Below are 57671 nucleotides of genomic sequence, written 5' to 3'. Positions count from 1 at the left end.
AGCCGAGCTGTTTAGGATTCACGTCGATGCGTGCGCCGGTAATGATCCCCGCCTGTTTCATCTTCTCTACGCGCACATGGATGGTGCCGGGGCTGACGCCAAACTGTTTGGCCAGTTCCGCGTACGCCGTGCGCGCATTGGCCATTAATGCCTCAAGGATGCCGCGGTCCAGATTGTCGATCTGATAATTTTCCATAGTTTTTTCTTATGATGTTTAATGATTCTTTCTATATTAGCCTGATATTTTAATGAATCAAAAGTGAACCCGGCTTTTTGTTGTTTGATTATTGAATTGGTGGCCTGTTTTGTTGCTTAATCAATACCAACAGGACGCAGGAGTTAAAAAAAATGAAAACCGCATACATCGCAAAACAACGCCAGATTAGTTTCGTTAAGTCGCACTTTTCCCGCCAGCTGGAAGAGAAGCTTGGTCTGATTGAAGTCCAGGCACCTATTTTAAGCCGCGTGGGAGACGGGACTCAGGACAACCTCTCTGGTAGCGAGAAAGCGGTTCAGGTTAAAGTGAAAACACTGCCAGACGATCAGTTCGAAGTGGTTCATTCGCTGGCGAAATGGAAACGTCAAACCCTGGGACAACACGACTTCAGCGCGGGCGAAGGGCTCTACACGCACATGAAAGCCCTTCGCCCCGATGAAGACCGACTGACCGCCATTCACTCTGTTTACGTCGACCAGTGGGACTGGGAACGCGTGATGGGGGATGGTGAGCGCCACGTCGGAACATTGAAATCGACCGTAGAGGCGATCTACGCCGGGATCAAAGCGACCGAAGCCGCGGCATGTAAAGAGTTTGGGCTGGCACCGTTCCTGCCAGAGCAGATTCAGTTTGTTCATAGCCAGGAGCTGCTGAGCCGCTATCCAGGCCTCGATGCCAAAGGGCGTGAGCGGGCGATTGCCAAAGAGCTGGGTGCCGTATTCCTTATTGGTATTGGCGGAAAGCTTTCTGATGGTCAGCGTCATGATGTTCGTGCGCCGGATTATGATGACTGGAGCACCTCAGCCGATGAAGGCTTGAGCGGCCTGAATGGCGATATTCTGGTGTGGAACCCGGTTCTGGAAGACGCGTTCGAGATCTCTTCCATGGGGATCCGCGTGGATGCTGATGCACTGAAACGCCAGCTGGCGATCACCGGTGATGAAGATCGCCTGAAGCTGGAGTGGCACCAGGCGCTGCTGCGCGGTGAGATGCCGCAGACGATCGGCGGCGGTATTGGCCAGTCTCGTCTGACCATGTTGCTGCTGCAGCTTGACCATATTGGCCAGGTACAGTGCGGCGTGTGGCCAGCTCAGGTTCGTGAGAGCGTGGACGCTCTTCTTTAATAGACCGTCGCCAGGTTTTAACGCCGCCAGCGTCGTAGCAGGCGGCTACGCAACCCGGTATCAAAGCGCCAGATATGATCGAAGATGCGCATAATGCCGGGTTTGCCATGTACCGACATCGCCACCGCGTGAAAGCGATGCTGATGTTTGCGCTGCAGTTCCCCCACCTGATTGATCACCTCATCCGGCAGACGCTGGGCAATAAAATCGGAAATCACCACCGCATCGGCATCCACCCACTGCGGGTTTTGCATGCGCTCAATAATGGATCGGAAACAGCTGGCTAGATCGGTACCGCCGCGAAAACGTTGGCTCAGGAAGCGGATCGCCTGCTCAAGCCCCTCGGGGCCGGTCAGTTCGTAATGCACCACTTCACTGGAGAACAGCATAATAAAGCAGCGGCGATTATCCGCCAGCGCCACCCGCATTAAGGCCAGGCAAAAGGCCTTGGCGCACTGTTCGTTGAAACCGCCCATCGAACCGGAGGTATCGACGCAGACGATAAACGGCCCGCGCGGCTGTTCGTCGACATCCTGCCGGGTGACCGGCCTCTCGGTGATTTTTTCCCGCCAGGCGTCGCCGTGCAGCCGATAGGTCAGCAACTGCTTTTCCACCAGCTTGCGGTAGAACTCGAATTCCAGCTCGGTGATCCCAAGCGTCGCCAGCTCCGGCGGAAGCAGGCGTAAAATATCGTCACTCTGCTGCAGGCCATCAACCTGTTCCGGTACCGTGGCCGGTTCGCGGACCAGGCTACGGAAGGCTTCCATCGGCGCCTCTTTTTTGGGGACCGATTTTGCTTCTCGTGAACGACCGAGCTGTTCAGCCAGCTGCATTAATTCCGGCTGCTGGCTAAGAAAATCACCGTAACGGATGATCAACTGATAGTCACCGCGCTTCAGTTCGCCGGCGCTCATATCCCACAGCCGCCCGGCGGCGTTATCGTTTTCCACTAGCACCGGTTCCAGCTGACCGCTGAGGGTCATGCGTTCCTGTACTTCACTGAGCAACTGATCCCGCTCCTCGTCCAGCAGCTGCTGGTTGAGGGAGGTCACCTGGACCACCAGGCTCAGGCGCCAGCGCTGTAAAAAGAGGGTATGCAGTGCGGGAGTGAAGGTGGTGTTGTCATCCACCAGCTGTTGCGCCTGGGCGGCAAATGGCGAGTGCTGGCTGCGCAGCCCGGTAAGGATCTGCGGCAGCTGGACGATGAACTGCGAGGTGGAGAGCAACTGCGCGCGTTGATAGCTTTGTACTTCCGCATCCAGCTCTGGCGGGACATGGGTCTCTTTGAGCCGGGCCCGGATCGACTCCCGCCAGCGCGGGATATCGGCAGCAATAATGTTTTTCAGGCGCGGGAATTTTTCGAAGAATACGGCAAGCTGAGGGGAGGCCAGCAGCGCCAGCAGCATCTCTTCGATCATCCCCTCTTCGCTGACTGCCAGCATGACATTCAGCATATCCAGCGTCATGGCTGACGTGCCTGCTTAATCTGCGCCCCGACGTCCTGCAGGCTGGCTTCGATACGCCCAAGCCAGTCACCAGGAATGAACAGGCATTTTTGCTGTTCGCTGAAGCGGTTATGTTGCTGGTACCACTCATCATCCAGCGCTTCCAGCTGCTGCCTGATTTCTGCCGGCATATTTTCCTGCGATTCGCAGCCGGGCAGTGAGAGGCGGGAACCCTGCAGGCTGACGTCGCGTACCACCAGGTGCTGGCTGGCATCGACATCGATAGTTAACAGCTGTGCGAAACCAATGCCGTTAAGCTTGCCACGGATCTCACCGCCTTTTTCCAGCCAGTGCGACAGCTCTTCGCGCACGAAGGTAATGTGGATAACGTTGATATCGTGCAGTTTAAGCGGCTGCTGGAGCAGTAAGGTCAGGGTGGCTTCCTGCAGCTCTGCAGGCAACTCATAGTGGGGTTTACGGCTGAACATTCCGCCAAGACGCGTCACCTTCAACGCGGTTTTGTCGCTGTGCTGCTGCTGGATTTGAATGCGTCGTTGGGTAATCGCCCCCAGTTTGGTCAACATGGCCTGCTGCTGCCAGGCGTGGCTGGTCATCAGGGCTTCCAGCTGCTGCGACATCAGATTCATGCTTTTGATATCGTGCCACAGGCAATCTTTCAGCAAGATCAGGTCGATAGGGGCAATGGTGTCCCGACCGCTGAAGAAGGCGCTGGCCTGCAACAGACGAATGGCTTTTTTCCAGCGACGGTCGGAGACATAAGGCGCATCAGACAGCGTATCCAGCTGCTGGCGCAGCTGGAACACCAACTCAAACACGCTATCCGGTAGCTTCACGCCGCTGATATCTTGCTGCCACTGGGTAAACTCTTCAGTGCTGATCTGCAGGCTGGTGGGTACCGGGTTACTGTTTTCATCCTGCTGGCTGACCAGCATAGAACGGAAATTTGTCTTATCCTGAACCTTATCCAGCCACAAGCGGATGAGCATGCGATCGTAGAGCGCTTCAAGACTGCTGTCCGCTTCCGGCAATTCGTTTGATGCCGCCACCAGCAGACGCATGGGGATTTTTTCCTCCGTAGCGCCATTGCGGAAGTGACGTTCGTTGATGGCCGTCAGCAGGGTGTTGAGGATTGCCGGGCCGGCTTTCCAGATCTCATCGAGGAACACAATTTCAGCTTCCGGCAGGTAGCCGGTGGTCAGACGCTCGTAGCGTCCTTCATCTTTCAGTGCCTGGATCGAGAGGGGGCCAAAAACTTCTTCCGGGGTGGAAAAGCGGGTCATCAGGTATTCAAAAGCGCGGGCTTGCTGGAAGGCGAACTTGAGGCGGCGGGCGATCAGGCTTTTCGCGATGCCCGGCGGGCCAAGTAAAAAAACGCTTTCTCCACTGAGCGCGGCAAGCAGGCAAAGTCGTATCGCGTGGCTGCGTTCGAACAAACCTTTTTCCAGCGAGGCACTTAGCCGGGAAATTCTTTCTGCCAGTAAATGTGATTGAGCCATAATTGAGTTGCGTGCTTTTTCATGTGTCGTTATTGAGTCGAGTATAGATGTTTGATTGGGTATGGTAATAGCCTGAAGAATCGATTTATTTTCTTTGAGTCAGATTAATATGATGTCAGTTAGGGGTACGATTCAGCAAATAATCGTGCATACTGTGCGCTTTTTGTGGGCCAAGGGACTAGGCACACATTTGTTTTATAAACGAAAAGACTAGTCTATGAGCACTGATAATAAGCAATCGCTGCCGGCCGTTACGCTGGCAGCCATCGGCGTGGTATATGGTGATATCGGTACCAGCCCGCTGTATACACTTCGAGAATGTTTGTCTGGTCAGTTTGGGTTTGGCGTTGAACGTGATGCCGTTTTTGGCTTTCTGTCGCTGATTTTCTGGCTGTTAATCTTTACCGTATCACTCAAATATATCACCTTCGTTATGCGTGCTGACAACGCCGGCGAAGGGGGGATCCTGACGCTGATGTCGTTGGCGGGACGTAACACGTCCGCACGAATGACATCGGTTCTGGTGATCCTTGGCCTGATTGGCGGCAGCTTCTTCTATGGCGAGGTGGTCATCACACCGGCTATCTCGGTGATGTCGGCCATTGAAGGTCTGGAGATTATTGCCCCGAATCTGGATACCTGGATTGTCCCCATCTCCATTATCGTGCTGACGCTGCTGTTTGCTATTCAAAAGCACGGTACCAGCATGGTCGGGAAGCTGTTTGCACCGATTATGCTGATCTGGTTCCTGCTGCTGGCAGTGCTGGGCGCAAGAAGCATTCTGGCCAACCCGGAAGTACTGCAGGCGCTTAACCCTTACTGGGCCTTCCATTTCTTCATGGAATATAAAACCGTCTCCTTCGTGGCATTAGGAGCGGTGGTGCTTTCTATTACCGGTGTCGAGGCGCTGTATGCTGACATGGGCCACTTCGGCAAATTGCCGATTCGCCTGGCGTGGTTTTCCGTGGTGCTGCCCTCGCTGGTGCTCAACTACTTCGGTCAGGGCGCGCTGCTGTTAAAGCACCCGGAAGCGATTAAAAACCCCTTCTTCCTGCTGGCGCCGGAATGGGCGCTGATCCCGATGCTGATCCTCGCCGCGCTGGCGACGGTCATCGCGTCGCAGGCGGTTATTTCGGGCGTCTTCTCCCTGACGCGCCAGGCGGTTCGTCTGGGCTATCTGTCGCCGATGCGCATCATCCATACGTCGGAAATGGAATCGGGTCAGATTTATATCCCGTTCATCAACTGGCTGCTGTACGTCTCGGTGGTTATCGTCATTATCAGCTTTGAGCACTCCTCCAATCTGGCGGCGGCGTACGGGATTGCGGTGACCGGGACCATGGTGCTGACGACCATCCTCTTCACCACCGTTGCGCGTAAAAACTGGCACTGGAATAAGTTCGTGGTGGCGTTGCTGCTTATCGGCTTTATGTGCATTGACCTGCCGCTGTTCTCGGCCAACCTCGATAAGATTGTCTCCGGTGGCTGGCTGCCGTTGACGCTGGGGCTGGTGATGTTCACGGTGATGACCACCTGGAAGAGCGAGCGTTTCCGCCTGCTGCGCCGTATGCACGAGCACGGCAACTCACTGGAAGCGATGATCTCTTCTCTGGAGAAATCGCCGCCGGTTCGCGTGCCGGGCACCGCGGTGTATATGTCCCGTGCGCTGAACGTGATTCCGTTTGCCCTGCTGCATAACCTCAAGCACAACAAGGTGCTGCACGAGCGGGTGATCCTCCTGACGCTGCGGACCGAAGATGCGCCTTATGTACACAATGTGCGTCGGGTCCAGATCGAGCAGATTTCGCCGTCGTTCTGGCGCGTGGTGGCCAGCTACGGCTGGCGCGAAACGCCGAACGTCGAAGAAGTGTTCCACCGCTGCGGGCTGGAAGGCCTGAGCTGCCGGATGATGGAAACCTCGTTCTTTATGTCGCATGAATCGCTGATTATCGGCAAGCGGCCGTGGTACCTGCGCCTGCGCGGGAAATTGTATCTCCTGCTGCAGCGCAATGCCCTGAGGGCGCCGGATCAGTTCGAAATCCCGCCAAACCGGGTCATCGAACTGGGTACCCAGGTCGAAATCTGATGTTCCTGAAGCCCTTCCTCGTGAAGGGCTTTTTGTGACCTTTTGCCCCGCTTCACATTTCTTCTCCGCGTTCGCGAAACGTTTCGATGGCGATCACATTTCTCTCCTCTGATGATGGTTTTCCGCTCGTTTATTGACAATACTTATCTCAGCGAAACGTTTCGCTAATGGAGCAAAAGAGAAAAATGAAAAAAGGCACCGTACTTAACGCTGATATTTCCTCGGTTATCTCGCGCCTGGGTCATACCGATACGCTGGTGGTCTGTGATGCTGGTTTACCGGTTCCTCACAGCAGCACGCGCATTGATATGGCGCTGACTCAGGGCGTTCCCTCCTTTATGCAGGTTCTGGAGGTGGTCACGGCGGAAATGCAGGTTGAAGCGGCGATCCTGGCGGAAGAGATCAAAACGCATAATCCGCAGCTCCATGCGACGTTGCTCACTCACCTCGAGCAGCTGCAGCAACACCAGGGAAATATCATTGATATTCGTTACACCAGTCATGAGCAGTTCAAAAAACAAACCGCTGAAAGTCAGGCGGTGATTCGCAGCGGGGAGTGTTCCCCGTATGCGAACGTTATTCTCTGTGCCGGCGTGACGTTCTGAGGTCGCCGATATGGAAGCCTTACTGCAATTAAAAGGGATCGATAAAGCGTTCCCTGGCGTGAAGGCGCTCTCCGGCGCCTCGCTGAATGTCTATGCTGGCCGCGTGATGGCGCTGGTCGGTGAAAACGGTGCTGGCAAATCCACCATGATGAAGGTGCTGACCGGTATCTATGCCCGCGATGCCGGCTCCCTACTGTGGCTGGGGAAAGAGGTCACCTTCAACGGACCGAAATCCTCCCAGGAAGCCGGAATCGGCATTATCCATCAGGAACTGAACCTGATTCCTCAACTGACGATCGCGGAAAACATTTTCCTCGGTCGCGAGTTCGTTAACCGGTTTGGCAAAATCGACTGGAAAACGATGTATGCCGAAGCCGACAAGCTGCTGGCGAAGCTGAACTTACGCTTTAACAGCCAGAAGCTGGTGGGCGATCTGTCGATTGGCGATCAGCAGATGGTTGAGATCGCCAAAGTGCTGAGCTTCGAGTCGAAGGTCATCATTATGGATGAACCGACGGATGCCCTGACTGATACTGAAACCGAATCCCTGTTCCGCGTCATTCGCGAGCTAAAAGCGCAAGGGCGCGGAATTGTCTATATCTCCCACCGCATGAAAGAGATCTTCGAGATTTGCGATGATGTGACGGTCTTCCGCGACGGGCAGTTTATCGCCGAGCGTGAAGTCGCCAGCCTCAATGAAGATCTGCTGATCGAAATGATGGTCGGCCGCAAGCTGGAAGATCAGTACCCGCATCTGGATAAAGCGCCGGGGGCGATTCGCCTCAAGGTAGACAACCTGTGCGGGCCGGGCGTTGAAAATATCACTTTCACCCTGCGTCAGGGCGAAATCCTCGGCGTCGCCGGGCTGATGGGCGCCGGACGAACGGAGCTGATGAAAGTACTGTACGGCGCGCTGGCGCGGCACAGCGGTAGCGTCACCCTCGACGGGCATGAAGTCGTGACCCGCTCTCCTCAGGATGGCCTGGCAAACGGTATTGTTTATATTTCCGAAGACCGTAAGCGCGATGGTTTAGTGCTCGGTATGTCGGTGAAAGAAAACATGTCTTTAACTGCGCTGCGCTATTTCAGCCATGCTGGTGGTCGCCTGAAACACGGCGATGAACAGCAGGCGGTGAGCGACTTTATCCGCTTATTCAATGTGAAAACGCCGTCAATGGAACAGGCGATTGGCCTGCTTTCCGGCGGTAACCAGCAGAAAGTGGCGATTGCCCGCGGGCTGATGACGCGGCCAAAAGTGCTGATCCTTGATGAGCCCACCCGTGGCGTGGACGTCGGGGCGAAGAAAGAGATCTACCAGCTGATCAACCAGTTTAAAGCCGATGGTCTGAGCATCATTCTGGTCTCCTCGGAGATGCCGGAAGTGTTAGGCATGAGCGATCGCATCATTGTGATGCATGAAGGGCATCTCGGCGGTGAATTTACACGCGAGCAGGCCACCCAGGAAGTATTGATGGCTGCCGCTGTGGGCAAGCTTAACCGTGTGAATCAGGAGTAAAAAAGATGACAACCCAGGCTGTTTCTGGTCGCCGCTATTTCACGAAAGCATGGCTGATGGAGCAAAAATCATTAATTGCTCTGTTGGTGCTGATAGCGATTGTGTCGACCATGAGCCCCAACTTTTTTACCGTCAATAACCTGTTCAATATCCTGCAACAGACGTCGGTCAACGCCATTATGGCCGTCGGGATGACGCTGGTCATTCTGACCTCAGGGATCGACCTGTCCGTCGGTTCTCTGCTGGCGCTGACCGGCGCGGTTGCCGCGTCGATTGTGGGCCTGGAGGTCAATGCGCTGGTGGCGATTGCTGGTGCGCTGGCGTTAGGCGCGGCAATCGGTGCGGTTACCGGCGTCATCGTGGCGAAAGGGCGTGTACAGGCCTTTATTGCCACCCTGGTGATGATGCTGCTGCTGCGCGGGGTGACGATGGTCTACACCAACGGCAGTCCGGTTAACACCGGGTTCACCGATAATGCCGATCTGTTTGGCTGGTTTGGTATCGGCCGCCCGTTAGGCATCCCGACGCCGGTGTGGATTATGGCTATCGTCTTTCTTGCGGCCTGGTACATGCTGCACCATACGCGGTTGGGTCGTTATATCTACGCGCTGGGCGGTAACGAAGCGGCAACCCGCTTGTCCGGCATCAGCGTCAATAAAGTCAAAATTATCGTCTACTCGTTGTGCGGCCTGCTGGCATCCCTGGCGGGGATTATCGAAGTGGCGCGTCTGTCTTCCGCGCAGCCGACGGCGGGTACCGGTTATGAACTGGATGCGATTGCGGCCGTCGTGCTTGGCGGCACCAGCCTCGCCGGTGGTAAAGGCCGTATCGTCGGGACACTGATCGGTGCGTTGATCCTTGGCTTCCTGAACAACGGACTGAATTTGTTAGGCGTTTCTTCCTATTACCAGATGATCGTGAAAGCGGTGGTAATTTTGCTGGCGGTGCTGGTAGACAACAAAAAGCAGTAACTAAGAACTCTACAGGACATCTTAACTATGAATATGAAAAAACTGGCGACCCTGGTCTCTGCTGTAGCCCTCAGTGCAACCGTCAGCGCTAATGCGATGGCGAAAGATACCATCGCCCTGGTAATCTCTACCCTCAATAACCCGTTCTTCGTCTCCCTGAAAGACGGGGCGCAGAAAGAAGCAGACAAACTGGGTTACAACCTGGTGGTGCTGGATTCACAAAACAACCCGGCGAAAGAGCTGGCGAACGTCCAGGACCTCACGGTGCGTGGCGCGAAGCTGCTGCTGATCAACCCGACCGATTCTGATGCGGTTGGCAACGCGGTGAAGATGGCTAACCAGGCGAAAATCCCGGTGATCACCCTTGACCGCCAGGCGGCAAAAGGCGACGTAGTCAGCCATATTGCTTCCGATAACGTGCAGGGCGGTAAAATGGCCGGCGACTATATCGCCAAAAAAGCCGGTGAAGGCGCGAAAGTGATTGAACTGCAAGGCATTGCCGGAACGTCTGCGGCACGCGAACGTGGTGAAGGTTTTAAACAGGCCGTTGCAGCACACAAATTCAATGTGCTGGCCAGCCAGCCGGCGGACTTCGATCGTACCAAAGGCCTGAACGTCATGCAGAACCTGCTGACGGCGCATCCTGATGTGAAAGCGGTGTTTGCTCAGAACGACGAAATGGCGCTCGGTGCGCTGCGCGCATTGCAAACTGCCGGTAAATCCGATGTGATGGTGGTTGGATTTGATGGCACTCCGGATGGCGAAAAAGCAGTAAACAGTGGCAAACTGGCAGCGACTATCGCCCAGTTGCCAGAGCAGATCGGCGTGAAAGGCGTGGAGACTGCTGATAAAGTGCTGAAGGGTGAGAAAGTGGATGCCAGCTATCCGGTTGAGCTGAAACTGGTCATTAAGCAGTAATATGCGATTCGGACCGGCAACGGTCCGAGGGACAACATAAAAAAGAAAAGCAGGGCATGCGCCACCGGAGTCCGGTGGCGCGCTTTCCCGGGAACAGAAATCATGAAAACCTCAGGCAAACTTGTCGTCCTTGGCAGCATCAATGCCGATCACATTCTTAACCTTGAATCTTTCCCGACGCCGGGTGAAACCGTCACCGGCCAGCACTATCAGGTGGCTTTCGGTGGTAAAGGGGCCAACCAGGCCGTTGCTGCCGGGCGAAGCGGGGCGGATATTGCGTTTATTGCCTGTACCGGTGATGACGATATCGGCGAGCGCGTTCGGCGCCAGCTGGAGCGCGATAACATCGATGTGACGCCAGTGCGAGCGGTAAAAGACCAATCGACCGGCGTGGCGCTGATCTTTGTTAATTCTGAAGGTGAGAATGTCATCGGTATTCATGCCGGCGCGAATGCCGCCCTCTCTGTGGCCCAGGTGGAAGCAGAAAAAGAGCGGATTGCAGGCGCACAGGCGCTGCTGATGCAGCTGGAATCTCCGCTGGAAAGCGTCCTGGCGGCAGCAACCATCGCTCATCAGCATCAAACAACCGTGGTACTGAACCCGGCACCGGCGCGTGAACTGCCTGATGCGCTGCTTTCGCTGGTGGATATCATTACCCCCAACGAAACCGAAGCGGAAAAGCTGACCGGTATCCACGTTGAAAACGATGACGATGCGGCAAAAGCGGCCCATGTGCTGCATGAAAAAGGCATCGGCATCGTGATGATTACCCTCGGCAGCCGCGGAGTATGGGTTAGCCGTGAAGGTGAAGGCCGTCGGGTTGCTGGTTTTAAAGTCCAGGCCATCGATACCATTGCCGCAGGCGATACCTTCAATGGCGCCGTCGTGACGGCGTTACTGGAAGGTACCGCGCTGGATGAAGCGATCCGCTATGCCCACGCCGCCGCCGCCATTGCCGTTACCCGCAAAGGCGCGCAGCCTTCGGTTCCATGGCGCAAAGAGATCGACGAGTTTTTACGTCAACAGGGGTAACGCTTGGCTACCATGAAGGATGTAGCCCGCGAAGCGGGCGTTTCCACTTCAACAGTGTCTCACGTCATTAATAAAGACCGCTTCGTCAGCGAAGCGATCACGGCCAAAGTCGATGCAGCGATAAAACATCTTAACTACGCGCCGTCTGCGCTGGCGCGCAGCCTCAAACTCAACCAGACCCGGACGATTGGCATGCTGATCACCGCCAGTACCAACCCGTTCTATTCGGAGCTGGTGCGCGGCGTCGAGCGCAGCTGTTTTGAACGCGGCTATAGCCTGGTGCTGTGTAATACCGAAGGCGATGAGCAGCGCATGAACCGCAATCTTGAGACGCTGATGCAAAAGCGTGTCGATGGCTTATTGCTGCTGTGTACTGAAACACACCAACCTTCGCCAGAAATAATGCAGCGCTACCCATCAGTACCGACGGTGATGATGGACTGGGCGCCGTTCGATGGCGACAGCGATCTGATCCAGGATAACTCGTTGCTGGGTGGCGATATGGCGACGCAGTACTTAATTGATAAAGGCTATACCCGGGTTGCCTGTATAGCAGGGCCGCTGGATAAAACGCCGTCGCGCCTGCGACTGGAGGGATACCATGCGGCGATGGCCCGCGCCGGACTTACCGTGGCTGAAGGCTATGTCATTACCAGCGATTTTGAATTTGGCGGCGGATTTAGCGCCATGCAAGCGCTACTGGCATTGCCCGAGCGGCCGCAGGCGGTGTTTGTCGGCAACGATGCGATGGCGGTGGGCGCGTATCAATCGCTTTATCAGGCCGGGCTGCGCATTCCGCAGGATATGGCGCTGGTGGGGTATGATGATATCGAACTGGCGCGCTACATGACGCCGCCGCTGACTACTATTCATCAACCCAAAGATGAGCTGGGTGAGCTGGCCATCGACGTGCTGATTCATCGTATGGCCGATCCGGGGCAGAAACAGCAGCGCGTTCAGCTGACCCCGGAGCTGGTGATTCGCGGCTCGGTCTAACGCTGGTGCCGTTCCTTTATCAGGTTGCGGCCATCTTTGGCTTTTAACAGCATAAATGTCAGCGCTGATACCACGGTAATCACCCCCATCGTAATAAAGGTGTAGTGGAACTGCTCGATGGTATTGGCGCTCTCAAACCCTTCATAAAAACGCAGCACGGCAGCACTAATCGCGACCCCGAGACTAATCGATAACTGCTGGGTGACGGCCAGCAGGCTATTACCGCCACTGGCGTTGTCATCGGTCAGGTCAGCCAGCGTGATGGTATTCATCGAGGTGAACTGGGTCGACATCGCCATCCCCAGCACAAACAGCGGCAGGAGTAGCATCCAGATCGGCATGCCCGGCGACTGGAATGAGAACTGGGCGATCATCACACCAATAAACAGCGTCACGCCAACCAGCGTTTTTCGGTAACCAAGCCATCGCAGAATCTGCGTCACGGTCGATTTCGCGATAATCGAACCGATGGCGGTGGGGGCTATCATGCAGCCGGCGACAATCGCCGGATAGCCAAAACCGACCTGCAGCATCAGCGGCATCAGAAACGGCACGCAGCCGGTCCCCAGACGCGTTGCCAGGTTTCCGGCAATCCCCACCGAGAAGGTACGAGTCTTAAATAATGACAGCGAGATCAGCGGCGTTGGGTGGCGGCGCGCGTGGCGGATATAGGCCAGCAGTAATATGACGCTCAGGGCGATGACGGAAAGCGCAATCCAGGTCGCTACAATTTTCTCGCCGAACAGTTCGATGCCGCTGGAGAACAGTACCAGGCTTAAACCAAACAGCAGGAAGCCGGTGGTATCGAAGCGACGGCGTGGGGTGGTGAAATCCGGCATATATTTACGCGCGTAGAGGATGCCGATAATGCCGATAGGGATATTAATGAGGAAAATCCAGTGCCAACTGGCCCAGGTCACCAGCACGCCACCGAGTACTGGCCCAAGAATGGGGCCGACCAGTCCCGGCATGGTGACGAAGTTCAGTACCGGCAGCAGTTCGCTACGCGGGTAGGCTCTTAATAATGCCAGGCGCGCTACCGGCATCATCATGGCGCCGCCGATCCCCTGAATAACGCGAAAGATAACCAGCTCCATCAACGAGCTGGAAAGGGCGCAGGCCAGCGAACCGAGCGTAAACAGGCCGACGGCGATAATAAAGACTTTGCGGGTACCGAAACGGTCAGCCAGCCATCCGCTGACCGGGATAAGCATGGCGACCGTTAATGTATAACTGATGATGGCGGATTGCATGGCCAGCGGCGAACGGTTGAGACTGTGCGCGATGGCAGGAAGGGCGGTGTTCAGAATGGTGGCATCAAGCGCCTGCATAAAAAAGGCCATTGCCGCAATCCACGGCAGCCCGGCCATACTACGCCCTTTCTTTTCGGTCATGCGAAACCCTTGTTATTTGCCTGAATGGTGTGGTGCGTTCAATAACGTCTGGCAGGCGTTAAGCGCTCGCGGGCCGTCGCTATCCTGAATGGCATCAACGATAGCCTGGTGGAGATCCAGCTTCACCACTTCATTCTGGGTAATAGAAGTAAAGTAGGTGTGGTAAACCGAATGAAACAGCGAGGCGAAGGAAATCAGGAACGGATTCCCGCTCATCTCATAGATGTGTTCGTGCCAGGCCATATCGACTTCAATCCAGCGTTCACGCTGAAAACGTCTTTTTAACTGCGCCATCTCTTCCATTAAGGTATTGAGCTGAGCCTTTTGTTCCGGGCTGCCTGTTGTCGCCGCCAGAAAACAGGCTTGTGGCTCCAGGCTGCTGCGCATGACAAGGAAATGGGAGACCACGTCTTCAAAATTATCTTCCGTTAGCCACCATGACAGCAGCTCTTTGTCGAGAAAGTTCCAGCTACTGCGTGGCATGACGCGGGTGCCGATGCGCGGGCGTGGCAGCAGCATTCCTTTTGCGGTGAGCGTCTTGACCGCTTCTCGTACCGCGGTACGGCTGACGCCGAACTGCTCGCCGAGATCCATTTCGCCGGGAAGGATACTTTCTGGCGGGTATTCACCGGTCAGGATTTTTTGAGCCAGTTTCTCCGCTAATACCCAGGAGATGTTCTTTTGTGCCGCCAGTTGCTGTGCGCTTAATGACATAAATGCCGTTCCTTTCTCTTTTTTACTGTATCAGTATGCCATCTGACGGCCGCTTTCGTTGGTTAAAACAGCAAAACGCTGGTTTTTTGCCACGTTACGCAGCGTTTTGGTGAAAAAAAAGACGGTTGAAAAGTTTTTTTAAAACAGAGCTTGTCAACGTCTCAGAACTCCCTATAATGCGCCTCCACTGACACGGAACAACGGCAAGCAAGCCGCCGGGTCAGCAGGGTTTCTCCGGAAATTCTGACAGAGAAAAGCGAAAACAAATGCTTGACTCTGAATGAGGAAAACGTATTATACGGGACCTCGCAACGGTGAGCGAAAGCCGCGTTGCACTGCTCTTTAACAATTTATCAGACAATCTGTGTGGGCACTCAAAGTGACATGGATTCTTAACGTCCTCGGACGAAAAATGAATACCAAGTCTCAGTGAGTGAACATACGTAATTCATTACGAAGTTCTTTTCTTTAGAAATAAAGAAACACGAGCGTCAAACTTAAATTGAAGAGTTTGATCATGGCTCAGATTGAACGCTGGCGGCAGGCCTAACACATGCAAGTCGAGCGGTAGCACAGAGAGCTTGCTCTCGGGTGACGAGCGGCGGACGGGTGAGTAATGTCTGGGAAACTGCCTGATGGAGGGGGATAACTACTGGAAACGGTAGCTAATACCGCATAACGTCGCAAGACCAAAGTGGGGGACCTTCGGGCCTCATGCCATCAGATGTGCCCAGATGGGATTAGCTAGTAGGTGGGGTAATGGCTCACCTAGGCGACGATCCCTAGCTGGTCTGAGAGGATGACCAGCCACACTGGAACTGAGACACGGTCCAGACTCCTACGGGAGGCAGCAGTGGGGAATATTGCACAATGGGCGCAAGCCTGATGCAGCCATGCCGCGTGTATGAAGAAGGCCTTCGGGTTGTAAAGTACTTTCAGCGAGGAGGAAGGCATTAAGGTTAATAACCTTAGTGATTGACGTTACTCGCAGAAGAAGCACCGGCTAACTCCGTGCCAGCAGCCGCGGTAATACGGAGGGTGCAAGCGTTAATCGGAATTACTGGGCGTAAAGCGCACGCAGGCGGTCTGTTAAGTCAGATGTGAAATCCCCGGGCTCAACCTGGGAACTGCATTTGAAACTGGCAGGCTTGAGTCTTGTAGAGGGGTGTAGAATTCCAGGTGTAGCGGTGAAATGCGTAGAGATCTGGAGGAATACCGGTGGCGAAGGCGGCCCCCTGGACAAAGACTGACGCTCAGGTGCGAAAGCGTGGGGAGCAAACAGGATTAGATACCCTGGTAGTCCACGCTGTAAACGATGTCGACTTGGAGGTTGTTCCCTTGAGGAGTGGCTTCCGGAGCTAACGCGTTAAGTCGACCGCCTGGGGAGTACGGCCGCAAGGTTAAAACTCAAATGAATTGACGGGGGCCCGCACAAGCGGTGGAGCATGTGGTTTAATTCGATGCAACGCGAAGAACCTTACCTACTCTTGACATCCAGAGAACTTAGCAGAGATGCTTTGGTGCCTTCGGGAACTCTGAGACAGGTGCTGCATGGCTGTCGTCAGCTCGTGTTGTGAAATGTTGGGTTAAGTCCCGCAACGAGCGCAACCCTTATCCTTTGTTGCCAGCGGTTCGGCCGGGAACTCAAAGGAGACTGCCAGTGATAAACTGGAGGAAGGTGGGGATGACGTCAAGTCATCATGGCCCTTACGAGTAGGGCTACACACGTGCTACAATGGCATATACAAAGAGAAGCGACCTCGCGAGAGCAAGCGGACCTCATAAAGTATGTCGTAGTCCGGATTGGAGTCTGCAACTCGACTCCATGAAGTCGGAATCGCTAGTAATCGTAGATCAGAATGCTACGGTGAATACGTTCCCGGGCCTTGTACACACCGCCCGTCACACCATGGGAGTGGGTTGCAAAAGAAGTAGGTAGCTTAACCTTCGGGAGGGCGCTTACCACTTTGTGATTCATGACTGGGGTGAAGTCGTAACAAGGTAACCGTAGGGGAACCTGCGGTTGGATCACCTCCTTACCTGAAAGAACCTGCCTTTGTAGTGTCCACACAGATTGTCTGATGAAAAGTAAATAGCAAGGCGTCTTGCGATTGAGACTTCAGTGTCCCCTTCGTCTAGAGGCCCAGGACACCGCCCTTTCACGGCGGTAACAGGGGTTCGAATCCCCTAGGGGACGCCACTTGCTGGTTTGTGAGTGAAAGTCGCCGACCTCAATATCTCAAAACTGGTTCTCCGGAATCACGTTTGAGATATTTGCTCTTTAAAAATCTGGATCAAGCTGAAAATTGAAACGACACACTGTTTCCTTTCTCCGTAATAAGAAAGGAAAAATGGTGTGTTCGAGTCTCTCAAATTTTCGCAATGCGGACTGTTTTACGAAACAGCTTCGGGTTGTGAGGTTAAGCGACTAAGCGTACACGGTGGATGCCCTGGCAGTCAGAGGCGATGAAGGACGTGCTAATCTGCGATAAGCGTCGGTAAGGTGATATGAACCGTTATAACCGGCGATTTCCGAATGGGGAAACCCAGTGTGTTTCGACACACTATCGTTAAGTGAATACATAGCTTAACGAAGCGAACCGGGGGAACTGAAACATCTAAGTACCCCGAGGAAAAGAAATCAACCGAGATTCCCCCAGTAGCGGCGAGCGAACGGGGAGGAGCCCAGAGTCTGAATCAGCGCGTGTGTTAGTGGAACGGTCTGGAAAGTCCGGCGGTACAGGGTGATAGCCCCGTACACTAAAATGCACACGTTGTGAACTCGAAGAGTAGGGCGGGACACGTGGTATCCTGTCTGAATATGGGGGGACCATCCTCCAAGGCTAAATACTCCTGACTGACCGATAGTGAACCAGTACCGTGAGGGAAAGGCGAAAAGAACCCCGGCGAGGGGAGTGAAAAAGAACCTGAAACCGTGTACGTACAAGCAGTGGGAGCCTACTTGTTAGGTGACTGCGTACCTTTTGTATAATGGGTCAGCGACTTATATTCTGTAGCAAGGTTAACCGTATAGGGGAGCCGCAGGGAAACCGAGTCTTAACTGGGCGTTAAGTTGCAGGGTATAGACCCGAAACCCGGTGATCTAGCCATGGGCAGGTTGAAGGTTGGGTAACACTAACTGGAGGACCGAACCGACTAATGTTGAAAAATTAGCGGATGACTTGTGGCTGGGGGTGAAAGGCCAATCAAACCGGGAGATAGCTGGTTCTCCCCGAAAGCTATTTAGGTAGCGCCTCGTGAACTCATCTTCGGGGGTAGAGCACTGTTTCGGCTAGGGGGTCATCCCGACTTACCAACCCGATGCAAACTACGAATACCGAAGAATGTTATCACGGGAGACACACGGCGGGTGCTAACGTCCGTCGTGAAGAGGGAAACAACCCAGACCGCCAGCTAAGGTCCCAAAGTCACAGTTAAGTGGGAAACGATGTGGGAAGGCACAGACAGCCAGGATGTTGGCTTAGAAGCAGCCATCATTTAAAGAAAGCGTAATAGCTCACTGGTCGAGTCGGCCTGCGCGGAAGATGTAACGGGGCTAAACTGTGCACCGAAGCTGCGGCAGCGACACTATGTGTTGTTGGGTAGGGGAGCGTTCTGTAAGCCGTTGAAGGTGGCCTGTGAGGGTTGCTGGAGGTATCAGAAGTGCGAATGCTGACATAAGTAACGATAAAGCGGGTGAAAAGCCCGCTCGCCGGAAGACCAAGGGTTCCTGTCCAACGTTAATCGGGGCAGGGTGAGTCGACCCCTAAGGCGAGGCCGAAAGGCGTAGTCGATGGGAAACAGGTTAATATTCCTGTACTCGGTGTTACTGCGAAGGGGGGACGGAGAAGGCTATGTTAGCCGGGCGACGGTTGTCCCGGTTTAAGCATGTAGGCGGAGAGTTTAGGTAAATCCGGACTCTTGTTAACGCTGAGGTGTGATGACGAGGCACTACGGTGCTGAAGTAACAAATGCCCTGCTTCCAGGAAAAGCCTCTAAGCATCAGGTAACATCAAATCGTACCCCAAACCGACACAGGTGGTCAGGTAGAGAATACCAAGGCGCTTGAGAGAACTCGGGTGAAGGAACTAGGCAAAATGGTGCCGTAACTTCGGGAGAAGGCACGCTGATGGTAAGTGAAGTGACTTGCTCATGGAGCTGAAATCAGTCGAAGATACCAGCTGGCTGCAACTGTTTATTAAAAACACAGCACTGTGCAAACACGAAAGTGGACGTATACGGTGTGACGCCTGCCCGGTGCCGGAAGGTTAATTGATGGGGTTATCCGTAAGGAGAAGCTCTTGATCGAAGCCCCGGTAAACGGCGGCCGTAACTATAACGGTCCTAAGGTAGCGAAATTCCTTGTCGGGTAAGTTCCGACCTGCACGAATGGCGTAATGATGGCCAGGCTGTCTCCACCCGAGACTCAGTGAAATTGAACTCGCTGTGAAGATGCAGTGTACCCGCGGCAAGACGGAAAGACCCCGTGAACCTTTACTATAGCTTGACACTGAACATTGAGCCTTGATGTGTAGGATAGGTGGGAGGCTTTGAAGCGTGGACGCCAGTCTGCGTGGAGCCAACCTTGAAATACCACCCTTTAATGTTTGATGTTCTAACGTAGACCCGTGATCCGGGTTGCGGACAGTGTCTGGTGGGTAGTTTGACTGGGGCGGTCTCCTCCCAAAGAGTAACGGAGGAGCACGAAGGTTAGCTAATCCTGGTCGGACATCAGGAGGTTAGTGCAATGGCATAAGCTAGCTTGACTGCGAGCGTGACGGCGCGAGCAGGTGCGAAAGCAGGTCATAGTGATCCGGTGGTTCTGAATGGAAGGGCCATCGCTCAACGGATAAAAGGTACTCCGGGGATAACAGGCTGATACCGCCCAAGAGTTCATATCGACGGCGGTGTTTGGCACCTCGATGTCGGCTCATCACATCCTGGGGCTGAAGTAGGTCCCAAGGGTACGGCTGTTCGCCGTTTAAAGTGGTACGCGAGCTGGGTTTAGAACGTCGTGAGACAGTTCGGTCCCTATCTGCCGTGGGCGCTGGAGAATTGAGGGGGGCTGCTCCTAGTACGAGAGGACCGGAGTGGACGCATCACTGGTGTTCGGGTTGTCATGCCAATGGCATTGCCCGGTAGCTAAATGCGGAAAAGATAAGTGCTGAAAGCATCTAAGCACGAAACTTGCCCCGAGATGAGTTCTCCCTGACTCCTTGAGAGTCCTGAAGGAACGTTGAAGACTACGACGTTGATAGGTCGGGTGTGTAAGCGTAGCGATACGTTGAGCTAACCGATACTAATGAACCGTGAGGCTTAACCTTACAACGCCAAAGCTGTTTTGGTGATTAGAGAGAAGATTTTCAGCCTGATACAGATTAGTCAATATGTCTTTAAGACGTGTTGATAACAGAATTTGCCTGGCGGCGATAGCGCGGTGGTCCCACCTGACCCCATGCCGAACTCAGAAGTGAAACGCCGTAGCGCCGATGGTAGTGTGGGGTCTCCCCATGTGAGAGTAGGGAACTGCCAGGCATCAAATCAACAAGAAAACCTCATGCGAAAGCATGGGGTTTTTTTGTTTATCTGTTGTTTGTCGGTGAGCACTCTCCTGAGCAGGACAAATTCGTCGGGAACGAATTTGAACGTTGCGCAGCAACGGCCCGGAGGGGGGCGGGCAGGAAAGCCCGCCATAAACTGCCAGGCATCAAATAAAGCAAAGGGCTCAGTCGAAAGACTGGGCCTTTTGTTTTTGTCTGCGATTTAGCCGGGAAAGGTGTTTCCGGGCCATCAGACAGCTCAGAAGCCCATCCTGACGGATGGGCTTTTTGCGTTTATGCTAGCCACCGCTGAATAAATGCCACGATCTGCGGAATATCGTTCAAATCTAATTGCGGAAGCGTAGTCGCAATCTGCGTATCACTGGCTATCGCGATGACATGTTCATCCACAACAAGATCGGCTGCATCATGTCCGCTGTTTTGCCGAAAAAGCAGGATCTTCGCTACCGGTTCATGCTTAAACCCTTCTACCAGCACCACATCCAGTGTCGATGCATCCATCCTGCTGACCAGCCAGTGTAAATCCAGTTCTGGCTGATCCGGGGTTTCGGTCATCAGCGCCCAACGTTCTGAGCTGGCCACAATCGTTTGGGCGGCCCCCGCTTTACGTAGCTCGTAGCTGTCCTTACCCGGTTTATCGACATCCATATTGTGATGGGTATGCTTAATTAAACCCGGCCGCAGGCCTTCAGCACACAATGCAGGGATCAGCTTCTTTAATAACGTGGTTTTACCCGTACCGCTCCAGGCGGAAATGGCGAGAACCGGGATCATGATGGCTCCTGCATGTTCTGCAGATCGGTAAGCGTATTCACGTTAATAAACGCCGATCTGACATCGCTAAAATCAACGTGGTGTCCGCCGCTCTGGCGCATGAACACCATCACCCGTCGCTCGCCGGCGGTAAGATACGCAGCAAGTTCGCCAATCAGGCGGCGATGCATCAGGGCTATCGCCGGATGATCGCGTTCTCCATCATGCACCCAGAGGACCGGAGCGGTACCTTTGTGCTGTATAAAGCGCTCGACCAAAAATGAAGGTATAAACGGCGTATCGCAAGGACAAAAGAGATACCATTCGCTATCCGTCTGCTGCATCACGGAGAGCATTCCGGCCAGCGGGCCAGGGAAGCCGGAAAGATTGTCGGTATAAACCGGGAACCCGCTTGCGTGCCAGCGATCGAGATGACGGTTGGCGCTGATGGCCAGGTTTGTTACCTGAGGGGCAAGCGCGTCTGCAACATGGCGCCATAGAGGTTTGCCGTTGAGCAACTGCAAGCCCTTATCCACCCCCTCCATGCGCGTGGCTCTTCCGCCCGCTAACACCACGCCGGTTATGACCTCGCCTTGCATATCAATATCGCCTCTTTCTTTGTGGGATTGACCCTGTTAACGTGTCCTCATCAAGAGTAAGGAGCATGACCATGAAATGTAAACGCCTGAATGAAGTAATTGAACTCCTCCAGCCAGCCTGGCAGAAAGAACCAGAACTGAACCTGATGCAATTCTTGCAGAAACTGGCGACAGAAGCCGGTTATGACGGCGAACTGACCGATCTTTCCGACGATATTCTGATTTATCATCTGAAAATGCGTGATTCGGCAAAAGAGGCGGTGATCCCAGGTATTCAGAAAGATTATGAAGAGGATTTCAAAACGGCCTTACTGCGCGCACGTGGCGTGATTAAAGAGTAAAAGGTTGTAAGTGCTGCCACGAAACGGCTGATGAGATGATATCCTGAACTATTCGTACGATTATCGGATGTCAGGATGCACGATAAGGCTTTCAATTTTCAGACGCTTAACCCGGATACCATCATCGATGGCCTGTTCGATCTGGGGATGCGGGTGGACTCCGGGCTCACCCCGCTTAACAGCTATGAAAACCGCGTTTACCAGTTTCAGGACGAAGACCGCCATCGCTATGTGGTGAAGTTCTATCGTCCTGAACGTTGGTCTGCCGCACAGATCATCGAAGAGCACCAGTTTACCCTCCAGCTTAAGCAGGATGATGTCCCCGTCGCTGCGCCCCTACTGTTTAACGACAATACGCTTCATCAACACCAGGGCTTCTACTTTGCGGTATTCCCAAGCTTAGGCGGGCGCCAGTTTGAGTCAGATAACCTTGACCAAATGGAGTCTGTCGGCCGCTATCTGGGGCGCTTGCACCAGACCGGGCGCAAGCAGAAATTTATCGCGCGTCCGGAAATCGGCGTGGATGAGTATTTACTTGCTCCGCGCGAGGTATTTGAACACTCAACGCTGATCCCCGCAGGCCTGAAGCAGAGTTTTCTTCATGCTGCCGACAAGCTTATTGCGGCCGTAATGGCACACTGGCACGGCAATGCGGAAGTCCTGCGCCTGCACGGCGATTGCCATGCCGGCAACATCCTCTGGCGCGATGGTCCACTGTTTGTTGATTTAGATGATGCCCGCAGCGGGCCGGCAATTCAGGATCTCTGGATGCTGCTCAACGGTGATAAAGCCGAGCAGAGAATGCAGCTGGAGATGATCATCGAAGCTTATGAAGAATTCAGTCCATTTAATTCGGACGAAATTGCCCTTATCGAACCTTTACGTGCCATGCGGTTAGTCTATTATCTGGCATGGTTACTCAGGCGGTGGGACGATCCTGCTTTCCCTATTAATTTCCCATGGCTAACCGGGGAAGATTACTGGCGCGGGCAGACAGCAACTTTTCTTGAGCAGGTGAAGGTTCTGCAAGAACCCCCTCTTCAGTTAACGCCGATGTATTAATTTGATATTTTCAGGAGAAACGTAAGCATGAAAAAAATTTGGCTGGCGCTGGCTGGTATGATTCTGGCTTTCAGCGCATCCGCTGCCCAGATCACCGACGGTAAGCAATACATCACCCTTGATAAGCCCGTAGCCGGTGAGCCTCAGGTGCTCGAATTCTTCTCGTTCTACTGCCCGCACTGCTATCAGTTTGAAGAAGTGCTGCACGTCTCTGACAACGTGAAGAAAAAGCTGCCGGAAGGCGTCAAAATGACCAAATATCACGTTGAGTTCCTCGGACCGCTGGGTAAAGACTTAACTCAGGCGTGGGCTGTGGCGATGGCGCTGGGCGTTGAAGATAAGGTAACGGTACCGATGTTCGAAGCGGTACAGAAAACCCAGACCGTGCAGACCGTTGCCGATATTCGCAAAGTCTTCGTTGATGCTGGTGTGAAAGGTGAAGACTACGATGCGGCATGGAACAGCTTCGTGGTGAAATCCCTGGTTGCTCAGCAGGAAAAAGCGGCTGCCGACCTGCAGTTGCAGGGTGTGCCGGCGATGTACGTCAACGGCAAATACCAGCTGAACCCGCAGGGGATGGATACCAGCAATATGGACGCCTTTGTCGCCCAATATGCTGATACCGTTAAGCAACTGGTTGAGAAGAAGTAAAAAAATAACGCCGGTCAATGACCGGCGTTTTTGTTTTCAACCTTAACGAACGTTTCTGTCTTTCTGCTGCATGATTTCCGTCAGCTGCCGATCTTTCTCTTCCCACAGCACATTCAACCAACGCTGAAAACGACGTTTGAAGTTCTTGTCATTCACATAGTCACCGTGCAGTTCCTCTGCCACGGGAATTAAATTAACGCGCACCACTATCCGCGTCAGCCGACCGCTCAGCATGTCGTAAAACGGTCTCTTGCTGTTTTCCGGGTAGCATAATGTGACGTTTAACAGCTTATCGAACTGAGATCCGAGCACGTTCAGCGCCATCGCGATGCCTGCGGCCTTCGGCGGCAATAAGTTGCGGTAAGGCGAGCGGGTCTGATGCTGCTTTTCTTCGGTAAAACGCGAACCCTCGACAAAATTCACGATGGTCGTCGGGTGTGAACGGAATTTCTCGCAGGATCGGCGAGTCGTTTCAACATCTTTACCGCGACGCTCCGGATGGCGGATCAAATAGCCACGTGAGTACCGTCGCATATAGGGCATATCCAGCGCCCAGCAGGCCAGCCCGATAAAAGGCACCCAGGCCAGCTGTTGCTTTAGAAAGTACTTATTCATTGGGATGTGTTTGCGGAACAACACGCAAAGCACCACGATATCCGCCCAGCTATGATGATTGCTGATAAGCAGATACCAGTTTTTCTTGTTCAGCCCTTCAAGGCCCTGTACATCCCACTTCAGCCAGGGGTTGAGGTAAAGCAGCAGCGCTAACCCTTCACACCAGCAGTACATCATGAAATTACAAAAATGGGATACCGCACGCCATACCACGGGAAGAGGTATAAGAAGTTTAATCAGCCCGGCGATGATTATCGGTACGGAACAGATAATGGTGACTAAGATAGTAAGGGCGATACTCAGCGGAAGCGTTATCGCAGCGAGTAATCTCGACATAGTTAGTTTATTCAGAAAGTTAGGCTGATAAAGAGCACCATTAAATGGTGCAAGAGGCTGATTTTACCAGAAAACGCGGCAAATGACGGGTCTTACCAGAACAGAAAAAAAGGCGGATCTTATATCCACATGGAACATTGAGTCATCAGAATGATATTAAGCGCAAAAGGTAATAACTAACCTTTTGATAAATAAGTGATATTTGTCTATTTCACTATTTTTGTTCAGGCTGGATAGCTATCCTTATAAAACTATGCACAAAGTTATCCACAGATATCATCGGCGCACGATCGACCGGATCAACGAATCTTTTCGGTGAAATGCGGGAATAATTCAGGTTTTCAGGCCTGTCTGTGGCATCCTTTACCGATAATCTGATAAACAGGCACGGAAATTATGGTTCAGATCCCAGAAAACCCTCTCATCCTCGTCGACGGCTCCTCTTATCTCTACCGGGCATATCACGCTTTCCCGCCGCTGACCAACAGCGCCGGAGAGCCGACTGGCGCCATGTATGGCGTGCTCAATATGCTGCGCAGCCTGATCCTGCAGTATCAGCCGAGCCATGCGGTAGTGGTCTTTGATGCTAAAGGCAAAACCTTCCGTGATGAACTGTTTGAGGATTACAAATCCCACCGCCCGCCGATGCCGGACGATCTGCGGGCGCAGATCGAACCATTGCATACTATGGTAAAAGCGATGGGACTGCCTTTGATGGCGGTGCCTGGCGTTGAGGCTGACGATGTGATCGGGACGCTGGCGCGCGAAGCGGAAAAAGTGGGCCGTCCGGTGCTGATCAGCACCGGTGATAAAGATATGGCGCAGCTGGTGACGCCGGGGATCACCCTGATTAACACCATGACCAATACGATCCTTGGTCCGGATGAAGTCGTGGCCAAATATGGCGTTCCCCCTGAGCTGATTATCGACTTCCTGGCGCTGATGGGCGACTCCTCGGATAACATTCCGGGCGTTCCGGGCGTGGGCGAGAAAACGGCACAGGCATTGCTGCAGGGTCTGGGCGGGCTGGATACGCTGTACGCTGAGCCAGATAAAATTGCCGGGCTGACCTTCCGCGGCGCCAAAACCATGGCGGCGAAGCTGGAGCAAAACAAAGATCTGGCTTATCTCTCGTATAAGCTGGCCACCATTAAAACCGACGTTGCGCTGGATCTGGGCTGTGAAGAGCTGCACGTGCTGCCGCCGGCTGCGGACGAGCTGCTGGCGCTGTTCAAAAAATATGAATTTAAGCGCTGGATCACCGATGTTGAATCCGGTAAATGGATGGCGACCAAGGGCGTGAAGTCCTCGGCGAAACCAGCAGACGCTGAGCCGGCTGCCGTGGCCGAAGAAGAGGTTGAGGTTGCATCGACCCTGTCCGCAGACAACTACGTCACCATCCTGGATGAACAGACGCTGACCGAGTGGATCGCAAAGCTGAAGAAAGCCCCGCTGTTTGCGTTTGATACGGAAACGGACAGCCTGGATAACATCTCTGCCAATATGGTTGGCTTGTCATTTGCTATTGAACCGGGCCTGGCGGCCTATGTGCCGGTAGCCCACGACTATCTGGATGCGCCGGATCAGATCCCCCGCGAGCGCGTGCTGGAGCTGCTGAAACCGCTGCTGGAAGATGAAAAACTACAGAAGGTCGGGCAAAACCTGAAATATGACCGCGGGATTCTGGCGAACTATGACATCGAGCTGCGCGGTATCGCGTTTGACACCATGCTGGAGTCTTACATCCTTGATAGCGTGGCCGGTCGCCATGATATGGACAGCCTCGCCGATCGCTGGCTGAAGCACAAAACCATTACCTTTGAAGAAATTGCGGGTAAAGGTAAAAATCAGCTGACCTTCAACCAGATTGCACTGGAAGAAGCGGGGCGCTACGCGGCGGAAGATGCTGACGTGACCTTGCAGCTGCACCTGAAGATGTGGCCGAAACTGCAGCAGCATGAAGGGCCGCTGAACATCTTTAAACAGATTGAGATGCCGCTGGTCCCGGTGTTGTCCCGCGTGGAGCGTAACGGCGTTAAAATCGATCCGGCGGTCCTGCATGCCCACTCGCAGGAGATCGGCAAACGTCTGATCGAGCTGGAACAAAAAGCCTACGAGATCGCCGGTGAAGAGTTCAACCTCTCTTCTCCTAAGCAGCTACAAACTATCTTGTTTGAAAAACAAGGTATTAAGCCGCTGAAGAAAACCCCGGGTGGCGCACCTTCGACGTCGGAAGAGGTGCTGGAAGAGCTGGCGCTGGATTACCCGCTGCCGAAGGTTATTCTGGAATACCGTGGGCTGGCGAAGCTGAAGTCGACCTATACCGACAAGCTGCCGCTGATGATTAACCCGAAGACCGGGCGTGTGCATACCTCTTATCACCAGGCGGTGACCGCCACCGGGCGTTTATCTTCCACCGATCCTAACCTGCAGAACATTCCGGTACGTAACGAGGAAGGGCGCCGTATCCGTCAGGCGTTTATTGCGCCGTCTGATTACCTCATTGTCTCTGCCGACTACTCGCAAATCGAGCTGCGCATTATGGCGCATCTGTCGCGCGATAAAGGCCTGCTGACGGCCTTCGCTGAAGGAAAAGATATCCACCGGGCGACTGCGGCAGAAGTGTTCGGCCTGCCGCTCGACAGCGTGAGCAGCGAGCAGCGTCGTAGCGCCAAGGCGATTAACTTCGGTTTGATCTACGGCATGAGCGCATTTGGCCTCGCCCGCCAGCTCAACATCCCGCGTAAAGAGGCTCAAAAGTACATGGACCTCTACTTCGAACGTTATCCGGGCGTGCTGGATTACATGGAGCGCACCCGCGCCCAGGCGAAAGAGCAGGGTTATGTTGAGACTCTGGATGGCCGCCGTCTTTACCTTCCGGACATCAAATCCAGCAATGGCGCCCGCCGGGCCGGAGCGGAACGTGCGGCGATCAATGCCCCGATGCAGGGAACGGCTGCCGATATCATTAAGCGCGCCATGATCGCTGTCGATGAGTGGCTGCTGACTGAGCAACCGCGGGTGCGGATGATCATGCAGGTCCACGATGAATTAGTCTTTGAAGTGCATAAAGACGATCTTGCTGTAGTGGCGAAAAAGGTCCATGAACTGATGGAAAACTGCACCACGCTGGCGGTACCGTTGCTGGTGGAAGTGGGGAGCGGTGAAAACTGGGATCAAGCGCACTAAGTATTCAGCGGATAAGGTGATTTTCTGTAAGTAAGCAACATAACTTATCGTATTTTGTGATGATCATTTGAATTTGCTATGTAAAGAGTGAAAAAAAACTACAAAAAGTGCTTTCTCACTCATCGAAAGAAGAGTAGAGTTAATGACGTAGGGTACAGAGGTAAGATGTTCTATCTTTCAGACCTTTTACTTCACGTAATCGGATTTGGCTGAATATTTTAGCCGCCCCGGTCATTTATGACCGGGGCGTTTTTTATTGCGCGAAAGAAAATTTCTGGCGTGTTACCCGGGCGGGAAATGCAGCCCGGATAAGGTGTCAGACACCGCTATCCGGGGAAAGGCAGGAATTACTCGCCGTCTTCGATCGCTTCCTGCGGTGGGATTTCGTTAAACCAGCTATCGAGCTTCTGCCGCAGTTTATCCACGCCTGATTTCTTCAGGGAAGAGAACGGTTCCACCTGCACGTCACCATTAAAGGCGAGAACCGCTTCACGCACCATATTCACCTGAGCTTTACGTGCACCGCTGGCGAGCTTATCGGCTTTTGTCAGCAGTACCAGCACCTGAATATCGCTTTCCACTGCCCATTCAATCATTTGCTGATCGAGATCCTTCAGCGGATGACGGATGTCCATCAGCACCACCAGACCTTTCAGGCACAGACGCTTCTCCAGGTATTCACCCAGCGCGCGCTGCCATTTGATCTTCATCTCTTCCGGCACCTGCGCGTAGCCGTACCCCGGAAGGTCGACCAGGCGTTTGCCCTCAGCAACTTCAAACAGGTTGATAAGCTGGGTGCGGCCAGGCGTCTTGGAAGTACGCGCCAGGCTTTTCTGGTTAGTGAGCGTATTCAGTGCGCTGGATTTGCCGGCATTTGAGCGACCAGCAAAGGCAACTTCGATACCGGTATCAGATGGAAGATGGCGGATATCGGGTGCGCTGGTGACAAAATGCGTTTGTTGATAGTTCCAGTTGGTCAAGACTGTCGTCTCCGTTAAATAAGGCTATGGTGGGGATTATACCTGAACAGCAGAAAAAGACCGTTTTTACCGCATCTCTCTGATGTCAGTAAAACCATGCGCTTTGTGAGACATTGCCCATTCTGTGTAGGGGTTATTGATGAAGATTTTTCGTGTGTTCATCACAAAATCTTTCAGAATCATGCTGTTGTGAAAGTGTATAAATCTGAAATTGTCGTTTTTTCATCAGCAGTGGTTGTAGGATTTGCCTGAGACGGTAAAGTAGCAGGCAAGGGCGAGGAAGCCGACAGGACATGCACTCAGGATGAGTTGTCAGGAGCGCCAGGAGGCGAAGACCAGGGATTACCGTCAGGATGACAAACGTCTGGAGACGTTTTGATAAGGAAAGGGATGTAACAAGGACTGTTATTAGCTAAAGGAAAGACAGGGTGTGTCGTTAGCTAACAAGGAAAGTGGAAACCCGTTAAGGGTTGTCAGTGAGGAAAAAGGCGACAGTGTAATCTGTCGCCTTTTTTCTTTGCTTGCTTTCTGCTAGATTCCGCCTCAATTCTATACTGAAGAAAACGAATCTGAAGATTACTGACATGAAAAAACCGACATCTGCACCCCGCGGCAAAACGCAGCGCAAGACCCGTGAAGAAATGAACCAGGAAGCCCGCGACCGCAAGCGCCAGAAAAAACATCGTGGCCACGTCGCAGGGAGTCGCGCAACCGGCGGCGATACCGCCTCATCTGGCAAAAAACAGGGCCAACAGCAAGATCCACGTATTGGAAGTAAAAAACCGATTCCGCTGGGCGTCACTGAAAGTACCCCGGCTACTAAGCAGCACAAACCGAAGAGCGAGAAACCTATGCTTTCACCGCAGGCTGAGCTGGATTTGCTGGAAAATGATGAGCGCCTGGACGCGCTGCTGGAACGTCTGGAAGAGGGTGGTTCCCTGAATGCTGAAGAGCAGACCTGGGTTGATGCCAAACTCGATCGTATTGATGAGCTGATGCAACAGCTTGGCCTGTCCTACGACGATGACGAAGATGAAGAAGAAGAAGAGCGTCAGGAAGATATGATGCGCTTGCTGAAGGGTGGAAACTAACGTTTGCACTCAGTCGGATTCCCGGTCCTGCTTATAACCCTTCTGGTTATATGTTATCTGCTGTGGTTATTCGCTAAACTACGACGGTTGTCGCGGCGTCAGAAATGGCTGCGCAACCGGCTCATTACCCGAGATATGGTTGGGCCGGGGCGGCGTACCCGTCGGCGGCACCATCGGAAGGAGTGAGCATGTCTGAGCAGTTAATCGACTGGGATCTGGCCCTGATCCAGAAATATAACTATTCCGGGCCGCGTTATACCTCGTATCCCACCGCACTGGAGTTTTCTCCTGAATTTGGCGCGGCTGAATTTGGCGAGGCGGTGGCCCGCTACCCGCAGCGCCCGCTTTCGCTGTATGTACATATCCCGTTTTGCCACAAGCTGTGCTATTTCTGCGGCTGCAATAAAATTGTGACCCGCCAGCAGCATAAAGCCGACCAGTATCTCGACGTCCTGGAGCAGGAGATTATTCATCGTGCGCCGCTTTTTAGCGGGCGTCAGGTGAACCAGTTGCACTGGGGTGGTGGTACCCCTACCTACCTGAATAAAGCGCAAATCAGCCGTTTGATGCACCTGCTGCGCAGCCATTTCAATTTTAACGCCGATGCGGAGATCTCGATTGAAGTCGATCCGCGCGAAATTGAACTGGATGTCCTGGATCATCTCCGATCTGAAGGATTCAATCGCCTGAGCATGGGGGTGCAGGACTTTAACAAAGAGGTTCAGCGTCTGGTCAATCGTGAGCAGGATGAAGCCTTTATTTTTGCCTTGCTCAATCATGCGCGTGAGATTGGCTTTACGTCGACCAATATCGACCTGATTTACGGCCTGCCAAAACAGACGCCGGAGAGCTTCGCCTTTACGCTGCAAAAAGTGGCCGATCTTAACCCCGATCGCCTGAGCGTCTTTAACTATGCGCATCTGCCGACGCTGTTCGCCGCCCAACGTAAAATCAAAGATGCCGACCTGCCTTCCGCGGAGCAGAAGCTGGATATCCTGCAGGAGACCATCGTGTCGCTCACCGCGGCCGGTTATCAGTTTATCGGGATGGATCACTTCGCGCGTCCGGATGATGAGCTGGCGGTGGCCCAGCGTGAAGGCGTATTGCACCGCAACTTCCAGGGTTACACGACCCAGGGGGATTCAGACCTGCTGGGTCTGGGGGTATCGGCGATCAGCATGATTGGCGACGCCTACGCGCAGAACCAAAAAGAGCTGAAGCTCTATTATCAACAGGTTGATGAACGCGGAGACGCACTCTGGCGCGGCATCGCCCTGACCCGCGATGACGGTATTCGTCGTGATGTCATCAAAGCGTTGATCTGCCAGTTCAGCCTCGATTATTCGGCGATAGAAGCCCGCTGGGATCTCGATTTTCAGCACTATTTCGCCGAAGATCTTGCCCTGCTGGCGCCGCTGGCAAAAGACGGGCTGGTGGATGTTGGCGAGAAGGGGATTCAGGTGACGCCGAAAGGCCGCTTGCTGATTCGCAACATTTGCATGTGCTTTGATGTCTATCTGCGCCAGAAAGCGCGGATGCAGCAGTTCTCCCGGGTGATTTAAACGCGGCCCCGGCAGACGTGGTGTCTGCCGGGGCCGATGGCCTTTATTCCATGCCTAACTCTTTCAGCTTGCGTGTCAGAGTATTACGTCCCCATCCCAGCAGACGAGCGGCTTCCTGCTTGTGCCCTTGCGTGTGGCGCAGCGCGGTGGTCAGCAGCGTGCGCTCCATTTCCGGCTGTGCTTCTGAAAGCAGGTTTTGATGACCGGAGCGAAGCGCGCGGTCGGCCCATTGCCCTAACAGCGTTGCCCAGCTATCCGGCTGCATATGGGGCGGGCTATCCGGAATCGACGTTTCAAACAGCTCGCTGGGGAGATCCTGAGTCAGCACCTCCTGACCCGCGGCCATGACCGTCAGCCACCGGCAGGTGTTCTCCAGCTGCCGCACGTTGCCGGGCCAGGCCAGACGAGTCAGCGCGGTTTCCGTTTCCGGATGCAGCTGTTTGGCTTCGACGCCCAGCTCCCGGGCGGCAATTTGCAGGAAATGCCGCGCCAGCCGTGGAATATCCTCGCGACGCTCGCGCAGCGGCGGGAGATGCACGCGAATCACGTTCAGGCGGTGGAACAGGTCCTCACGGAACTTTCCCTCCTGTACGCGCTGCTCAAGGTTCTGGTGGGTGGCGGCAATAATGCGCACATCCACTTTCACCGGCGCATAGCCACCAACGCGATAGAACTGACCATCGGCCAGAACACGCAACAGGCGCGTCTGCACATCCAGCGGCATGTCGCCGATTTCATCAAGGAAAAGCGTCCCGCCGTCGGCCTGCTCAAAACGCCCCTGACGCACGGTGTTGGCGCCGGTAAAAGCCCCTTTCTCGTGACCAAAGAGTTCGGATTCGATCAGGTCTTTTGGAATCGCCGCCATATTCAGCGCGATAAACGGTGCTTTTGAGCGCGGGCTGTGGCGATGCAACGCATGCGCAACCAGCTCTTTACCGGTCCCGGACTCGCCGTTGATCAACACGCTGATTGAGGAACGCGACAGACGCCCGATGATGCGGAAGACGTCCTGCATCGCCGGCGCTTCACCGATGATATCGGCCGTCGGGCTGGTGATCGTAATATTGCGCGGCTGCTGCTGCTCCTGATAGTGGCTGATCGCCCGGTCAACCAGCGCGACCGCTTCATCAATATCAAACGGCTTTGGCAGGTAATCAAAGGCGCCTTGCTGATAGGCGCTGACCGCCGCGTCGAGATCCGAATGCGCGGTCATTATGATGACCGGGAGCATCGGGTGACGCTGTTTAATTTGCTTCAGAAGCGCCAGACCGTCCATTCCCGGCATCCGAATATCAGATAACAGGACGTCCGGCGTTTTGGTGGTAAGGGCGTCAAGCACCTCGTTGCCACTTTCAAATGTTGTACAGCTTAAGCCTGCTCCGGTTAGCGCGCGTTCAAGCACCCAACGGATGGAGCTATCGTCATCAACGATCCAGGCTATCCCTCGTTGCATAAACACCTCTATTTCCGAATCGGCAGGTATACCGAGAATTCGGTATGTCCCGGCCAGCTGGTAAATTCAATTTTTCCGGAGTGCTGATCGATAAGACTGCGGGCAATGGAGAGCCCCAGGCCGGTACCGCCTTCGCGCCCGCTGACCATCGGATAAAACAGCGTATCCTGCAGCTGGGGCGGGATGCCCGGACCGTTATCTTCGACATCAATACGCGCCGTCAGGCGGTAACGTACACCGTGCAGGGTCAGCTGGAAGGCGGTACGGGTACGCAAGGTAATTTCGCCCCCTTCTGGCCCCAGAGCCTGCAGCGCATTGCGCACGATATTCAGCAGTACCTGTTCAATTTGGTCGGGGTCGTGCGGCAGTTCCGGCAGGCTAGGGTCGTAATCACGGATAAGTTTGACGTTATCCGGCAGCTCCATGGAGACCAGCTTCACGACCCGCTCCGCGACCTTGTGGATGCTTTCAGTGACGTGCATCCCCGGGTGTTGCGGCCCCAGCAGGCGATCGACCAGATTTCTTAAGCGGTCGGCCTGTTCAATGATCACGTTGGTGTATTCCATCAGCGCCGGGTCAGGCAATGCTTTACTCAGCAATTGCGCGGCACCTCGCAGGCCACCTAACGGATTTTTAATCTCATGTGCCAGCCCGCGAACCAAATCCCGTGCGGCGATTTGCTGAGCGTGCTGCAGCTGCTCCTGGCTCAGGCGACGCTGATTATCCATCGGCGCCATCTCTAGCAGAATAAAGCCATCAGGCAGACGCTGTGCCGTCAGAGACAGGATATGGGAGCGACTATCGATAACCAGCGTGACTTCGTTATCGGTAAACCCCTGACCGGCGAGCAGGCTTTCCTGCATCAGGCCAATATTCAGGGAAAAATAGCTCAACAGTTCCGGGAGTGGCGTGCCGAAGAGCTTACGAGAACTTTGCGCCAGAAGCTGCTGTGCTGCCGGGTTCGCGTAATGCACCGCCAGGTCGTTATCGACCAATAAAATACTGTTGATTAAAGAGTTAAGGATCTGCCCAGCATCGGGCTGAGTGCCTGTTGCCATCTGACAGTCTCCTGAAATGAGTGCACTGTTATAGTGCAGTATAGCTTTTTATGGATAAAAAGCGCATGAGATCAGCATGTTGGTGGAGAAAAAAGCCCATCCTGAGATGGGCTGAAAGTTTCCACGGCAACAAAATACCCTTGATATGCCACGCCACAACATGGCATACCCAGGATTTACAGCAAAATTAGACGCTGTAGTACAGCTCGAACTCAACCGGGTGCGGAGTCATACGTACACGGTCGTTCTCTTCAATACGCAGAGCGATGTAAGCATCGATCGCGTCGTTGGTGAATACACCGCCAGCAGTCAGGAACTCACGGTCCGCGTCCAGCGCGTTCAGTGCTTCTTCCAGAGAGCCTGCAACCTGTGGGATCTCTTTCGCTTCTTCCGGCGGCAGATCGTACAGGTTTTTGTCCATGGCTTCGCCCGGATGGATTTTGTTCTTGATACCGTCAAGACCAGCCATCAGCAGCGCTGCGAAGCACAGGTACGGGTTAGCAGCCGGGTCCGGGAAGCGCACTTCAATGCGGCGTGCTTTCGGAGAGGTTACTACCGGAATACGGATAGAGGCAGAACGGTTACGGGCAGAGTAAGCCAGCATAACCGGTGCTTCATAACCCGGGACCAGACGCTTGTAGGAGTTGGTGGTCGGGTTTGCCAGGGCGTTGATCGCTTTAGCGTGTTTGATAACACCGCCGATGTAGAACAGCGCTTGCTCAGACAGACCAGCATATTTGTCGCCAGAGAACAGGTTTACGCCGTTCTTGGACAGAGACATGTGGCAGTGCATACCGGAACCGTTATCGCCAAACATCGGTTTTGGCATGAAGGTTGCGGTTTTGCCGAAGCGGTGAGCAACGTTGTGTACCACATATTTGTAAATCTGAATTTCGTCCGCTTTTTTGGTCATGGTGTTGAAGCGGGTAGCGATTTCGTTCTGACCTGCGGTCGCTACTTCGTGGTGGTGAGCTTCAACAACCAGGCCCATTTCTTCCATGATCATACACATGGTAGAACGGATATCCTGTGAGGAGTCTACCGGCGGAACCGGGAAGTAACCGCCTTTCACGCCAGGACGGTGACCTTTGTTACCACCTTCGTATTTGGTGGAAGAGTTCCATGCACCTTCGATATCATCGATAGCAACGTGGGAACCGGAGATGGACGCGCCGAAACGGATGTCGTCAAACAGGAAGAACTCTGGTTCTGGCCCGAACAGTACGGTGTCCGCCAGACCGGTAGAGCGCAGATACTCTTCCGCACGTTTGGCGATGGAGCGCGGGTCACGGTCATAGCCCTGCAGGGTGCCTGGTTCCAGGATGTCGCAGCGGATGATCAGAGTCGGTTCTTCATAGAACGGGTCGATCAGCGCAGTGGTCGCATCCGGCATCAGAACCATGTCTGATTCGTTAATACCTTTCCAGCCACCAATCGAGGAGCCATCAAACATTTTGCCTTCTTCGAAGAATTCGGCATTCACCTGATGAGAAGGAATTGTGACGTGCTGTTCTTTACCTTTGGTATCGGTGAAGCGCAGATCGACAAACTTCACTTCATGCTCGTTCAGCATCGTCAAAACGTGTTCAGCGGACATACTTAAACTCTCCCGGATTGGTCATTGTCGTCGTGGTAACGAAAACTTTTTTGCTACGTAAAGTGGCGTTGTTGCCTTAAAAAATATAAAGCGAAATCTGTGCCAACTTTTAAATTGCCCCCAAAAGGCGTTATCATGCACTCCATCGTGCAAAAGGGCTGCACCATTATGAATGCATTGCACTAATATAGTGCAATTGTGTGAACATTGGGCACCAATTTGGTGCAAATCACCTATAAAAACCCTTTTAACGCGTCGTGAAAGCGATCACAAAGAAACTCTGCAATACTTGTTTGTGGAGGATGTTTGTGATCCTGTTTTGTACTGCGATTAATCCGTGTACAATAACGCGCTATTTCTAAATGCCTGAGGCAAAGTTGTGATCGAAAATTTGCGTAATATCGCCATCATCGCGCACGTTGACCATGGTAAAACTACCCTGGTTGATAAGCTGCTGCAGCAATCCGGTACGTTTGATGCTCGTGCCGAAACTCAAGAGCGAGTGATGGACTCCAACGATTTGGAGAAAGAGCGTGGGATTACCATCCTCGCTAAAAACACCGCTATCAAATGGAACGACTATCGTATCAACATCGTTGATACCCCAGGGCACGCCGACTTCGGAGGTGAAGTTGAACGTGTCATGTCCATGGTTGATTCCGTGCTGCTGGTCGTTGACGCAATGGATGGCCCGATGCCGCAGACGCGCTTCGTAACCAAGAAGGCATTTGCTCATGGTCTGAAGCCAATCGTGGTCATCAACAAGGTTGACCGTCCGGGCGCACGCCCTGACTGGGTCGTCGATCAGGTATTTGACCTGTTCGTTAACCTTGATGCGACTGATGAGCAGCTGGACTTCCCGATCGTTTACGCTTCTGCGCTGAACGGTATCGCGGGTCTGGATCACGAAGATATGGCTGACGATATGACTCCGCTGTATCAGACCATCGTCGATCGTGTTGCGGCACCAAACGTAGACCTGGATGGCCCGCTGCAGATGCAAATCTCCCAGCTGGACTACAACAACTACGTTGGCGTCATCGGCATCGGCCGCATCAAACGCGGTAAAGTGAAGCCGAACCAGCAGATCACTATCGTTGATAGCGAAGGCAAAACCCGTAACGGTAAAGTCGGTAAAGTCCTGACTCACCTGGGTCTGGAACGTATCGAGAGCGATGTTGCTGAAGCTGGCGATATCATCGCGATCACCGGTCTGGGCGAGCTGAACATCTCTGACACCATCTGCGATCCGCAGAATGTTGAAGCGCTGCCGGCGCTGTCAGTTGATGAGCCGACCGTTTCCATGTTCTTCTGCGTTAACACCTCTCCGTTCTGTGGCAAAGAAGGTAAGTACGTTACCTCTCGTCAGATTCTTGACCGCCTGAACAAAGAGCTGGTGCACAACGTAGCGCTGCGTGTTGAAGAAACTCCGGATGCTGACGCATTCCGCGTTTCTGGTCGTGGCGAGCTGCACCTGTCTGTTCTGATCGAAAACATGCGTCGTGAAGGTTTCGAGATGGCGGTTTCCCGTCCGAAAGTTATCTTCCGCGAAATCGACGGCCGTAAACAAGAGCCGTTCGAAAACGTAACGCTGGACGTTGAAGAGCAGCATCAGGGTTCTGTCATGCAGGCTCTGGGTGAGCGTAAAGGCGACCTGAAAAACATGAATCCAGATGGCAAAGGCCGCGTACGTCTCGACTACGTGATCCCAAGCCGTGGCCTGATCGGCTTCCGTTCTGAGTTCATGACCATGACCTCCGGTACTGGTCTGCTGTACTCCACCTTCAGCCACTACGATGATGTTCGTGCGGGTGATGTTGGCCAGCGCCAGAACGGCGTTCTGATCTCCAACGGTCAGGGTAAAGCAGTTGCCTTCGCACTGTTCAGCCTGCAGGACCGCGGTAAGCTGTTCCTGGGTCACGGTGCGGAAGTCTATGAAGGCCAGATCATCGGTATTCACAGCCGTTCTAACGACCTGACAGTAAACTGCCTGACCGGTAAGAAACTGACCAACATGCGTGCGTCAGGTACCGATGAAGCGACCACCTTGGTTCCGGCGCAGAAAATGACCCTGGAGCAGGCTCTGGAGTTCATCGATGACGACGAACTGGTAGAAGTGACGCCGACCTCTGTACGTATTCGTAAGCGTCATCTGACCGAGAACGATCGTAAACGCGCAATGCGCGGTTCGAAAGAAGACTAATTTTCGCTTCTTGTCGATGCCAGAACCCCGCCCTTACGGCGGGGTTTTTTTTGCCCTGAAGTCCTGCTATCCCCCGTCACCACTCACATCAACGGACAATCGCTCCTTTAGCGAGGAGAGGCCGGTCACAATTATCCCCAAAGAATAATGTAGATATTGCTATTTTTTTGCGCGTAAGAGTAAGATTCATCATCTGGTTTAAACCAAATGGGCTAAACAATAACGATGAATCAATCAACCGTCGAAAATGCGAAAGAAAAATTAGACCACTGGTTGAGGGAAGGGATCACGGCTCCGGGCGGTAAACTTCCTTCTGAAAGAGAGCTCGGGGAACTGCTGGGCATTAAGCGTATGACCTTGCGTCAGGCGCTCTTAAACCTGGAAGCGGAATCGCGGATTTTCCGTAAAGACCGCAAGGGATGGTTTGTCACCCAGCCGCGTTTTAACTACAGCCCGGAGCTATCGGCCAGCTTCCAGCGTGCGGCGCTGGAACAGGGCAGGGAGCCTTCCTGGGGGTTTATTGCCAAAAGTCGCACCGCCAGCTATCCCGATGTCGCACGGCCGCTTCTCGCAACAACGCCGTCGGATGAGCTGTATCTCATTACCGGGTGGGGTGCCCTGGAAGGACATAAAGTATTTTATCATGAGACGTTTATTAACCCCAATGTCGCCCCCGGGTTTATTGAACAACTTGATAATCAGTCTTTCTCCTCGGTCTGGAAAAATGAGTACCAAAAGGACGTCGTAACGAAAAAACTGGTGTTTAAACCGGTCAGAATGTCTGGTGATATTGGTAAATTTATTGGCGGCTCCTCGGGCATGCCTGCCATTCTTATTGAGAAACACCGGGCTGACAGTAATGGCAATATCATTCAGATCGATATTGAATATTGGCGGTTTGAGGCAGTCGACCTCTTTATTAACTTGTAGGTGTCTTATGCTAACGAAATACGATGCAGAAAAAATCCTCGCTCGTGTAGATAACCTTCCACTTTATCTTCACGCCTATGCATACCATTTTAATATGCGCCTTGAACGGATATTGCCTGGTGACTTATTAGATATTGCGCATGAGAATCATCTGCGAGGCGTGAAAATTCATGTTCTCGATGGTGAAACGCGTTCTCTCGGTAATATGAATGATATCGAACTTGCCGGATTTGCGGAAAAAGCAAAACAATTACAGCTTGATGTGCATATAGAAACCAGCGCCTCAGATCAACAGGCTATCGACCATGCTACCCGCATCGCATTAAAAACCGGCGCGACCTCTGTTCGCTTTTATCCTCGTTATGAAGGTCATTTGCAGGACGTTCTGCCAAAAATTAATCTTGATATTCAGTATATTAAGGAACGTTATCAGGACAGCGGTCTGACGTTTACGCTCGAACAACATGAAGATTTGAAAAGTCACGAGCTGGTGGCGCTGGTTGAACAAAGCGAGATGCCTTCTCTTTCTCTGCTGTTTGATTTTGCCAATATGATTAACGCCAACGAGCATCCGCTGACTGCCCTCGAGACGATGTCACCATTTATTACTCAGGTGCATATTAAAGATGCCTTAATTATCAATGAGGATAATGGCCTCGGACATCAGGCCTGTAGCTCCGGGCAAGGGGATATGCCGTTCAAAGATCTGCTGACCCGGCTGATTTGTCTGGGTGATGAGCAGCCTCAGGTGATGGCTTATGGCCTGGAAGAAGAGGTGGACTACTATGCCCCGGCATTCCGCTTTGCTGATGAAGGCGACAACCCGTGGATCCCATGGCGCGAAATGAGTGAAACCCCTTTACCTGACGCCGCTCTGCTGGAAGCGCGCTTAGTGAAAGAGAAAGCGGATGCTATTCGGCAGTTAGATTTTGTCCGAACCACCCTCCAGCAAATAAAAAGTGAGGCCAGCCACCTTCTTAGCTAATTATTTCAGTATCTGATTTTAATTTTTTCACTATGCCACTCTCCAGTGTGGCCAGGGTTCTATACCCGTCATACTTTAAGTTGCATGAGCGTTGGCTGTCCTCGCTCACCCCAGTCACTTACTTATGTAAGCTCCTGGGGATTCACTGCGTCGCCGCATGCATGCAACTCGAATTATTTAGGGTATTTTTCTTTTAAAACTAAATGATTTTAAAATCATTAGGGGATCATATGCTCACAAAAAAGAAATGGGCACTTTTTAGCTTATTAACCCTTTGTGGCGGGACGATTTATAAACTGCCCTCGCTAAAAGATGCGTTCTATATACCGATGCAGGAATATTTCCATTTGACCAATGGTCAAATCGGGAATGCCATGTCCGTGAACTCTTTTGTCACTACTGTTGGTTTCTTTCTTTCCATTTATTTTGCCGATAAGTTGCCGCGTAAGTACACCATGTCTTTTTCGCTTATTGCCACCGGCCTGTTAGGTATCTACCTGACAACCATGCCGGGGTACTGGGGCATACTTTTTGTCTGGGCGCTGTTTGGTGTCACCTGCGACATGATGAACTGGCCGGTGCTATTAAAATCCGTCAGCCGCCTGGGGAATAGTGAACAGCAGGGGCGGTTATTTGGCTTCTTTGAAACAGGGCGCGGCATTGTCGATACCATCGTCGCGTTCTCTGCGCTGGCGGTTTTTGCCTGGTTCGGCAGCGGCCTGTTAGGCTTTAAAGCGGGGATCTGGTTTTATTCCATCATCGTCATCAGCGTCGGGGTGATTATCTTCTTCGTGCTGAATCAGGACGACGACGAAGTCAAAGTCGCAGCCGTTGACAGTGAGCCGTCAGATAAGAAAAACACCAGCATCTCTTCCGTACTGAAAGACAAAACCATCTGGCTGATTGCCTTTAACGTCTTTTTTGTTTACGCCGTCTACTGCGGGCTGACATTCTTTATTCCGTTCCTGAAAAACATCTACCTTCTGCCGGTGGCGCTGGTCGGGGCTTACGGCATTATTAACCAGTATTGCCTGAAGATGATCGGTGGCCCGGTTGGCGGGATGATCTCCGATAAGATACTGAAGTCGCCAAGTAAATACCTGTGCTACACCTTCTTTATCAGCACGGCTGCGCTGGTGGTCTTGATTCTGCTTCCTCATGAAAGCATGCCGGTTTATCTGGGTATGGCCTGCACCTTAGGTTTTGGGGCCATCGTCTTTACCCAGCGTGCGGTCTTCTTTGCGCCAATTGGTGAAGCTAAGATCGCGGAAAGCCAGACCGGTGCCGCCATGGCGTTGGGCAGTTTTATCGGTTATGCCCCTGCCATGTTCTGCTTTAGCCTGTACGGCTATATCCTCGACCTCAACCCAGGGATCCTGGGGTATAAAATTGTCTTCGGTATCATGGCCTGTTTCGCCTTCTGCGGCGCCGTAGTCTCGGTGTTACTGGTGAAACGCATTAGCCAAAGAAAACGTGCGTTAGAGGCGGCAGAGGCATAACGCCCGGCCCGTCAACACTCCCTGACGTCATCAGGTCGCGAGACTCTGCGGCCTGATGGCTCTCCTGATATTCCCCCCATAGTCAAACCTCTCCTTTCCCGCTACAGTTAAACATCCAGGGTGCGGAAGGAGACAAAAATGCTCTATATCTTTGATTTAGGTAATGTGATTGTCGACATCGACTTCAACCGGGTACTCGGGACGTGGAGTGATTTAAGCCGCATTCCGCTGGCGACGCTGAAGCAGCACTTCACCATGGGTGAGGCGTTTCGCCAGCACGAGCGCGGTGAAATCAGCGACGAAGCCTTCGCTGAAGCGATGTGTCATGAGATGAATATGGCGCTGAGCTATGAGCAGTTTTCCCACGGCTGGCAGGCCGTATTTGTCGCGCTGCGCCCGGAGGTCATCGCGATTATGCACAAGCTACGCGAGCAGGGACACCGCGTCGTCGTGCTATCGAATACCAACCGCCTGCATACCACTTTCTGGCCAGATGAATATCCGCAGGTGCGCGCCGCGGCCGACCGTATTTATCTTTCGCAGGAGATGGGGATGCGTAAGCCCGAGGAGCGCATCTACCAAAGCGTTCTGCAGCAGGAGGGATTTTCCGCTGCCGATACGGTCTTCTTTGACGATAATGCCGAGAATATCGCCGGCGCGAACCGGCTGGGAATAACCAGCATTTTGGTGACCGGAAAGGAGACTATCCCCGACTACTTTGCGCAATGATTATGTTAAAAACCGTTCATCAAAAAGCAAAGCGTCGCTGCCGTCCGCTACTGGCCTGGCTAAAGCTGCTGTGGCACCGGATTGATGAAGACAATATGACGACGCTGGCAGGGAATCTTGCCTACGTGTCGTTACTCGCGCTGGTGCCGCTGATTGCCGTCGTCTTCGCGTTGTTCTCGGCATTTCCCATGTTTTCCGAGGTGAGCGGACAGATTCGCCACTTTATCTTTGCCAACTTCATCCCGGCGACGGGGGATGTCATCCAGGGCTATATCGAGCAGTTTGTCGCAAACTCCAGCCGGATGACGGCGGTCGGGGCTTTCGGGCTGATTGTCACTTCGTTGCTGCTGATGTACTCGATCGATAGCGCGCTGAATACTATCTGGCGCAGCGCCCGTACCCGGCCAAAGATTTACTCTTTTGCGGTTTACTGGATGATCCTGACCCTGGGGCCGCTGCTGGCAGGGGCGAGCCTGGCGATCAGCTCTTATCTGCTGTCGCTACGCTGGGCGAGCGACCTGAACAGCGTGATTGATGATGTGCTACGGATCTTCCCGTTGATTTTATCCTGGGCGGCATTCTGGCTGCTTTACAGCATTGTCCCGACGACCCGGGTTCGCACCCGCGATGCGCTGGTGGGATCGCTGGTGGCGGCGCTCTTGTTTGAGGCGGGTAAAAAAGCCTTCGCCCTGTATATCACGGCGTTTCCGTCGTACCAGCTGATTTATGGTGTGATAGCGGTGGTGCCGATTTTGTTTGTCTGGGTGTACTGGACGTGGTGTATCGTCTTGCTTGGGGCAGAAATTACTGTCACTCTCGAGGAATACCGCAAACTTAAAAAAGAAGAAACAGAATAACGATGATTGCATTAATTCAGCGCGTGACCCGTGCAAGCGTAACCGTGGAGGGTGAAGTGACGGGTGAAATCGGCCCGGGGCTTCTGGTGTTATTGGGCGTCGAGAAAGACGATGATGAGCAGAAAGCGAATCGCCTGTGCGAGCGCGTGCTGGGCTATCGTATTTTCAGCGATGCTGACGGGAAAATGAACCTCAACGTTCAGCAGTCCGGCGGCAGCGTACTGGTGGTGTCGCAGTTCACGCTGGCGGCAGATACCGATCGCGGCATGCGTCCTGGCTTTTCAAGAGGTGCCGCCCCTGACAGAGCGGAAGCGTTGTATGACTATTTTGTCGCACGCTGCCGTCAGCAGGAGATGAACACACAGACCGGGAGATTCGCTGCGGATATGCAGGTCTCTTTGGTTAATGATGGTCCTGTGACCTTCTGGTTGCAGGTATGAGCCAGCTTCCAGGCCGGTTGCGGGTAACAAAAGAGAGTACAGCTATGTATCACCTTCGTGTACCGCAAACAGAAGAAGAACTCGAGAGCTACTATCAGTTCCGCTGGGAGATGCTGCGCAAGCCGTTGCATCAGCCCAAAGGGTCGGAACGCGACGCCTGGGATGCGATGGCGCATCACCAGATGGTGGTGGATGAAGAAGGACGTCTGGTTGCCGTCGGACGGCTGTATATCAACGCGGAGAACGAAGCCTCTATTCGCTTTATGGCCGTACACCCGTCGGTGCAGGATAAAGGGCTGGGGACGCTGATGGCGATGACCCTCGAGTCCGTAGCCCGTCAGGAAGGGGTCAAGCGCGTAACCTGTAGCGCGCGTGAAGACGCCATGGACTTCTTTGCCAAGCTCGGTTTTGTCAACGAGGGCGAGATCACCACGCCAACCACCACGCCGATTCGCCACTTCCTGATGATTAAGCCGATCGCCTCGCTGGATGACATTCTGCACCGCGGCGACTGGTGCGGGCAGCTGCAGCAGGCCTGGTATCAGCATATCCCGCTCAGCGAAAAAATGGGCGTGCGCATTCAGCAGTACACCGGGAAAAAGTTTATTACCACCATGCCCGAAGCTGGCAACCAGAATCCGCACCATACCCTGTTTGCCGGCAGCCTGTTTTCCCTGGCGACCTTAACCGGCTGGGGGCTTATCTGGTTAATGTTGCGTGAGCGCCACCTGGGCGGCACGATTATTCTCGCCGACGCGCATATTCGCTATAGCCAGCCGATCAGCGGCCGCCCGAGCGCCGTGGCTGACCTGGGCTCGTTAAGCGGCGATCTCGATCGTCTGGCCCGCGGGCGCAAAGCGCGCGTTCAGCTGCAGGTTGAGCTATTTGGCGGCGAGAGCCTGGGCGCGATTTTTGAAGGCATTTACATTGTTCTGCCCGCGAAGCCCTTTGGCTCGTATGAAGAGGGCGGGAACGAAGAAGAGTAATTCCCACCGTACCCATCACATTGACTGGCCAGGCGAACGGATTCGCCAGGCGATATCCCCAATAGCACCGCGCGCTGCCCGGCTTATCCCCGCAAGCTGAAAGAAACCGTGAATCACCCCGAGGTAGCGCTGGCAGGTGCAGGTAACCTGCTGCTCGCTCAGACGCTGATACAGCGTTTCGCCTTCATCACGCAGCGGGTCATATTCGGCGGTCACAATATGCACCGGCGGCAGGCCGCAGAAGTCGTCGCGCCACAGCGGGCTGGCCTCCGGGTGCGTTAACGGTGTGGAAGCCAGATACATTTCGTAGCCGCTCAGCAGCGTATCTCCGGTGATGATGTAATCGCTGCCGTTGCTGATGTAGCTGGGTGAACTGGCGCTGGCATCCAGCATCGGGTAAATCAGAATAAGCTGTGCCGGTTGCCAGCCTTGTGCGGCTTTCAGCCGTAGCGCGGTCACCAGCGCCAGATGGCCGCCAGCGCTGTCACCGGCAAGGGTGATTTGCGCGGTATCGACCCCAAGCTGCCCGGCATGACGCTGGATAATCTGTGCGCCCTGGTATGCATCATCGTGTGCGGCGGGAAACCTGTGTTCGGGCGCCAGTCGGTATGCCACGGCGATGACCCGACAGCCGCTGGCATACGCCAGCTGCCGGAGCTGCTTATCATGGGTGGCGAAACCGCCGCTGATAAAGCAGCCGCCGTGATAGTAGATAACGGTAGGTAGCGTGCCGACGGCATTGTGCGGCGAGACCACGCGAAAGGTCATGCCTTCCAACGTGATATCTTCTACCTGCACGCGGGTTTCCGTCTCGCCGGCCAGTACCGTACTGGCGATATAGCCGTTTCTCCGGTCATCAATATGTTGCTCTCGCGAAGCGGGGCGACCTGCGTCGATAAAGGCCTGAACCTGCTCGGCAATACCTTTTTCCAGCGCCATTTTTTATTCCTTTAAACTGTATGGGTATACAGTGTTATAGCCTGGTTTGCGGCAAAAGAAAATGGTGTTTCTGGTGGCGGGAAGATTATGGAAAACGGCTCGCAAAAGCGAAACTCAAGCCTGACGCGGGGAAAAGAGATGTGGTCAAATGGGTGAGTCGGGCAGCGTGTGCCGCCCGACGTGAGAGCTGATTTACTCCCCTTCACCCGGGAACATGAACGGGTTGATTGAGCTTCTGGCAAAGCCTTCTTGCTCCATGCGGGCGTCCAGCACCAGCGATGCGAGATCGTCGGCGACGGGTTCGACGTTCGGATCTTTTTCCTGATAGAGAATCTTCAGGTAGGTTCCGCAGTCGCCGCAGCTCTCGGCTTTAATGGCCGCCTGTTCATTATCGAGAGACCAGTAGTGTAAATCCCGACTCTGTTCGCAGTTGCTGCACTTGATGCGTACTACGTGCCACTCGGTTTCGCACAGATTGCAGTGCAGATAGCGTAACCCTTGGGTGGTACCAATCTGCACCATGCTGGATACGGGCATGGAGCCGCATACCGGGCAGAACTGGCGCTGCTCACCGTATTCGGCGCGCGCTTTGCCAGGGATCAGGCTGGCCATCTGCGCCCAGTAAAGCGACAGCGCGGCCCAGATAAACGGAGCTTTATCGCTGCTGACAGAAGCAAAGTCTGAGGCAAACAGAGCGCTCGCCATCAGTTCCAGCTCCTGCTCAGATGCTTTCTCCAGGTTTTCGATGACCGCCAGCGCCGGGCCGCTCATCTCTGGTTTCAGCTCGGCAATCAGCGAATGCAGCAGCTTGTGCCAGTGCTTATCGCGCGGCAGCACGTGAATATCCAGCGGCGGTTTGCCCTGCTCGTTTGCCTCTTTGAGGCGGGCGGTCAGGTCCATCTGAAAAGGATGGTCGTAGAGCACCACTTCCTGGGCGTGAGCAATCAGCGCAGCAAAACGCAGGTAATCACCCAGCGGATTGTTCTTCGCCAGTTCGCGCAGACGTTCAGCGCGGCGGTTATAAAGATTTTTCAGTCTGGGGAACAGTAACGGCGGAATGTACTCCGCCGTATGTTTCTCGCTCGAACCCAGCTCATCTTGCGGGATTATGCGAATACTCATTCAGTCTTGTTTTCCTGTTTCTGGCGAACTTCCCGGTACCAGCGTGGGTGATGTTTCTTCGCCCACGTTTTGGTAACCCAGCCTTCCACCATCGCGGTTATGGTGCCTTTCACCCACAGGGCGGCGTAGATATGCACCATGATAACCACAATTAATGCAACTGCGGCAAATGAATGCAGCATGAGCGCCAATCGGATTACCGGAATTGAGAACGCAGGTGCAAAGTAAGGGCGCCAGATGATCACACCGCTTATCAGCAACAGTACCAGGAAAATAATCGCCGCCCAGAATACGCATTTCTGGCCGAAGTTATAGCGCCCGGTGTCACCTACTTCCTCGTTGACGACGATCTTACGAATATTCTTCGCCCAAAAGATATCATCCCGATTGATTAGATTATGGTGCCAGTAGCGGAAAAACATGATGATGAATGAAGCAAACATAATCACGCCGACAAACGGGTGCAGGATACGCGCCAGCTGCGGTGTGCCCATGATCTGCATCAGCCAGTTGAAGGACGGGAAAAAGAACCCCAGTCCGCTTATCGCCGCCAGCATGAAGCAGAAGGCGGTGACCCAGTGGTTGATACGTTCCGGCGCCGTGTAGCGCACGATGGTGTCACGTCTTTTCATTTGCGCACCTCGTCATTCTCTTCATGCAGATTGTCTTCTTCCTCGTCTGCGCGGTTCGGACCGACACCCACATAGTGGAAAATACTGGCTGCAAAGGTCGCGGCAAAACCGACCGCCGCGAGCGGTTTCCAGATGCCTTTCCAGAACTTCACGGTGGCGCTGATTTCCGGGTTTTCCGGCAGGCCGTGATAGAGATTCGGCTTGTCGGCATGGTGCAGTACATACATTACGTGCGTCCCGCCAACGCCGGCAGGATCGTACAGGCCGGCATTGTCATAACCACGGGTTTTCAGCTCGGCAACGCGTTCGCCTGCCAGCACTTTCATATCCTCTTTGGAGCCAAAGTGGATAGCGCCCGTCGGACAGGTTTTCACGCAGGCCGGTTCCTGGCCTACGGTGACGCGGTCTACGCACAGCGTACATTTGTAGACGCGGTTATCTTCCGGGTTGAGACGCGGCACATCGAACGGACAGCCGGCGATGCAGTAGCCGCAGCCGATGCACTGCTCAGACTGGAAGTCGACGATGCCGTTGGCATACTGAATGATAGCCCCTTCTGCCGGGCACGCCTTCAGGCAGCCCGGATCGGCGCAGTGCATGCAGCCATCCTTACGGATGAGCCACTCCAGCTTGTCGTTTTGCTCCACTTCCGAGAAGCGCATCACCGTCCAGGATTTGGCGGTCAGATCGGCGGGGTTGTCGTACACCCCGACGTTATGACCCACTTCGTCACGGAGATCGTTCCACTCGGAACAGGCCACCTGACAGGCTTTACAGCCGATGCAGGTGGTGACGTCGATAAGCTTCGCCACCTCTTCCTGATGGTCCCGCGCACGAGGCGCGGGGGTGAAGCCGTTAGTCGCGGAGCGACGGATAATGTCCTGAGATTGATAAGCCATAGGTCGTCTCCGTTACACCTTTTCCACGTTAACGAGGAACGCTTTGAACTCCGGCGTCTGCGTATTCGCATCTCCGACGAACGGCGTCAGGGTGTTTGCGATAAACCCTTTCTTCGCCACGCCTTCGTAGCCCCAGTGAATCGGAATACCGATGGTATCGATATCTTTACCGTCGGCTTTCAGCGTGCGAATACGCTTGGTCACCACCGCCTTAGCTTTGATATAGCCGCGGTTGGAGGAGACCTTAACGGTATCGCCGTGGGCGATGCCGAGTTTATTCGCCAGCTTCTCGCCGATTTCGACAAACTGTTCCGGCTGTGCGATAGCGTTAAGCAGCGCATGCTTGGTCCAGTAGTGGAAGTGCTCGGTCAGACGGTAAGTGGTGCCGACGTACGGGAATTTCTCCGCTTTGCCCATCTGCTCAAGGTCGCCTTTAAAGACGCGAGCGGCCGGGTTGGAGACCACGTTCGGGTGCAGCGGGTTCGTACCCAGCGGCGTTTCAAACGGCTCGTAGTGTTCCGGGAACGGCCCCTCCGCCATCTTATCGATAGCGAACAAACGTCCCATCCCTTCAGGCTGCATGATAAACGGCCCGACATCGCTGCCAGGTGCGGCGGCGCTGTAGTCTGGGATGTCCATTCCGCTCCACTTGGCGCCATCCCATTTCAGGATCTGACGCTTCGGATCCCACGGGTTGCCCTGCGGGTCCGCAGAGGCGCGGTTGTACAGGATGCGGCGGTTGAGCGGCCATGCCCATGCCCAGCCCAGGGTATTACCCAGGCCTGATGGGTCGGCGTTATCACGGCGCGCCATCTGGTTGCCATCCGGCGTCCAGCTTCCGGCGAATATCCAGCAGCCGCTGGAGGTGGTGCCGTCATCGCGCAGCTGGGCGAACGAGCTCAGCTGCTGGCCTTTTTTGACGATAACCGCCCCGGTCGCCGGATCGGTAATGTCCGCCAGCGCTTTGCCGTTGCTTTCCATCGCCACTTCTTCGGACGCGGGTTCATGCGGCGTGGAATAGTTCCACGTCATGTTCAGCACCGGCTCAGGCGTTGGGCCGCCTTCCTCGGCATACATCTTACGCAGGCGTAAGAAGATACCGGCGAGGATCTCACCGTCAGTGACCGCAATCCCGGGGGCATCGGCGCCTTTCCAGTGCCACTGCAGCCAGCGGCCGGAGTTAACGATCGAACCGTTTTCTTCGGCGAAGCAGGTGGAAGGCAGACGGAATACCTCGGTCTGGATTTTCGACGGATCAACATCGTTCGACTCACCGTGGTTTTGCCAGAAGGTGGACGTTTCGGTGTTGAGCGGGTCGATGGTCACCAGGAACTTCAGTTTCGACAGCGAAGCGACAACTTTGTTTTTGTTCGGGAACGAGGCCACCGGGTTAAAGCCCTGGCAGATATAGCCGTTGACCTTGCCCTGGTTCATCATCTCGAAGTACTGCAGTACGTCGTAGCCTTTATCCCACTTCGGCAACCAGTCGAAGCCCCAGCTGTTTTCTGCCGTGGCTTTATCACCAAAGAAAGCCTTCATCATTGAGACGAAGAATTTCGGGTAGTTGCCCCAGTAGTTCACCTGGCCTTGCAGCAGCGGTTTCGGCGTGTTGGCGGCGAGGTAGGTTTGCAGGTCGGCCTGTTTTTCGCTTGGCAGGGTCATATACCCCGGCAGGCTTTGCGACAGCAATCCTAAGTCGGTGAGACCCTGGATATTGGAGTGACCACGCAGGGCGTTAACGCCGCCGCCTGCCATCCCCATATTGCCAAGCAGCAACTGGATCATCGCCATGGTACGAATGTTCTGCGCGCCGACAGAGTGCTGGGTCCAGCCGAGGGCATACAGGAACGATGCGGTTTTATCGTGAGCGCTGGTTTCCGCAATGTACTCGCAGACTTTGAGGAAGTCCGCTTTCGGCGTCCCGCAGATATTTTCGACCACGTCCGGCGTATAGCGGGAAACGTGCTGTTTTAGCAGGTTCCACACGCAGCGCGGATGCTGTAGCGTCGTATCGCGTTTAGCAAAGCCGTTTTCGTCCAGCTCGTAGTTCCAGGACGTTTTATCGTACTTGCGGGTTTCTGCGTCGTAGCCGCTAAACAGACCGTCTTCAAAGCCGTAATCCTCACGCACAATCAGGCTGGCGTTGGTATAGGCTTCGGTATATTCACGGTTAATTTTTTCGTTGTTTAGCAGGTACAGGATCACGCCTGACAGGAAAGTGATGTCAGTACCGGAACGAATCGGGGTATAGAAGTCGGCTACCGACGCGGTACGCGTAAAGCGTGGGTCGATAACAATCAGCTTCGCACCGTTGCGAATTTTGGCTTCCATCGCCCAGCGGAACCCTACCGGGTGCGCTTCAGCGGCGTTACCACCCATTACCACAATCAGGTTGGCGTTTTTAATATCCACCCAGTGGTTGGTCATCGCACCGCGACCAAATGTTGGAGCAAGACTTGCTACCGTTGGTCCGTGTCAGACGCGTGCCTGGTTGTCGACCGCGAGCATACCCAGCGCGCGGGAGAATTTTTGGGTTAAATAACCGGTTTCGTTACTGGAGGCGGAGGCGCACAGCATACCGGTGGTCAACCAGCGGTTGACGGTCGTGCCAGCGTCGTTTTTCGCCATGAAGTTGGCATCGCGGTCTTCTTTCATCAGCTTAGCGATGCGATCGAACGCCTCGTCCCAGCTGATTTGCTGCCATTTGTCGGAACCTGGCGCGCGATATTCCGGGAATTTCAGGCGACTTTCAGAGTGGATAAAGTCGACCAGACCCGCCCCTTTAGGGCAGAGCGCACCACGGTTGACCGGATGGTCAGGGTCACCTTCGATATGAAAGATGGATGCTTTGGCGTTTTTCGCACCGTCGCCGAGGCTATACATCAACAGCCCACAACCGACAGAACAGTACGTACAGGTGTTACGGGTTTCACGGGTACGCAGCAGTTTATATTGCCGGGTTTCCGCGAGCGCAATAGCTGGAGCAAAGCCCAGCGTTGCTGCCGTTGTGCCTGCCATACCGCCAGCGCAGATCTTAAAGAACTGCCTTCTGCTGACCTGCATGGTTCACTCCTTGTATCGACATTGTCACATGTAGTTATTTACTTTGCGGTCAGGGCCGCAAAGGTTCAGAATTGGGGGTGATCCCCCTTTCACTTGAAGGGGTATAGAGAGAATACCACATTGTGTGTATGCCTGTTCCAATACGGTTAAGACAAAGTGAACAAGAACCCTCACGAACAAATTGAAAATGTGACAGATGTCATAACTTATCGCCGGGTCACGCTCTGGAAACGCGAGGATTTGCAACATCCTCAGCCGGACGAGTTAGCTGAAGAAGTCCCGATCGCGCTGGTCTATAACGGCATCTCCCACGTCGTGATGATGGCAACGCCAAAGGATCTGACGCATTTCGCCGTTGGTTTCTCTCTCTCTGAAGGGATTATAGAAGACCGGCGTGACATTTATGGGATGGATGTCGTGCAGGCCTGCAACGGGCTGGAAGTGCAAATCGAGCTGTCCAGTCGTCGCTTTATGGGGCTGAAAGCGCGTCGTCGGGCGCTTGCCGGGCGTACCGGCTGCGGCGTGTGCGGCGTGGAACAACTCAACGATATTGGCAAACCGGTGCAGCCGCTGCCGTTTACCCAGACCTTCGATCTGGCGAATCTCGACCGCGCGCTGGCGCATCTGAACGATTTCCAGCCGATCGGCCGTCTGACCGGCTGCACGCATGCGGCTGCCTGGGTGAGTCCTACTGGCGAGCTGGCGGGAGGCCACGAAGATGTTGGCCGGCACGTGGCGCTGGATAAGCTGCTCGGGCATCGGGTTGATGTAGAAGGTGCCTGGCGTGACGGGGCGGCGTTAGTCTCCAGCCGGGCCAGCTACGAGATGGTGCAGAAAGCCGCGATGTGCGGGGTGGAAATTCTGTTTGCGGTCTCCGCTGCGACGGCGCTGGCGGTTGAGGTCGCAGAGCGCTGCAACCTGACGCTGGTCGGCTTCTGCAAGCCGGGCAGGGCCACGGTATACACCCATCCACAGCGATTGATCGCCGGTTAAAAATAAGTCAATTTTTTTGAATGATGAGAACAAATCCTTCCGCTTTTTGTTTGGCGATGTGAGAGCTACTATTTATCACATCAAGGCACAGCGCCTTATCCAAACAACTAATTTAAAGGGTTTACATCATGAACAGCATCAAAACTTTTGCAGCAGTTATCGCTATGACCGTCTCTTTTGGTTCTTTTGCCGCTGAAACCGTAACGGCGACCGCCATGACAATGGACGGTGCAGAAGCAAAAATCGCCGCACAGGCTCAGGCTGCCGGGGCATCGTCTTACAAAATTACCGAAGCCTTTACCGGTAACCGCGTGCATATGACGGCGGAACTGAACAAATAAGCCAAAAGCTATTGTCGAAAGAGCGCCTGCGGGCGCTTTTTTAGTTTATACCGGCCATTCGTAACAGCGCGGTCACCACCGCCGCAGCAATAATCACCACGATCAATGGCATCTTGCGCCAGGCGAGAAATACCGCGAAGCCCACGGCCAAGACCCGCGCCGCTCCGGCAAAATGTTCACCTTCATAAAACGTCGTCGCCAGCGCCACGGAAAAGAGCAGCACCGTCGCCGCATCGGAAAGCAGGGCCTGAGATCGTTCGGAAAAGGCCAGGCGGTTGCCCAGTTTCGCCCCACCTAAACGCATTAAATAGGTTCCCAGCGACAGAATCGCGATACCGGCGATAAACAGCGTCATGTTACCCATTATTTTTTCCTCGCCAGCAGGCCAAACAGAGAGAGCAGCACCGGCAAACCCACCGGGGCAAAAGGCACGGCAGCTAAAGAGACCAGCGCTCCGCTGCAGGCCCGGATCAGGGTGGTGCGATTTTTAAATGCCGGCACAACCAGCGCCAGCAAAATGGCCGGGAATACCGCATCCAGACCGATGGTTTCCGGGGATGGCAGCAGTTTGCCGACTCCGGCGCCAAGCAGGGCGCCCAGCGGCCAGATAATCGCCACGCCCAGACCACACAGCCAGTAGGCCGCCCGGCGCTGTTCCGGCGTCTTTTGTGACAGGCCGAATACCACGCTTTCATCGTTCATGATGTGACAGCCGAGGAAGCTGGCGGCGCGTTTGCCGACCAGGTCGCGCACCGTGACGCCAAAAGGAATATGGCGGGCGTTAACCAATAACCCGGCGGCAGCGGCGGCTAGTGGATTACCGCCGCTGGCGACGATGCCGATGAACATAAACTCTGAGGCTCCCGCCAGTACGGAGACGGAGAGCACAAAAGGCACCCAAATGGGGAAGCCGTAGGCGATGGCCAGTGAGCCATAGGACATGCCCACGATACCGACCGCCAGGCAGACTAAAATAATCGCTTTAATAGTGTCGCCTTTCAGGCTGGCAAAATGCTGTTTCATACTCTTTAGCCATATCGAACGAATTTCCATTATAATGAACGCAACACATATTCATTTCAAGTCGAACGAAACGTTCGATATAAAAAACAGTGGGGCGCTATATGACGCAGCCAATAAGCCTGATTGCCAAAAGTCTGGTGCGTGAACGTGCGCGTACCGGGCTGTCTCTCGCCGAAGTCGCGCGACGGGCCGGGATCGCTAAATCAACGCTATCGCAGCTGGAGTCGGCCAACGGCAACCCGAGTCTGGAAACCCTGTGGGCGCTCTGCGTGGCGCTCGATATCCCCTTTGCGCGTCTGCTGGAACCGCAGGTCAACACCACCCAGGTGATCCGCCGCGGTGAGGGGACAAAAGTGATCGCGGAACAGGCAAACTATCAGGCGATCCTGCTGGCCGCCTGCCCGCCGGGCGCGCGTCGCGACATCTATCTTTTGCTGACGCAACCGGGAGCCGATCGTATTTCACATCCGCATCCTGCAGGTTCGGTGGAGCATATTATTATCACCCAGGGTCGGGCGCGGGTTGGGCTGACCGAGGCGCCGGAAGAGCTTGGCGAAGGGGATTACATCTGCTATCCGGCCGATCGCGAGCATGTTTTCCAGGCGCTGGAGCCGGATACCCAGGCGCTGCTGGTGGCGGAACAAAACTAGCGGCATATCCGGGGTAAGAGCGGCGATGCTGTTGCTGGACGCCATCCCCGTATTGCGGGACACTAACCGCCTTCCCCGCGTCGACAAGGATATGTATGTCTCTGAAAGCCATTGCTAAAGAACTTGGGATCTCGGTCACCACCGTCAGCCGTGCGTTAAACGGTTATGATGACGTGTCGCAGGAGACGCGTGCCCGGGTTCAAGCCGAAGCAAAACGCCGTGGTTATCAGCCGAATACCTTCGCGCGGCGGCTTAAAATGGGCAAAATCGACGCCGTCGGCCTGGTGTTCCCCATGAGCCCGGCGCCGCTGAACAACACCGTGTTTCACGACATGGTCGGGGAAATCAGCCACGAGCTGGCGCGCTATGAGATCGATCTGCTGCTGATTGCCGACGACGAGCAGGCCGACCAGCACGGCTATATGCGCATGGCGCAAAGCCGGCGGATTGATGCGCTGATCGTGGCGCATACCCTTGACGACGACCCACGGCTGACGCAGCTGCTGGCCTCTGGTTTTCCTTTTCTGGCCCTCGGACGCAGCCGCCTGCCGCAGCCCTATGCCTGGTTTGATTTCGACAACCATGCCGGGACCTATCGCGCCGCCCGTCATTTAATAAACCAGGGCCATCAGCGCATCGCTTTTCTCGGCGAAAACAACAACCAGGCGTTTATCTCACAGCGGCGAAACGGCTATCTGGATGCGCTCCGGGAGGCCGGTCTGTCCGATAGCTGGCAGCGCCGCGTGCCGCCAACCCGACGCGGCGGTTACCAGGCCACGCTGGAGCTGCTCCGCCTGCCGGAGCCGCCAACGGCGATTATCACTGACTGCAATACCCACGGTGATGGTGCTGCCATGGCGCTCTATCAGCAGGGGCGCCTGACCGGTGACAACCGCGTGTCGCTGGTGGTGTACGACGGTTTACCGCAGGACAGCATCATTGAAATCCCGGTCGGGGCGGTGATCCAGTCCACTCGCCAGGGCGTCGGTCGCCAGATTGCCAGCATGGTGCGTCGGCTCATCGCAGGTGACGATCTCGCCTCACTGCAGGTGCTCTGGCAGCCAGAATTTATCCCCGGCGAAACCAGCTGATTTACAGCTCTCCACACTAATTTCCTGAGGTCTATCACGGATCCGAAACGTTTTGGTTGTTACCCGAAACGTTTCGGATCAACAGTAAGACATACCTTGTTGTGGAGATGTCTGATGTCTGATTCGATTTTACGCCTACAAAGTTCAACGGCGGATGTGATCATTAAAACGCACCCGTTTGCCGAAATTGTCTACTGGGGGCCGCATTTACGTTACTTTTCGCCGCAGGATGCTGACAGTATTGCGCGTCCTGTTGCCAACGGTCGTCTGGACGTTGATTCACCGCTGACGTTAATGGCCGAGCTGGGCCACGGTTTGTTTGGCGCACCGGGCATTGAAGGCCACCGCCAGGGGCTCGACGCCTCGCCGATTTTCACGACCACTGAAGTGATCCCGGACGGACAGGCGCTCACCGTGATCGCTGAAGACGCTCAGGCCGGTCTGCGCCTGTGCAGCGAAATTCAGCTCGACGACAGCGGAGTACTGAGCGTGCGTCACGGTTTAACCAACCTGCACCCGCAGCCCTGGCAGGTGGATCGTCTGGCTGTCACGCTGCCGGTCGCCGAACGCGCCCGGGAAGTACTGGCCTTTCATGGCCGCTGGACTCGCGAATTTCAGCCCCACCGTTTGACGCTTGAGCACGACAGCATCGTGCTGGAAAACCGCCGGGGCCGAACGTCGCATGAGCATTTTCCGGCGCTGATTACCGGCGGCCAGGCCTTCAGCGAAATGCAGGGCGAAGTGTGGGGCGTGCATCTGGGCTGGAGCGGCAACCATCGTCTGCGGGCTGAAGCGAAAACGGATGGCCGTCGCTATCTGCAGGCCGAAGCGCTCTATCTGCCGGGCGAAATGGTGCTGGAGGAGGGGGAAACGCTCTGGACTCCGAGCCTCTATGCCAGCTATTCCTCGCAGGGGCTGAACGGCATGAGCCAGCAGTTCCACCGCTATCTGCGCGAACAGATCATTCGCTTCCCTGACAACAAACCGCGCCCGGTGCATCTCAACACCTGGGAAGGGATCTACTTTGACCACGACCCGCAATACATCATGCGCATGGCGGATGAAGCGGCGGATCTGGGCGTCGAGCGCTTTATCATCGATGACGGCTGGTTTAAGGGGCGTAACGATGACTGGGCGGCGCTGGGCGACTGGTATCTCGATGAGAAAAAGTACCCCAACGGCCTGACCCCGGTTATCGATCACGTGAAGTCGCTGGGCATGGAGTTCGGCATCTGGGTCGAGCCGGAAATGATCAACCCAAACTCTGATTTGTACCGCGCACACCCGGACTGGGTGCTGGCGCTGCCAGGCTATACGCCGCTTCCCGGGCGTCATCAGCTGGTGCTGAACCTGAATATCCCCGAAGCCTTTGACTATCTCCTTGAGCGCATGAGCTGGCTGCTGGGCGAGCACGCCGTGGACTATGTGAAGTGGGATATGAACCGCGAGCTGGTGCAGCCGGGCCATAACGGCAAAGCCGCCGCCGATGCGCAAACCCGCCAGTTCTATCGCCTGCTGGATACGCTGGTCGCCCGCTTCCCGCAGATTGAATTCGAGTCCTGCTCTTCTGGCGGCGGGCGTATCGATTATGAAGTGCTTAAGCGCAGCCACCGTTTCTGGCCTTCAGACAATAACGATGCGCTGGAACGCAACACCATCCAGCGTGGGATGAGCTATTTCTTCCCGCCGGAAGTGATGGGGTCGCATGTCGGCAATCGCCACTGCCACGCCACCTTCCGCCAGCATGATATTGCCTTCCGTGGCCTGACGGCGCTGTTTGGCCATATGGGGCTGGAGCTGGATCCTGTGGGCGTCGATGAGCGCGAACGCGCGGGCTATCGCAAATATGTGGCACTGCATAAGCAGTGGCGCGACTTACTGCACCACGGCGTGCAGTGGCGGATAGATATGCCGGATGCGACCACGCTCGCCCACGGCGTGGTTAGCGAAGATAAGCACCAGGCGATTTTCCTCGTGAGCCAGCTGGCGATGCCGGATTACACCCTGATGGCGCCGCTGCGGGTGGCGGGCCTGCAAGCCGACGCGCGCTACCGGGTGATGCTGCTGGACCATCCGAATATTCAGATAACAGGAGAGGGCGGCCATACCATGCGTAAGCTGCCGGAATGGATGACGACGCCGCTGACGGTAAGCGGTGAGTGGTTACAACAAGCGGGACTGGCGCTGCCCATTCTCGACCCGGAAAGCGCCATTTTAATTGGCCTGCAACGCGTGTGATGGTGACGGGCCGAGCATCGGCCCTTTTTGAGGAATACACAATGAACCCGACCGTCTGTACCCATAAAAATAACCCTAACTTCTGGATTTTCGGACTGTTCTTTTTTCTCTACTTCTTCATTATGGCCACCTGCTTTCCGTTTCTGCCGATCTGGCTGTCGGATGTCATTGGCCTGAATAAAACCGAGACCGGCATCGTCTTCTCCAGCCTGTCGCTGTTCGCTATCTGTTTTCAGCCGATCCTCGGGGTTATTTCCGACAAGCTGGGGCTGAAGAAGCATCTGATGTGGATCGTCACGGTGTTGCTGGTCCTGATTGCCCCCTTCTTCCTGTATGTCTTTGCACCGCTGCTGAAAAGCAATATCTGGCTCGGTGCGTTGAGTGGCGGGGCCTATATCGGCTTTGTTTTCTCTGCCGGCGCCGGGGCGATGGAGGCCTATATTGAACGGGTAAGCCGCAATAGCGGGTTTGAGTACGGTAAGGCACGTACCTTTGGTTGCCTGGGCTGGGCGCTGTGTGCGACTACGGCCGGGATGTTGTTTAGCGTGAACCCCGAATGGGTGTTCTGGATGGGGTCGATCGCCGCGCTGCTGCTGTTGATGCTGGTGGCGATTGCCAGACCGCAGGCCAGCTCGTCCGCGCAGGTGCTGGATTCCTTAGGCGCCAAC

At 54.5% G+C, this 57671-nt stretch carries 47 protein-coding genes, 1 tRNA gene and 3 rRNA genes (2 of these 51 only partly in view); 32 read left to right on the top strand and 19 right to left on the bottom strand.

Features of this window, described 5'->3' with window-relative positions:
- Positions 1-196, bottom strand: partial view of a transcriptional regulator AsnC gene (gene asnC, locus HF679_RS18270; protein WP_045853727.1) — the 5' portion only. The gene continues 263 nt to the left of window position 1, outside the view; 196 of the gene's 459 nt are visible here — the first part of the coding sequence; it begins with the start codon at positions 194-196; its stop codon lies off the left edge, out of view.
- 152 nt (positions 197-348) lie between these two features.
- Here asnC and asnA point away from each other — a divergent pair, with 152 nt between their 5' ends.
- Positions 349-1341: an aspartate--ammonia ligase gene (gene asnA / locus HF679_RS18265; protein WP_187042276.1), complete on the top strand. Its 993-nt coding sequence runs from the start codon at positions 349-351 to the stop codon at positions 1339-1341.
- A gap of 17 nt (positions 1342-1358) precedes the next feature.
- On the opposite strand, the gene viaA is transcribed toward asnA, so the two are convergent.
- Complete coding sequence (viaA, locus tag HF679_RS18260; protein ID WP_123756961.1) at positions 1359-2807, bottom strand: ATPase RavA stimulator ViaA; 1449 nt, start codon at positions 2805-2807, stop codon at positions 1359-1361.
- Positions 2804-4303, bottom strand: a complete 1500-nt coding sequence (gene ravA, locus HF679_RS18255) for an ATPase RavA (RefSeq protein WP_187042275.1) — start codon at positions 4301-4303, stop codon at positions 2804-2806. The genes viaA and ravA overlap by 4 nt, the downstream gene beginning before the upstream one ends.
- 217 nt (positions 4304-4520) lie before the next feature.
- Between ravA and kup the strand changes: the two genes are divergently transcribed.
- From kup to rbsR, 7 genes are all read left to right on the top strand, one after another.
- Complete coding sequence (gene kup / locus HF679_RS18250; RefSeq protein ID WP_123756959.1) at positions 4521-6389, top strand: low affinity potassium transporter Kup; 1869 nt, start codon at positions 4521-4523, stop codon at positions 6387-6389.
- A gap of 185 nt (positions 6390-6574) precedes the next feature.
- The gene (rbsD, locus tag HF679_RS18245; RefSeq protein WP_123756958.1) at positions 6575-6994 is read left to right on the top strand and encodes a D-ribose pyranase; all 420 of its coding nucleotides are present in this window, start codon (positions 6575-6577) and stop codon (positions 6992-6994) included.
- 10 nt (positions 6995-7004) lie between these two features.
- Positions 7005-8510 carry a ribose ABC transporter ATP-binding protein RbsA gene (gene rbsA, locus HF679_RS18240; RefSeq protein WP_123756957.1) on the top strand — a complete coding sequence of 502 codons (1506 nt, stop codon included), beginning with the start codon at positions 7005-7007 and terminating at the stop codon, positions 8508-8510.
- A gap of 5 nt (positions 8511-8515) precedes the next feature.
- Positions 8516-9481, top strand: a complete 966-nt coding sequence (gene rbsC / locus HF679_RS18235; protein WP_123756956.1) for a ribose ABC transporter permease — start codon at positions 8516-8518, stop codon at positions 9479-9481.
- A gap of 27 nt (positions 9482-9508) precedes the next feature.
- Positions 9509-10399, top strand: coding sequence for a ribose ABC transporter substrate-binding protein RbsB (gene rbsB / locus HF679_RS18230; RefSeq protein WP_187042274.1), 891 nt, complete (start codon positions 9509-9511; stop codon positions 10397-10399).
- A gap of 102 nt (positions 10400-10501) precedes the next feature.
- Entirely contained in the window at positions 10502-11431 is a 930-nt protein-coding gene (rbsK, locus tag HF679_RS18225) for a ribokinase (protein WP_187042273.1), read from the top strand.
- Between the two features lie 12 nt (positions 11432-11443).
- Positions 11444-12427, top strand: a complete 984-nt coding sequence (gene rbsR / locus HF679_RS18220; RefSeq protein ID WP_174509669.1) for a ribose operon transcriptional repressor RbsR — start codon at positions 11444-11446, stop codon at positions 12425-12427.
- Here rbsR and mdtD read toward each other — a convergent pair.
- Together mdtD and HF679_RS18210 are read right to left on the bottom strand one after the other, a co-directional pair.
- Complete coding sequence (mdtD, locus tag HF679_RS18215; protein WP_123756952.1) at positions 12424-13821, bottom strand: multidrug transporter subunit MdtD; 1398 nt, start codon at positions 13819-13821, stop codon at positions 12424-12426. The two genes, rbsR and mdtD, sit on opposite strands and share 4 nt — an antisense overlap.
- Positions 13822-13833: 12 nt before the next feature.
- Positions 13834-14535 (bottom strand): FadR/GntR family transcriptional regulator, encoded by a 702-nt coding sequence (locus tag HF679_RS18210; protein ID WP_123756951.1) that lies wholly within the window; start codon positions 14533-14535, stop codon positions 13834-13836.
- Between the two features lie 499 nt (positions 14536-15034).
- On the opposite strand from HF679_RS18210, the gene HF679_RS18205 reads away from it, so the two are divergent.
- The 4 genes from HF679_RS18205 (at position 15035) to rrf (ending at position 20070) form a co-directional block, all read left to right on the top strand.
- Positions 15035-16574 (top strand): 16S ribosomal RNA (locus HF679_RS18205).
- Between the two features lie 85 nt (positions 16575-16659).
- Positions 16660-16735 (top strand) — tRNA-Glu (locus HF679_RS18200).
- A 218-nt stretch (positions 16736-16953) separates the two neighbouring features.
- Positions 16954-19859, top strand: a 23S ribosomal RNA gene (locus HF679_RS18195).
- Positions 19860-19954: 95 nt separating this feature from the next.
- Positions 19955-20070: ribosomal RNA gene (rrf, locus tag HF679_RS18190) — 5S ribosomal RNA — on the top strand.
- Together the 16S, 23S and 5S rRNA genes with 1 tRNA gene alongside form the textbook arrangement of a ribosomal RNA operon.
- Positions 20071-20369: 299 nt before the next feature.
- Here rrf and mobB read toward each other — a convergent pair.
- Both mobB and mobA read right to left on the bottom strand, forming a co-directional pair.
- Positions 20370-20870, bottom strand: coding sequence for a molybdopterin-guanine dinucleotide biosynthesis protein MobB (gene mobB / locus HF679_RS18185; protein WP_123758067.1), 501 nt, complete (start codon positions 20868-20870; stop codon positions 20370-20372).
- On the bottom strand, positions 20867-21448 hold the full coding sequence (gene mobA, locus HF679_RS18180; protein WP_187042272.1) for a molybdenum cofactor guanylyltransferase MobA: 582 nt from the start codon (positions 21446-21448) through the stop codon (positions 20867-20869). Before mobA ends, mobB begins: the two co-directional genes overlap by 4 nt.
- A gap of 71 nt (positions 21449-21519) precedes the next feature.
- Here mobA and HF679_RS18175 point away from each other — a divergent pair, with 71 nt between their 5' ends.
- From HF679_RS18175 to dsbA, 3 genes are all read left to right on the top strand, one after another.
- Positions 21520-21789, top strand: coding sequence for a YihD family protein (locus HF679_RS18175; protein WP_123758065.1), 270 nt, complete (start codon positions 21520-21522; stop codon positions 21787-21789).
- 75 nt (positions 21790-21864) lie between these two features.
- A complete protein-coding gene (locus HF679_RS18170; RefSeq protein WP_123758064.1) occupies positions 21865-22851 on the top strand; it encodes a serine/threonine protein kinase in 987 nt (328 codons plus the stop codon).
- Positions 22852-22878: 27 nt separating this feature from the next.
- The gene (gene dsbA, locus HF679_RS18165; RefSeq protein WP_123758063.1) at positions 22879-23502 is read left to right on the top strand and encodes a thiol:disulfide interchange protein DsbA; all 624 of its coding nucleotides are present in this window, start codon (positions 22879-22881) and stop codon (positions 23500-23502) included.
- 42 nt (positions 23503-23544) lie between these two features.
- Here the strand turns inward: dsbA and HF679_RS18160 are convergent, their stop codons facing one another.
- A complete protein-coding gene (locus HF679_RS18160) occupies positions 23545-24453 on the bottom strand; it encodes an acyltransferase (protein ID WP_123758062.1) in 909 nt (302 codons plus the stop codon).
- A 396-nt stretch (positions 24454-24849) separates the two neighbouring features.
- Between HF679_RS18160 and polA the strand changes: the two genes are divergently transcribed.
- Positions 24850-27642 (top strand): DNA polymerase I, encoded by a 2793-nt coding sequence (polA, locus tag HF679_RS18155; RefSeq protein WP_123758061.1) that lies wholly within the window; start codon positions 24850-24852, stop codon positions 27640-27642.
- Positions 27643-27989: 347 nt separating this feature from the next.
- Here the strand turns inward: polA and yihA are convergent, their stop codons facing one another.
- Positions 27990-28622 carry a ribosome biogenesis GTP-binding protein YihA/YsxC gene (yihA, locus tag HF679_RS18150; RefSeq protein ID WP_123758060.1) on the bottom strand — a complete coding sequence of 211 codons (633 nt, stop codon included), beginning with the start codon at positions 28620-28622 and terminating at the stop codon, positions 27990-27992.
- 584 nt (positions 28623-29206) lie between these two features.
- Here yihA and yihI point away from each other — a divergent pair.
- Together yihI and hemN are read left to right on the top strand one after the other, a co-directional pair.
- Positions 29207-29713 (top strand): Der GTPase-activating protein YihI, encoded by a 507-nt coding sequence (gene yihI / locus HF679_RS18145; protein ID WP_123758059.1) that lies wholly within the window; start codon positions 29207-29209, stop codon positions 29711-29713.
- A 188-nt stretch (positions 29714-29901) separates the two neighbouring features.
- The gene (hemN, locus tag HF679_RS18140) at positions 29902-31275 is read left to right on the top strand and encodes an oxygen-independent coproporphyrinogen III oxidase (RefSeq protein ID WP_187042271.1); all 1374 of its coding nucleotides are present in this window, start codon (positions 29902-29904) and stop codon (positions 31273-31275) included.
- 43 nt (positions 31276-31318) lie between these two features.
- On the opposite strand, the gene glnG is transcribed toward hemN, so the two are convergent.
- The 3 genes from glnG to glnA form a co-directional block, all read right to left on the bottom strand.
- The gene (gene glnG / locus HF679_RS18135) at positions 31319-32728 is read right to left on the bottom strand and encodes a nitrogen regulation protein NR(I) (protein ID WP_187042270.1); all 1410 of its coding nucleotides are present in this window, start codon (positions 32726-32728) and stop codon (positions 31319-31321) included.
- Between the two features lie 8 nt (positions 32729-32736).
- Positions 32737-33786 carry a nitrogen regulation protein NR(II) gene (glnL, locus tag HF679_RS18130; RefSeq protein ID WP_123758055.1) on the bottom strand — a complete coding sequence of 350 codons (1050 nt, stop codon included), beginning with the start codon at positions 33784-33786 and terminating at the stop codon, positions 32737-32739.
- A gap of 187 nt (positions 33787-33973) precedes the next feature.
- The gene (glnA, locus tag HF679_RS18125; RefSeq protein WP_123710481.1) at positions 33974-35383 is read right to left on the bottom strand and encodes a glutamate--ammonia ligase; all 1410 of its coding nucleotides are present in this window, start codon (positions 35381-35383) and stop codon (positions 33974-33976) included.
- Positions 35384-35762: 379 nt separating this feature from the next.
- On the opposite strand from glnA, the gene typA reads away from it, so the two are divergent.
- The 8 genes from typA to fabY all read left to right on the top strand — a co-directional run bounded on the left by typA (position 35763) and on the right by fabY (position 44012).
- Entirely contained in the window at positions 35763-37586 is a 1824-nt protein-coding gene (typA, locus tag HF679_RS18120) for a ribosome-dependent GTPase TypA (protein ID WP_123758054.1), read from the top strand.
- Positions 37587-37805: 219 nt separating this feature from the next.
- Complete coding sequence (locus HF679_RS18115) at positions 37806-38516, top strand: GntR family transcriptional regulator (protein WP_187043066.1); 711 nt, start codon at positions 37806-37808, stop codon at positions 38514-38516.
- 7 nt (positions 38517-38523) lie between these two features.
- Positions 38524-39501, top strand: coding sequence for a sugar phosphate isomerase/epimerase family protein (locus HF679_RS18110; protein WP_187043065.1), 978 nt, complete (start codon positions 38524-38526; stop codon positions 39499-39501).
- Positions 39502-39731: 230 nt separating this feature from the next.
- Positions 39732-41000, top strand: a complete 1269-nt coding sequence (locus HF679_RS18105; RefSeq protein ID WP_123758051.1) for an MFS transporter — start codon at positions 39732-39734, stop codon at positions 40998-41000.
- A gap of 138 nt (positions 41001-41138) precedes the next feature.
- A complete protein-coding gene (gene yihX, locus HF679_RS18100) occupies positions 41139-41729 on the top strand; it encodes a glucose-1-phosphatase (RefSeq protein ID WP_041143389.1) in 591 nt (196 codons plus the stop codon).
- Between the two features lie 2 nt (positions 41730-41731).
- On the top strand, positions 41732-42586 hold the full coding sequence (locus HF679_RS18095) for a virulence factor BrkB family protein (RefSeq protein ID WP_187042269.1): 855 nt from the start codon (positions 41732-41734) through the stop codon (positions 42584-42586).
- A gap of 2 nt (positions 42587-42588) precedes the next feature.
- Positions 42589-43026 (top strand): D-aminoacyl-tRNA deacylase, encoded by a 438-nt coding sequence (gene dtd, locus HF679_RS18090; RefSeq protein ID WP_187042268.1) that lies wholly within the window; start codon positions 42589-42591, stop codon positions 43024-43026.
- A 44-nt stretch (positions 43027-43070) separates the two neighbouring features.
- Positions 43071-44012, top strand: coding sequence for a fatty acid biosynthesis protein FabY (fabY, locus tag HF679_RS18085; protein WP_154145201.1), 942 nt, complete (start codon positions 43071-43073; stop codon positions 44010-44012).
- Between the two features lie 15 nt (positions 44013-44027).
- Here fabY and HF679_RS18080 read toward each other — a convergent pair whose 3' ends face one another.
- From HF679_RS18080 to fdnG, 5 genes are all read right to left on the bottom strand, one after another.
- Positions 44028-44951, bottom strand: coding sequence for an alpha/beta hydrolase (locus HF679_RS18080; protein ID WP_123758046.1), 924 nt, complete (start codon positions 44949-44951; stop codon positions 44028-44030).
- A gap of 192 nt (positions 44952-45143) precedes the next feature.
- Entirely contained in the window at positions 45144-46073 is a 930-nt protein-coding gene (fdhE, locus tag HF679_RS18075; RefSeq protein ID WP_123758045.1) for a formate dehydrogenase accessory protein FdhE, read from the bottom strand.
- The gene (fdoI, locus tag HF679_RS18070; protein WP_123758044.1) at positions 46070-46705 is read right to left on the bottom strand and encodes a formate dehydrogenase cytochrome b556 subunit; all 636 of its coding nucleotides are present in this window, start codon (positions 46703-46705) and stop codon (positions 46070-46072) included. Before fdoI ends, fdhE begins: the two co-directional genes overlap by 4 nt.
- On the bottom strand, positions 46702-47604 hold the full coding sequence (gene fdxH / locus HF679_RS18065; protein WP_123758043.1) for a formate dehydrogenase subunit beta: 903 nt from the start codon (positions 47602-47604) through the stop codon (positions 46702-46704). Before fdxH ends, fdoI begins: the two co-directional genes overlap by 4 nt.
- A gap of 12 nt (positions 47605-47616) precedes the next feature.
- On the bottom strand, positions 47617-50667 hold the full coding sequence (gene fdnG, locus HF679_RS18060; RefSeq protein WP_148060406.1) for a formate dehydrogenase-N subunit alpha: 3051 nt from the start codon (positions 50665-50667) through the stop codon (positions 47617-47619).
- Positions 50668-50823: 156 nt separating this feature from the next.
- On the opposite strand from fdnG, the gene fdhD reads away from it, so the two are divergent.
- Positions 50824-51660: a formate dehydrogenase accessory sulfurtransferase FdhD gene (gene fdhD / locus HF679_RS18055; protein WP_123758040.1), complete on the top strand. Its 837-nt coding sequence runs from the start codon at positions 50824-50826 to the stop codon at positions 51658-51660.
- 128 nt (positions 51661-51788) lie between these two features.
- Positions 51789-52001 carry a YdgH/BhsA/McbA-like domain containing protein gene (locus HF679_RS18050; protein WP_123758039.1) on the top strand — a complete coding sequence of 71 codons (213 nt, stop codon included), beginning with the start codon at positions 51789-51791 and terminating at the stop codon, positions 51999-52001.
- Between the two features lie 40 nt (positions 52002-52041).
- Here the strand turns inward: HF679_RS18050 and HF679_RS18045 are convergent, their stop codons facing one another.
- Both HF679_RS18045 and HF679_RS18040 read right to left on the bottom strand, forming a co-directional pair.
- Positions 52042-52365 (bottom strand): AzlD domain-containing protein, encoded by a 324-nt coding sequence (locus HF679_RS18045; protein ID WP_187042267.1) that lies wholly within the window; start codon positions 52363-52365, stop codon positions 52042-52044.
- Positions 52365-53024 (bottom strand): AzlC family ABC transporter permease, encoded by a 660-nt coding sequence (locus HF679_RS18040; RefSeq protein WP_123758037.1) that lies wholly within the window; start codon positions 53022-53024, stop codon positions 52365-52367. The genes HF679_RS18045 and HF679_RS18040 overlap by 1 nt, the downstream gene beginning before the upstream one ends.
- 101 nt (positions 53025-53125) lie before the next feature.
- Here HF679_RS18040 and HF679_RS18035 point away from each other — a divergent pair, with 101 nt between their 5' ends.
- The 4 genes from HF679_RS18035 to HF679_RS18020 all read left to right on the top strand — a co-directional run.
- Positions 53126-53674, top strand: coding sequence for a helix-turn-helix domain-containing protein (locus tag HF679_RS18035; protein WP_123758036.1), 549 nt, complete (start codon positions 53126-53128; stop codon positions 53672-53674).
- 95 nt (positions 53675-53769) lie between these two features.
- The gene (locus tag HF679_RS18030) at positions 53770-54765 is read left to right on the top strand and encodes a substrate-binding domain-containing protein (RefSeq protein ID WP_154145197.1); all 996 of its coding nucleotides are present in this window, start codon (positions 53770-53772) and stop codon (positions 54763-54765) included.
- Positions 54766-54879: 114 nt separating this feature from the next.
- A complete protein-coding gene (locus HF679_RS18025) occupies positions 54880-57003 on the top strand; it encodes an alpha-galactosidase (RefSeq protein ID WP_187042266.1) in 2124 nt (707 codons plus the stop codon).
- 41 nt (positions 57004-57044) lie between these two features.
- A protein-coding gene (locus HF679_RS18020) for an MFS transporter (RefSeq protein ID WP_123758033.1) crosses the window boundary here: on the top strand, positions 57045-57671 show its 5' end (the start). 639 nt of this gene lie beyond the right edge of the window; only the first 627 of its 1266 coding nucleotides appear in the window; it begins with the start codon at positions 57045-57047; the stop codon falls past the right edge of the window.

Origin of the sequence: Enterobacter sp. JUb54, assembly GCF_014298075.1 — a bacterium.
Lineage (GTDB): Bacteria > Pseudomonadota > Gammaproteobacteria > Enterobacterales > Enterobacteriaceae > Klebsiella > Klebsiella lignicola.
Note: the sequence above shows the minus strand (reverse complement) of the source record. Positions and strands in the feature narration are given on the sequence as shown.

Bases quoted from the DNA above. Each gene is read 5' to 3' on its own strand.
- asnA (WP_187042276.1), top strand. From the start codon at position 349: ATGAAAACCGCATACATCGCAAAACAACGCCAGATTAGTTTCGTTAAG.
- viaA (WP_123756961.1), bottom strand. From the start codon at position 2,807: ATGACGCTGGATATGCTGAATGTCATGCTGGCAGTCAGCGAAGAGGGG.
- ravA (WP_187042275.1), bottom strand. From the start codon at position 4,303: ATGGCTCAATCACATTTACTGGCAGAAAGAATTTCCCGGCTAAGTGCC.
- kup (WP_123756959.1), top strand. From the start codon at position 4,521: ATGAGCACTGATAATAAGCAATCGCTGCCGGCCGTTACGCTGGCAGCC.
- rbsD (WP_123756958.1), top strand. From the start codon at position 6,575: ATGAAAAAAGGCACCGTACTTAACGCTGATATTTCCTCGGTTATCTCG.
- rbsA (WP_123756957.1), top strand. From the start codon at position 7,005: ATGGAAGCCTTACTGCAATTAAAAGGGATCGATAAAGCGTTCCCTGGC.
- rbsC (WP_123756956.1), top strand. From the start codon at position 8,516: ATGACAACCCAGGCTGTTTCTGGTCGCCGCTATTTCACGAAAGCATGG.
- rbsB (WP_187042274.1), top strand. From the start codon at position 9,509: ATGAATATGAAAAAACTGGCGACCCTGGTCTCTGCTGTAGCCCTCAGT.
- rbsK (WP_187042273.1), top strand. From the start codon at position 10,502: ATGAAAACCTCAGGCAAACTTGTCGTCCTTGGCAGCATCAATGCCGAT.
- rbsR (WP_174509669.1), top strand. From the start codon at position 11,444: ATGAAGGATGTAGCCCGCGAAGCGGGCGTTTCCACTTCAACAGTGTCT.
- mdtD (WP_123756952.1), bottom strand. From the start codon at position 13,821: ATGACCGAAAAGAAAGGGCGTAGTATGGCCGGGCTGCCGTGGATTGCG.
- HF679_RS18210 (WP_123756951.1), bottom strand. From the start codon at position 14,535: ATGTCATTAAGCGCACAGCAACTGGCGGCACAAAAGAACATCTCCTGG.
- mobB (WP_123758067.1), bottom strand. From the start codon at position 20,870: ATGATCCCGGTTCTCGCCATTTCCGCCTGGAGCGGTACGGGTAAAACC.
- mobA (WP_187042272.1), bottom strand. From the start codon at position 21,448: ATGCAAGGCGAGGTCATAACCGGCGTGGTGTTAGCGGGCGGAAGAGCC.
- HF679_RS18175 (WP_123758065.1), top strand. From the start codon at position 21,520: ATGAAATGTAAACGCCTGAATGAAGTAATTGAACTCCTCCAGCCAGCC.
- HF679_RS18170 (WP_123758064.1), top strand. From the start codon at position 21,865: ATGCACGATAAGGCTTTCAATTTTCAGACGCTTAACCCGGATACCATC.
- dsbA (WP_123758063.1), top strand. From the start codon at position 22,879: ATGAAAAAAATTTGGCTGGCGCTGGCTGGTATGATTCTGGCTTTCAGC.
- HF679_RS18160 (WP_123758062.1), bottom strand. From the start codon at position 24,453: ATGTCGAGATTACTCGCTGCGATAACGCTTCCGCTGAGTATCGCCCTT.
- polA (WP_123758061.1), top strand. From the start codon at position 24,850: ATGGTTCAGATCCCAGAAAACCCTCTCATCCTCGTCGACGGCTCCTCT.
- yihI (WP_123758059.1), top strand. From the start codon at position 29,207: ATGAAAAAACCGACATCTGCACCCCGCGGCAAAACGCAGCGCAAGACC.
- hemN (WP_187042271.1), top strand. From the start codon at position 29,902: ATGTCTGAGCAGTTAATCGACTGGGATCTGGCCCTGATCCAGAAATAT.
- glnG (WP_187042270.1), bottom strand. From the start codon at position 32,728: ATGCAACGAGGGATAGCCTGGATCGTTGATGACGATAGCTCCATCCGT.
- glnL (WP_123758055.1), bottom strand. From the start codon at position 33,786: ATGGCAACAGGCACTCAGCCCGATGCTGGGCAGATCCTTAACTCTTTA.
- glnA (WP_123710481.1), bottom strand. From the start codon at position 35,383: ATGTCCGCTGAACACGTTTTGACGATGCTGAACGAGCATGAAGTGAAG.
- HF679_RS18110 (WP_187043065.1), top strand. From the start codon at position 38,524: ATGCTAACGAAATACGATGCAGAAAAAATCCTCGCTCGTGTAGATAAC.
- HF679_RS18105 (WP_123758051.1), top strand. From the start codon at position 39,732: ATGCTCACAAAAAAGAAATGGGCACTTTTTAGCTTATTAACCCTTTGT.
- yihX (WP_041143389.1), top strand. From the start codon at position 41,139: ATGCTCTATATCTTTGATTTAGGTAATGTGATTGTCGACATCGACTTC.
- HF679_RS18095 (WP_187042269.1), top strand. From the start codon at position 41,732: ATGTTAAAAACCGTTCATCAAAAAGCAAAGCGTCGCTGCCGTCCGCTA.
- dtd (WP_187042268.1), top strand. From the start codon at position 42,589: ATGATTGCATTAATTCAGCGCGTGACCCGTGCAAGCGTAACCGTGGAG.
- fabY (WP_154145201.1), top strand. From the start codon at position 43,071: ATGTATCACCTTCGTGTACCGCAAACAGAAGAAGAACTCGAGAGCTAC.
- HF679_RS18080 (WP_123758046.1), bottom strand. From the start codon at position 44,951: ATGGCGCTGGAAAAAGGTATTGCCGAGCAGGTTCAGGCCTTTATCGAC.
- fdhE (WP_123758045.1), bottom strand. From the start codon at position 46,073: ATGAGTATTCGCATAATCCCGCAAGATGAGCTGGGTTCGAGCGAGAAA.
- fdoI (WP_123758044.1), bottom strand. From the start codon at position 46,705: ATGAAAAGACGTGACACCATCGTGCGCTACACGGCGCCGGAACGTATC.
- fdxH (WP_123758043.1), bottom strand. From the start codon at position 47,604: ATGGCTTATCAATCTCAGGACATTATCCGTCGCTCCGCGACTAACGGC.
- HF679_RS18050 (WP_123758039.1), top strand. From the start codon at position 51,789: ATGAACAGCATCAAAACTTTTGCAGCAGTTATCGCTATGACCGTCTCT.
- HF679_RS18045 (WP_187042267.1), bottom strand. From the start codon at position 52,365: ATGGGTAACATGACGCTGTTTATCGCCGGTATCGCGATTCTGTCGCTG.
- HF679_RS18040 (WP_123758037.1), bottom strand. From the start codon at position 53,024: ATGAAACAGCATTTTGCCAGCCTGAAAGGCGACACTATTAAAGCGATT.
- HF679_RS18035 (WP_123758036.1), top strand. From the start codon at position 53,126: ATGACGCAGCCAATAAGCCTGATTGCCAAAAGTCTGGTGCGTGAACGT.
- HF679_RS18030 (WP_154145197.1), top strand. From the start codon at position 53,770: ATGTCTCTGAAAGCCATTGCTAAAGAACTTGGGATCTCGGTCACCACC.
- HF679_RS18025 (WP_187042266.1), top strand. From the start codon at position 54,880: ATGTCTGATTCGATTTTACGCCTACAAAGTTCAACGGCGGATGTGATC.